The organism is Janthinobacterium sp. MP5059B, assembly GCF_001758645.1.
GTDB lineage: Bacteria > Pseudomonadota > Gammaproteobacteria > Burkholderiales > Burkholderiaceae_D > Janthinobacterium > Janthinobacterium lividum.
In genome coordinates this window covers 57,672-112,893 of record NZ_LRHX01000005.1, presented here as the reverse complement: position 1 = coordinate 112,893, position 55,222 = coordinate 57,672, and the positions used below count along the sequence as shown (strand labels likewise).

Sequence of the window (55,222 nt, the reverse complement as noted above, 5' to 3'; positions counted from 1 at the left end):
GAACTTGATGGCGCCGCCCTCGTTCTTCTTGTCCACTTCCATCAGTTCCAGCCAGCGCTCGACACCGAGGTCCGGCGCCTTGATCGGCAGGCCGGCGGCGGCGACGAGCTTGCGCACGCGCTCCACGGCCGCCTGGTCGATATAGCCCATGCGGCAGGACAGGTCGGCCGCCATCACCATGCCGCAGCCGACGGCTTCGCCGTGCAGCCAGTGGCCGTAGCCCAGACCCGCCTCGATGGCGTGGCCGAAGGTGTGGCCGAAATTCAGGATCGCGCGCAAGCCGCCTTCGCGCTCATCCTGGCGCACCACGTCGGCCTTGATTTCGCACGAGCGGGCGATCGCATACGCCAGGGCGCCCTTGTCGCGCGCCATCAGCTTGGCCATGTTCGCCTCGATCCAGTCGAAAAACGCCGCATCGATGATGGCGCCGTGCTTGATCACTTCGGCCAGGCCGGCCGACAGCTCGCGCGCCGGCAGGGTTTCCAGGGTCGAGGTGTCGGCGATCACGGCGCGCGGCTGGTAGAAGGCGCCGATCATGTTCTTGCCCAGCGGGTGGTTGATGCCCGTCTTGCCGCCAACGGAGGAATCGACCTGCGCCAGCAGGGTGGTGGGCACCTGCACGAAGCCGATGCCGCGCATGTAGCTGGCCGCCGCATAGCCGGTCAGGTCGCCGATCACGCCGCCGCCCAGCGCCACGAGAGTGGTCTTGCGGTCGCATTTGTTGGCCAGCAGCGCGTCGAAGATCTGCATCAGGCTGGCCCAGTTTTTATATTCTTCGCCGTCCGGCAGGACGATGCTGATCACTTCGCGGCCATCGCTGGCCAGCGCCGCCTGCAGGCGGCCCAGGTACAGGGGCGCGACGGTGGTATTGGTGACGATGGCCACCTTGTGGCCACTGATATGGCGCAGCAGCGCGTCGGCGTCGGCCAGGAGGCCAGGACCGATGGCGATCGGATAACTGCGTTCGTCGAGGTCTACGCTCAACAACATTTTGGATTGCTCGTTCATCGAAGGCTCTGCATGAATGACGCAGTTGGGCGAGGCCTCGCATTCGAGGCTGGCCAGCTGCATCAGGATGGTCTGGACCATCGATTGTACGTTAGGACGGCCCGTGTCGATCACAATGTCGGCCACTTCCATGTAATGGGGCTCGCGCTGCGACGTCAATTCTTCCAGCTTGCCGCGCGGGTCCGCCGTCTGCAGCAGGGGACGGTTCTTGTCGTGGCTGGTGCGCGCGAGGATGTTGCTGACGCTGGCGCGCAGGTAGACGACCGTGCCCCGCTCCTTCAGGTAGGCGCGGCTGTCAGCGTTGAGGATGGCCCCGCCGCCCGTGGCCATGACGATGCCTTCCTGGGCGCTCAGGTCGCGGATGACCTCGGCCTCGCGCCGGCGAAAGCTGGCCTCGCCCTCGATTTCAAAGATCCACGGAATGGTCGCTCCCGTGCGTGCCTCGATTTCGTGGTCGGAATCGACAAAGCGCAAGCCCAGCTTGCGGGCCAGGATGCGCCCGATCGTGGTTTTGCCTGCGCCCATGAGGCCGACAAGAAAGATATTACTGTTGGAAATTTCGGACACTATTTGCATTTCACTCAGGCGACAACCCTGTCTTGCTGTTGTCGCCCTGTGACTCCATTATTGGCATGTGAACGTCAGTTTAAACGGATAGCTGGTAGTTAGTAAATGCGGCGTGGTGATATTGACATTGAATGTCGCCACCCCGGGAGTACATGGCACGCCCGACGGGCTGCTGATGGTGACGAGATGACTCGTGCCCTGATACAGGGGCGGCGCACTGGCAGTTGAGGGGAAGGTCTTTTGCACGGTCGATGGCGAGACGCCGCCACTGGCCGCGCGCACGATATTGGCCACTTCCACCGAGGTACCGCTGGGCATGGGATTGTTGTTGATGTCATTGATCTGCAAGGTAAACACCTTGGGTACGTTCCAGTTCACGTCGCCCAGGTCGTTGATATCATTTCCCGTCGTCAAAGTCCTGTTGCCGTTCAGGATGGTCGTCGCCGGACGGCTGCCACTGATAAAGAAGTTGATTTTGGCAAAGATGGGGGTGGCGCTGCCGTCGCTGGTGCTGGCGCAGATAGTGCCCACGCCAGCGCGGGTGCTGTCACTGCTGCCCAGCGGGCCGTTGCAGACGGTGGCTGGCGTATTCGGCGTCGGCACGCGCGGTTGCTGCGCACGGAAATCCACCGAGCAAGCGCCGTTGACGGAATTGCAGCCGCCCTTGCTTGCGCTACCCACCACGCCCACGTTGGTCTGGAAGGCAACGGGCGTGCCGTCGGCCACGGGATTGCCAAACTTGTCGCCCATGGCCACCGTCACGGAGGCCGAGGCCGCGCTGCCGTTGGCGTCGACGTCCAGGCCTTCGACATTGCTGTCGCTGATGGATAGCGAAAACGCCTTCTGCACCGGCGTCCCCGTCGAGACCACGATGGAATCGGACAGGGTCGACACGCCCTTGCCGTCGAGCGTGGCACGGATACGGAAAGACAAGGGGGTAGAACGGGAACTGACGCTGGTAGTCACTTCACCATTGGCATCGGTAGTACCCGAAACGGGGTTGAGATCGACTTCCGCATTCGGATCGGCTTTCAAGAACGATACTTTCAAGCCCGGCAAGGGATTATTGAAGGTATCGAAAACACGGAATTTCAAGGTGGCCGTTTCACTGCGCAAGAGGCCGCCCTCACCCTTGATGACGATGGACTTGTCGGCAGGAATGGCCGAATAGAACTGGACCGAGGCCGCCTGTGGCGCAGCGATCGGCAGCACCGCGCTGCGGCTGCCCGAAACGCCGCTGGCAGTGGCGGAGATGACATCGTTGACGCCACAACCGAGATCGCGGTAGACGGCGCGCGCACTGCCGTTGGCCGTTTGCACCACAGGCGCGAAGGTGGCCTTGCCAGCCGTGACACAGGAGGAAGTGAAGTTCACGGCCAGGCTCTGGTCCGTATATTTCACGCTGCCAGACAACACATCCAGCGATACCTGGGTCGAACCATATGCCTCCAGGGACGGCGTTTCAAAGGCAATGTTGCCAAATGTCAGGGTTGTTGCGCCCACGACATAGTTGATGGCACTGGTCGAAGTCGTGCCATTCATGACGACGGCCGCCGTCAGGGTGCCCGCGCCGCCCACTGCCAGGCTGACGGGCCGCAGGATCACGCGCGCCTCGCCCTTGGCATCGCTCAGGGTCGTGCCGGCAGAGGGCGACAGCGTGGCCAGGGCATTATCCGTTGCAAACACCACCAAGGCGTCCGGCAGCGGCTTGCCATCCTGGTCCTTGACGATGGCCACCGCCGTCAAAGGAGCGGAACTCGATAATGCGTTGCTGGCACTGCCCGAGGCAGTCAGCAAGGCGACACCGATGCTGGCCTTCGAGGCCACGCTGGACGAAATCTGATAGTTGGCTTCACCGCTGACGGTGACTGCGGCGGTGGTCACGCTGGCAGTCACTTTACCCGCGCCGCTGGCCGCGCTACTGGCGGGGCGCATGGTCACGCTGGCAATACCCTTGGCATCGGTCAAGGCGGTAGCTGGTGCCAGCACAGCCAGCGAACTGTCCACCGCGAACGTCACCAGGGCATTTGCCACGCCCGCACCATTTTTGTCGAGCACCTGTGCCCGGGCGGTCAAGGGCGCGTTGACGCTGACGGTACTGCTGGCCTGTCCATTCGCATTGAGCAAGCTGACGCTCACTGTCGCCGGTACACCGCCCGTCGTGCCGCCACTGCTGCCGCCATCGATGGTGGGATCACCACCACCGCCGCCACACGCGGCCAGCAAGGTGCCCAACGCCAGCAAGACCAGCCAATTCGATACCCGACTCCAATAAGTGTTGCCCCAAGATACATTCCGCATAGTCGCCATCAGTCCGCTTTCGTGTGCATTGTTACTTAAACGTAAAGATGTGACATTAACGTGTTGCTGGCCGATCTGCCACTATTTTCGGCGTAATAAACACCATCAGTTCCGTTTTTTCTTGACTGCGGCCCGTGCTGCGGAAAAAAACACCGAGCACGGGGATGTCGCCCAGCAGCGGCACCTTGCTGTCCGTGCCCCGCTCGGATTGCTGATAAATGCCGCCCAGCACCACCGTGCCGCCGTCTTCCACCATCACCTGCGTGCGCACGTGCTTGGTGTCGATGGCGAAGCCGGAACGGGTTTCCTGGCCCACGCTATCCTTGTTGACATCCACTTCCAGCACCACGTTGCCGTCCGGCGTGATCTGCGGCGTCACTTCCAGGCGCAGGTTCGCCTTGCGGAACGTGATCGACGTGGCGCCGCTGCTGGTGGCCACCTGGTACGGCAGTTCGATGCCTTGCTCGATCAGCGCCAGCACCTTGTCGGCCGTCACCACGCGGGGGCTGGAAATGATCTTGCCCCTGCCGTCCGCTTCCAGCGCGGACAGTTCCAGGTTCAGGAAGCGATTGGCGGCCGCCGAAAACAGGCTCAGGGCGAAGCTGGCCGGCTGCAAGCCATTGATGCTGGCGGCTGGCAAGTTGACGAATTGCGTGTTCGGCACGAAGGCGCCGCCACCTGCCACCGTTTGCCCCGTCGCCTCGCCCACGCCCTGGTAGCTGCCGCCGATGGCCGCGCGGCGCCCGCCGCCGCCCAGGGAAAAACCGGGCAGCTGGCCTGCCGCCAGGCGCTGGTCCGTAAAACCCAGGCGCGCGCCCAGGTTGCGGCTGAAACTGTCGTTCGCCTCGACGATGCGCGCCTCGATCATTACTTGCCGTGTCGCAATATCCGTCTTGGCGATCAGTTGACGGATCTGCTCCAGGCGCGCCGGTACGTCGGTGACGAACAGCTGATTCGTGCGCGGCTCGATCAGCACGCTGCCACGGCGCGACAGCAGCCGGCTGCGCCCTTCCCCCGCGTCCAGGCCGAACACGGTGCGGAACGCTTCGGCCTTCTGGTAATTGAGCTGGAAGATGGCCGACTGTAACGGCTCCAGTTCCGCGATCTGCGCGCGCTGTTCCAGTTCCAGTTTTTCGCGCGCCAGCATTTCCTCGCGTGGCGCGATCCACAGCACGTTGCCATTGCGCCGCATGTCCAGGCCCTTGGCCTGCAGCAACACGTCGAGCGCCTGGTCCCACGGCAAGTCACGCAGGCGCAGGGTCACATTGCCCGCCACGCTATCGCTGGCGATGATGTTTTGGCCCGACGCATCGGCCAGGATATGCAGGGCCGCGCGCACGCCCACGTTCTGGAAGTCGACGGAAATCTTCTCGCCCGCATACAGGCGCGGGGCCGACACGTGCACCACGGCCTCCCGGGCAAGCCCGCAGGCATGCAGACACAGCAGGGCGGCCAGGAGCATGCGGCGCGGCCTCATGGCGCCGCCTCGGGCACGCTGGCTTTCGGCCCCGCCCCCGCCACCTGCAAGGCCAGGCTGCCGCGCCGCTCGCGCCAGGGACCATCCGCCTCGCGCAGCAATTCACGGTACTGCACAGCCTGTTCACTGATACCCGTCACCACGCCGTGGTCTTGCCCCAGGTACTGGCCCACCGCCACCCGGTACACGCGCTGGCCCGCCAGCAGCAGCGCGCTCAGACGCCCGTCCTGCTGCACGCTGCCGACCATGCTGATGGCCGTCAAGGACACGCTTTCCAGCGCTTCGCGAACACGGCGTGGGTCGGGCCCAGCCACAGAACCCAGCGGACCCGTCGCGCTGGCCGGCGGCAAGGCGTTAAAAGGATCGGCCAGGGCCGCCGCCGCGTAGGGATGCGGCGCGACGGCGGCAAGCGGACGCCATGCCGGCGCGCCGGCCTTGGGGGCCAAAACGGCTTGTACCAACCGTTCCCCCGCTGCGGGCAAGCGATACGCGTGCAGCACGGCATCGAGGGTCAGCAAGCGATCCTTGCCGAGGGTCAAGGCCAGCCCATGCACCGTGACGATGCGCGGCAGGCGCGCCAGGTCCGCCAGCAGCGCGCCCATGGCGTGGTAGCCGCCGCGCAACTGTATGGCGATCGGCAAGGCGACATAGGGCGCTTGCGGCTGGGCCGCACCGGGCTTGAACAGGGAAAATTGCAGCCCGCGCGACTGGCCTGCGGCATTAATCTGCGTCAACAGCAACGCCATCGCCTGCTGGTCGGGCAGTTGCTGTTCCAGCAGGGCCAGTTCGGCGCCGGCCTGGCGCTGCTGTGCGCGCCATTGCGGCAACTGCTTCGCCCTGGCCTGCGCCGACAGATAGGCGGCGCGCAAGCGGACCTGCTCGCCTTGCGCCGCCTGCACGGCAACACTCAAGCCATCCAGCCATGCAAGGTGCAGTACGGCCGCCACCAGCGTACCGGCCAGGGCCGCACAAGCGAGGCGCGCAGGTAGCGGCCACAGCGATGCAGTCTTCAAGCTCAGCATGATCAACCTCCAGGACTAGGTGCCAAAGCCAGCCGTACCGTCCATTCCACGGCGCCATCGGCCGCGCCGCGCACTTCCAGTCGCACTTCCACCAATTCCGGCCGGGACCAGGGCGCCGCCTGTTCCAGCGCCAGCAGCAGTGCCGCGACCTTGTCCTGCGACGCAGCCTGCCCCTGCAGACGCACCATCGCCGCTTCCTGGCGCACGCTGTGCAAGGCCACGCCGGCCGGCATCGCCCGGGCCAGCGCGTCCAGCATGCGCACCCAGGCATTGCGTTGCTCTTGCAAACTGGCAATGGCCTGCTGGCGCAGCAGCAGCGCCGCCGTCTCGGCCTGCACCCGCTTGCTGGTGGCAAGGACGGCATCGACTTGCTGCATGGCACTGCGCCAGCCCTCCTGGCGGCGCAGCTGCGCGTCGAGCTCGTGCCGCTGCCAAGCGCCTGTCGCCAGGGCCAATAGCAATCCCAGCAGCGCCCCGCCCGCCAATTGCCCCAGCAGCAGCTGAATGCGCCTGCGCCGTGCCGCTGGGCGATACGGCAACAGGTTGATGCGCTGGACTTGCCCGCGGACCGTCATCGGGCGTACCGGTGCAAAGCCAGGCCCCAGGCCAGCTGGTATGCCACGCCACCGTCGGGCAAGGCTTGCCAGCCACCCTGCGCGAGCGCCGCCTGCAAGGCCAGCGCCTCGCTATCCATGACGACGGCCAACAGGCCCGCCGCCCTGGCCGCATCGAGACGGCGCTGCACGCTGGCGCGCCGCGCCGCCACCAGCAGCACGTCGACCTCCTTGCCTGCCGTGCCGGGCAGCGGCGGCGCGGGGCCGAGAATGAAAAAATCCAGGCTGGCGTCTTCCAGCGCAAACGGCATGTATTGCGCCGCTTCCAGTTCCACGAGAATTTCCAGCTGTTCTTCCGCCAATCCGGCGGGCAAGCGGATCGCATGCGTGATCAGGGCCGTGGCCGGCATGGCCAGCGCCACCCGCGTGCAGGCGCTGCCACTGTCGCGGTGTGCCTGGCGCAGGGCATCGGCCAGGCCCAGCATGTCCTCGACATTACCTTCCAGTATCACGCCGGGCTCCAGCGTGGCGGCGCCGCAATGCCGGCACGACAGCTTTCCCCGCCGGCGCCTCAACTCGACGACGCGCACGGCATCGTCCGCGATATCGACGCCCAGCAAGCTGGTGCCAAGAAAATTGCTGATGGACATGTTTTTCATAGAGAAAACGTCAGCGTGGGAAGGTTCCTGCCATCCGAAAGCCTAGTCCCGGCAGCGCTGGCTTGTAAACGGATTTCACGCCGGAGTGTGCTGCGCGCGGCGCCTATCTGGACGGGCCGTGATCTGGCGCAGAATAATTGTTACCAAATCCTGGTTGCCAGCGGGCCAATACACGCTTATATAGAGTATCGGCAAGTTTCGACACTCCCCCCGGCAAGCGCCACAGCGCGCTGCCACCCCGGCAAGCTCGCTTATAATTGGCCGGCATAATTAACCGAAAGACATACGACGCATGACATCTTCAAAATCCGCTGGCCCCGCTGGCTCGAAGCCGCCCACCAAGGGCAGCAAACCCAAACGTTTCCTGCTGATGGCCCTGGCATCGCTGCTGGGCCTGGGCATCGTCGGCGTCTTGCTGGTGGTCTTTGGCCTGGCCATGGCCTATCCAAACCTGCCGGCGCTCGATACCTTGACCGATTACAAGCCAAAGATGCCGCTGCGCGTGTTCACGTCCGACAGCGTGCTGATCGGCGAATTCGGCGAGGAACGCCGCAACATGGTGCACATCAAGGATATTCCCGATGTCATGAAGAAAGCCGTGCTGGCCATCGAAGATGACCGCTTCTATGAACATGGCGGCGTCGATTACCTGGGCATCACCCGCGCGGCCCTGCACAACCTGACGGGCGGCGCCAAGCAAGGCGCCTCGACCATCACGCAGCAGGTGGCGCGCAATTTCTTCCTGTCCAGCGAACAGACCCTGAAGCGCAAGGCGTATGAAGTCTTGCTGGCCTGGAAGATCGAGAAAAATCTCAGCAAGGACCAGATCCTCGAAGTGTATATGAACCAGATTTATCTGGGACAGCGCGCCTACGGCTTCGCTTCGGCCGCGCAAATCTATTTCGGCAAGAACATCCAGGACCTGACCGTGGCCGAAGCAGCCATGCTGGCCGGCTTGCCGAAGGCGCCGTCGGCCTACAATCCCGTCGTCAATCCGAAACGCGCGCGCATGCGCCAGCAATACATCCTGCAACGCATGGCGCAGCTGGGCTACATCACGCCAGAGCAATACACGGAAGCCAAGAATGAAGAGCTGAAAGTGAAAACCGACAGCAGCGCCTTTGGCGTGCATGCGGAATACGTGTCGGAAATGGCGCGCCAGCTGGTCTACGAGCAATTCAAGGAAGATACCTACACGCGCGGTTTGAATGTCTACACCACCATCACCAAGGCAGACCAGGACGCCGCCTACATCGCCTTGCGCAAGGGCGTGATGGATTACGAAAAGCGCCACGGCTACCGCGGCCCGGAAGCGTATATCGAGATTCCGAAAACCAAGGCCGAAGCGGATGACGCGATCGAGACGGAACTGGCCGACCATCCGGACAGCGACGACATCATCGCCGCCATGGTGCTGCAAGCGTCGCCCAAATCGCTGCAGGCAGTCACGTCGGCCGGCGAGGAAATCACGATCACGGGCCCCGGCCTGACCTTCGGCGCGGCCTGGCTGTCGGAAAAAGCGGCGCCGAACCGCCGCATCAAGCGCGGCGCCGTGATCCGCGTCATGCAAGAAGGCAACGCCTGGGTCTTGACGCAGATGCCGGAAGTGCAATCGGCGTTCGTCTCGGCCAGCACCACGGACGGCGCCATTCGCGCCATGGTGGGCGGCTTCGATTACAACCGCAACAAGTTCAACCACGTCACGCAAGCGTGGCGCCAGCCAGGTTCCGCCTTCAAGCCCTTCATCTATTCCGCTTCGCTGGAACGGGGCCTGTCGCCGGCCACCATCATCAACGATGCGCCGATCTCGTTCGACGCGGGCCAGACGGGCGGCCAGGCGTGGGAACCGAAGAACTACGACAGCAAATACGATGGTCCGATGACCATGCGCAAAGGCTTGATGAAATCGAAGAACATGATTTCCATCCGCATCCTGCACAAGATCGGCGCCAAGTATGGCCAGGAATACGCGACGCGCTTCGGCTTTGACGCGGACAAGAACCCGCCGTACCTGACCCTGGCCCTGGGCGCCGGCAACGTGACGCCGCTGCAGATGGCCGGCGCGTATGCCGTGTTCGCCAATGGCGGCTACAAGATCAACCCGTACCTGATCGCCAAGGTGACCGATAGCGACGGCAATGTGTTGTCGCAAGCCAAGCCGGACCTGGCGGGCGAGGAAGCCAACCGGGTCATCGACGAGCGCAACGCCTTCATGATGAATAGCATGCTCAACGACGTCGTGCGCTTCGGCACGGCCAATAAAGCCATGGCCTTGAAGCGTCCCGACCTGGCCGGCAAGACGGGCACGACCAACGATTCGATCGACGCGTGGTTCGCCGGCTATCAGGCCAAGCTGGTGGGCATCGCCTGGATCGGCTACGACCAGCCGCGCAACCTGGGCAACCGGGAAACGGGCGGCGGCCTGGCCTTGCCGATCTGGATCAGCTACATGGCGAAAGCCCTGAAGAGCATCCCCGTCGAGGAACGCGCCGTGCCGGAAGGCCTGATCCACGTGGGCGACGAGTATTACTATGCGGAAAATCCACCGGGCACGGGCGTGGGCAGCCTGGAAGGCGCGGCGCGCGGCACGCCGGAGGAAGAGAAGGCGAAAGAGGCTGTGAAGAACGAGCTATTTTAAACACGTAGGCCGGGTAGGTCGGATTAGCGTGCAAGCGCGTCATCCGACAACATCGTTGGCGCCGGTGGTGGTGTCGGGTTACGGCCTGCGGCCTAAGCCGACCTACCCGACACTGGACCACAAAAAAATGGGCAGCCCGCAAAGGCTGCCCATTTTTCATGCATCACTTCAAACACTTACTTCAATACAACTGCCGCGCCCGCCTGCTCGCTGGCCATGGCAGACAAAGCCGCAAACAGTTCCGAACTGTCGCGCGTGTTGATCCACTCGTCGCCCACGCGCTTGTAGTGGAAACCGCCGGAACGGGCGGCCACCCACATTTCGCGCATGGGGGCCTGGCTGTTGACGATGATTTTCGTGCCGTTATCGATGAACTCGATTTCCAGCACATTGCCGCTGCGGCTGCATTCGACGTCGAGCACGTCTTCATCGTTCAGCCGGTCCAGCGCCGCCTCGATCTGGGTCAGGGTGGCTTCGGCCAGGGCCAGGAATTCCGATTCGCTCATGCTACACTCCAAAGATCTTAATCAAACCGTGATTCTAATCGTGAAGTCATCCTCAGCGTTTTATATCGGCACCGCCATTGTGGTTTCTAGCGTCCTGGCCGGCTGCGGCCAACCCGGTCCCCTGTACCTGCCCAAGCCGCCAGCGGCCAAGGGCGCGCCAGCCAAAGGCCCGGTCGAACCGGCGCCCGTGCCGCCGCCACCGGTGATCGTGCCAGCAACCTAGGCCGAGCGTACCGGGGTGGCAGCCTTGGCCGCCCTGGCGCTCTTCTCCCGCTTGATCCAGGAAAAATACACGCGTATTAACAGCAGTAGCGCGACGATGCTGCCGAACAGGATCGGTTGCGCGAAATTATTCTTGCCCGCCTTCATCCACCAGAAGTGCAAGATACCCAGCGGCGCGATGACATAGATCAAGCGGTGCAGCCACTGCCAGCGCTTGCCCCCCAGGCGTTTCACCATGCCGTTCGTGCTCGTCACGGCCAGCGGAATCAGCAGCACGAAAGCGATGAAACCCACCGTGATGAACGGACGCTTGAGCACATCCTTCCACATTTCCTGCACATCGAAAAAGTGATCAAACCATAAAAAAGTGGTGAAGTGCAGCGCCGCGTAGAAAAAGGCGAACAGGCCCAGCATGCGCCGCAGCTTGATCAGCCAATTCCATTGCGTGAGGCGCCGCAAGGGCGTGACAGCCAGGCTGATACACAGGAAATACAGGGTCCAGTCGCCCGTGCCGCGCGTGATGAATTCCAGCGGCTCCACCAGTTGCCCCGTGTACGTCAGCCAGACCATGCGCGCGAACGGCAGCAGCGCCAGCAAGAAGATCAGGCTTTTCAGCAGCGACAACTGCTTGCTCGTGGGGTTGAGGGCCATGGTATTTCCTTAAAAGAACTTCTTCAGATCCATGCCCGCATACAAGGAAGCGACATCGTTGTAGCCATTGAACATCAGGGTCTTGCGCTTGCGGGTGAGAAAACCGTCTTCGCCGATGCGCCGCTCGGAAGCTTGCGACCAGCGCGGATGATCGACGTTCGGATTCACGTTCGAGTAAAAACCGTATTCGGACGGCGCCGACAGGTTCCAGGAGGTGCGCGGCTGCTCCTTGACGAAACGGATCTTGACGATGGATTTGGCGGATTTGAAACCATATTTCCACGGCAACACCATGCGCACGGGCGCGCCATTCTGATTCGGCAAGGTTTCGCCATACATGCCCAGGGTGAGCAGCGCCAGCGGATGATTCGCTTCATCGATGCGCAAGCCTTCCGTGTAGGGCCACTGCAGCACGCGACTGCCCACGCCTGGCATCTGCTTCTTGTCGGCCAGGGTGATGAATTCCACGTACTTCGCATTGCCCGTCGGTTCGACCTTCTTGATGATTTCCGAGAAGGAATAACCGACCCACGGGATGACCATCGACCAGCCTTCCACGCAGCGCAAGCGGTACACGCGCTCTTCCAGCGGCGCCAGCTTCAGCAGCGCGTCGAGGTCCAGGGTCATGGGCTTCTTGACTTCGCCCTCGATGCTGACTGTCCATGGCCGCGTGCGCAGGGTGCCCGCGTTTTGCGCAGGGTCGCTCTTGTCCGTGCCGAACTCGTAGAAATTGTTGTAGCTGGTGGCGTCTTTATACGCCGTCTGCTTTTCCAGCGCCGAATAGGCAGGATTGAGCTTGGCAGCCAGCTTGGGATTGGTGCCTTGCGCGAACGCTTCGCGGCTGGCCATTTCCAGCAAGGCCGCGCTGGACACGGAGCCCAGGGCGATTTGCTTGATGAAGCTGCGGCGCGATTCAAACACGGCACGCGGCGTGATTTCGGAAGAATACGGCAACTCAATGCCGTTGGGACTGCGCTTGATCAACATGGCGGCTCCGGGAAAAGGTGATTGTTTGTACCTTACACCAGTTTTCCCGGGCCGTTCATGACGCTTCTGTCATGCAAAAAACAATTAAAGCTTGCCGTAAGAATGTAATCCAGAAAGGAACATATTCACGCCCAAAAACGCGAAGGTCGTCACCAGCAAGCCCACCAGCGCCCACCACGAGGCGACGCGGCCGCGCAAGCCCGTCATCAGGCGCATGTGCAGCCAGGCTGCATAGTTGAGCCAGACGATCAGCGCCCACGTTTCTTTCGGGTCCCACGACCAGTAGCCGCCCCATGCTTCGGCCGCCCACAAGGCGCCCAGGATGGTCGCTACCGTGAAGAAAGCGAAGCCGACGGAAATAGCCTTGTACATGACGTCATCGAGCACTTCCAGCGACGGCAGGCGATCGACCAGGTAACCGCTCGATTTGAGCAGGTAGGCCGCCGCCACCATGGCCGACAGGGCGAAGGTGCCGTAGCCGATGAAGTTGGCCGGCACGTGGATCTTCATCCACCAGCTTTGCAGGGCCGGCACCAGCGGCTGGATTTCGGCCGCGTCGCGCGTGACCGTGTACCACATCAGGAACACGACGGCCGCGGAAATGACCAGCATGACGAAGGCGCCCAGCTGGCGCGTCGCGTAATGCTGTTCGTAGTACAGGTAAAACATGGCCGTGATCAGGGAAAACAGGATGAACACTTCATACAGGTTCGACACGGGAATGTGGCCCACGTCGGCACCGATCAGGTAAGACTCGTACCAGCGCACCAGCATGCCCGTCAGACCCAGCACGACGCCGGCCCAGCACAGCAGGGAGCCAACGGACGAGCCGAATTCCGAGCGCGCCACCAGGCCGATCCAGTAGAACAGGGTCGACAGCACGAACAGGGTGCCCATCCACAAGATGGCGGATTGGCTCGACAAGATATATTTCAGGAAGAATTTCTGGTTCGCCATCTCCAGGTGGCCAGCGTACAGCTCGATGGCGAACAGCGACAGCACGGCTGCCACGGGGATCAGCCAGCGCACGGGCTTCCAGTACCAGCCCAGCCACGCGAACGTGGGCGCCGCAGCCAGCAAGATGGCTTTTTCATAGATATCCATGAAGGCGCCAAAGCGCACCAGGCCGAACAAGGATGCGGCCAGCAAGCCGGCGCCATACAGCCAATCGATCAGGCTCAGGCGCTTGAAAAATCCTGGTTCCTGCGTATATATTTGCTTGTTTGCCAATTCCATCATTTTCTCCATTGCAGGCGACGCGCAAGCGTCCCAGACACAGCGCAGCTTACGCCGATTGCGGCAGCTTTGCCTTCAAGTTCTCAAATTCTTTTTCAAAATCCAGCGTCTTGCGTTGCGTGCTCATGGCCATCAAGGCATCGCTGCCGCCCTCGCCATCCTTGATCCACACCCACAGGCGGCGCTCGCGGATATAAAACATGGAAAACACGCCGATCACGAGGAACAGGCAGCCGAGGTAGACCACGCTCTTGCCCGGCGAACGCGTCACCTGCAGCACGGACGCCTTGATTTCCGTGAAGTCGTCGAGTTGCAGATACACGGGTGCGCCATAGAAGAAGCTGTCGGACAGCGCATTCGTGGCCAGTTGCAGGAAGCGGCCGTGCTTGTCATCGGCCTCGATGGCTTTCAAGCCATCCTGGGCGCGCGCCGCCTGCCACAAATCCCACAGGCTGCCATTCAGGATCTTCATGAAGATATCGGCCGCTTTTTCTTGCTCGGCGGCAGGAATTTTCTCCAGGAAGCGCGAAATGGCGAGGAAGCCGCCCTCTTGCCCATTGCCGGCAAAGATGCCCAGGCTTTTCGCCGCCGATTCCTGCAACTGGCCGCGCAAGGCTTCCGCGCCCGGTTGCGGCATGGCGCGCGCCGCATAGCGCGTGGCGGCCTGCTGGCGCAGCGCGGGATCTTGCAGCGCGGCACGCAAGCGCATCCATTCGTTCACGCTGTAATTGTCATCGGCGGGAATGCGCAGATAGCTGAACGGATCGCTGGGGTTGACGCGCATGCCGGCCAGGAACACCGTCGTGCCATCCACGGTGACCGGCTGCATGTAGTTCTGGTACTCGCGCGCCTGGCCCGTCTTGTCGCGCAATTTGTATTGCACCGAAGGACCGACGTTCTTGAGATCCTTGTTGTTCGCATTCTTCGCGGCCGAACCGAGGCGTTTATCGAGGCCGACGGCAAACTTATCGTTGAAACTTTCCGCCTTGCTGACGGCCCGCACGTCCTGGCCGGCGCTGAGATTTTCCACGTTGAACGGGCGGAAACCCGACCATTCCACCGTGTAGGAATTGCCGTCGCTGCGCTCGAGCGGCGTGCTGCCGCCCACTTCGCCGCCGATATCGAAGCGTTTCGTCGTCTTGCCCGTCATGGGAAAGCCCGTCAACTTGAGCTTGCTGCCGCCATCTTCAAAGCTGGACTGGTACAGGGCCAGGCCCTTATAAAGCAGCGGCTGGTTGACTTTGATGGTTGCCGGGAAACTTTTCCCTGTTTCATGATCCGTCACCACGACATCGCTGGCAAACAGCTTGGGCATGCCCGTGCTGTAGAAATCGATGTGGAATTTTTTCAGCAGGATGGTGATGGGCAAATCCTGGATCAGCACGCCATCGGCCTGGGGAATAATGGCCGTGTTGCTCGACGCGCCTTCCGGGATCATGGTGTTGCCGCGGAAAGTGGGGTTCGACAGGCTCAGGCGGTGCTGGGCGGGAATGTCGGCGATCACGCCGCTGCCGGAAAACGGCGTCTTGCCGAAGAACCATTGCTGTACGCGGATCGGCATTTCCGAATCGAGCAAACCTCCCACGCAGATGATGACGATGGCGCCATGGGCAAAGATATAGCCCCATTTATTGGCCGCTCCCCGCTTGGCAGCGACCAGGGTGGCGTTGTCCTTCTCGACCACCTTGGCCGCGTAGCCGGCGTCTTTCAGGCGCATCACCATCTGCTGCGCCAGCACGGTGCGCGGCAGCGGCGCCTGCCATTCCGCCTTGTGATGGAAATTGCGCAGGGATTGTTCGCGCACATTGTCGCGCCAGCTGCGCATATCCTTGAGCATCTTCGGTGCATTGCGCACGATGCACAGCGAGGTCGAGGCGACGAGAAAACCCATGATGACCAGGAACCACCAGGCCGAATACACGGAGTACAGGCTCAGCTTGTCGAAGACGGCGAACCAGAACGGGCCGAACTGGTTCACATAATTGGGCATGGGCTCATTTTGCTTGAGCACGGTGCCGATGATGGACGCGACGGCGATCAGGGTCAGCAGGCTGATGGCAAAGCGCATCGACGAGACCAGCTCGACGAATTCAGCCAGGCTGCGGCGTTGGGTCTTTAACTCGATTCCGGTCGTGCCTGTGCTCATACGTTGATACTCATACGGGATATGCAATCTTCAAGAAAATTTAGGCATGGAGCAGATAGTTTCTCCGCGCAAGGCGGCAGCATACTCCTGTTTGGCCCCTGCCATAAAAAAGGGCAGCCTGTCGAGACGGCCGCCCTGGTTCATGCGCGCTGGTGCGCCTGGCAATCTCTTGCCACTATGAAAACTTACTTCAGGCCGGCGATGTAATCGGCAACGGCGGCGATCTCGTCATCCGACATGCGGGCGGCGATGGTGTGCATTTGCGCGCTGTTCTTGCGGGCATCAGCCTTGGTGCTGCGGAACATGGCCAGCTGGGCCACCGTGTAGTCCTGGTGCTGGCCGGCGATGCGCGGATACTGGACGGGAATGCCATTGCCCGTCGCGCCATGACAGCTGGCGCAGGCGGCAACTTGCTTGGAAGCAATGCCACCACGGTAGATTTTCTTGCCCAGGTCGATCGTGTCCTTGTTTTTCGCGGCGCCCGGCTTGGACAGCTGCGCGCTCAGGTAGGCGGCGATATTCTTCTTGTCGGCGTCGCTGAGCATCTTCGCGTACGTCGTCATGACGGGCTGGTTGCGCTCCGGCGTGGTGAAGTCGACCAGTTGCTTGTAGATATAGCTTTCGTGCTGGCCGGCCAGCTTCGGATTGACCGTGATGGTCGAATTGCCGGCCGCGCCATGGCAGGAGACGCAGGCAGGCAGGCCGCGTGCCGCATCGCCATCGGCGTACAGGGTAGCGCCCTTGGCCGCGTCGACCTTGACGGCCGGTTTCGCTGCTTCGACCGCAGAGGCAGTTGCCGATACAGCCAGCAAAGCGAGCAGCATGGATTTGATAAACGGTGAAAACGCACGATTCATTCAGGCACCCTGAGACAGTGAGAAATTAGTGGTGGACATTGCCGCGCCCTGTGGATTTTTGCTTTATTTTCAGGGCCGCAAGCCGCATCGCTGCTACGCCGGCAACAATAAACAACCCCTTATTGTACAATAGCTTCTTGGCGTTATCGCTCCCTTATCGCTCCCTTTTGTTGCTTTACTACTCCCATGTCAAAACTCTGGCAAGCCCGCTTCTTTACGACCGTCAACCAATTGCGTGACCTGCCCGATACCACGGTGCCGGAAATCGCCTTTGCCGGCCGCTCCAATGCCGGTAAATCGACCGCCATCAACATCTTGTGTAATCAGAAAGGCTTGGCGTTCGCCTCCAAGACACCTGGCCGTACCCAGCATATCAACTACTTCTCCATCGGCGGCGCCCACGTGGCGCAGCACCGCAAGGATGCCACCATCGTCGAAGAGATCGAATGCCTGCTGGTCGATTTGCCGGGCTACGGCTACGCGGAAGTCTCGGGCTCGGCCAAATTGCACTGGCAGCGCCTGCTGGGCGACTATGTGCAGCGCCGCGAGCAATTGGCGGGCTTGATCCTGATCATGGATTCGCGCCGTCCGTTCACCGACCTGGACATTCAGATGCTGGAATGGTTCGCCCCGACGGGTAAACCGATCCACTGCATCCTGACGAAAGTCGATAAGCTGAACCGCAATGAATCCGTGAATGCCTTGCGCCAGGCGAAAGCCAAGCTCGACAGCTACGTGGATGAAGACGGCGTCGGTTTCCCGTTCACAGTGCAACTGTTCTCGGCCCTGAAGCGCGTCGGCATCGACGAAGCCAACGACAAGATCATGGAACTGGCCGGCATCAGCGAAGATGGCGCGGCCCAGATGGTCGAACTGATCGACATGGAAGACGACGTCGAACCGGAAGCAGGAACCGACAAACCGGCTTGATCGAGATTAAGGCTGCGTAAAAAAAGGCTGCCCGTTCACACGGTGCAGCCTTTTTTATTGCCGTCAGTTTTACGAGCGCTTAGCGCCGTCCCGGCCCTGGCCGTTTCTCGGAAAAGAATTCCTGGCGCAGGAAGGCCATCAGCTCGGCTGTGTCTTCCACGCGGGCGCTGAGGTTGACGTTGCGCCCCAGGCGTCGCGATTCCCACACGAAATCACCGGGCTTTTCGGCACGGATCAGCTGAATCATCTTCTTCACGATAGCCGTTTCGATATCGGGCTCATTGCCCAGCTCGACTTTTTCCTGCTTCAGCCAGTTGCGCTTGAAGTTGCCGTTCCAGCCCTTGAACTTGACTTCGGCACTGAACGAAGTCTGGTTGACGATGGAAAACACGCCGCCCGAATCCTCGCGGTCGCTGCCGGAATTACGTCCCTGGGCGCCGGCGATATTCGCCTTGGCCACGCGCATGGCGCGGTCGTTTTCGCTTTCCTCGGCCGGCGGCGCGGGGTTTTGCGCCTCGCGCTGCTTGCGGCGCTGCTCGATCATCGAACTCATGTCTTCAGCCGGCGGCGGCGGCAACGGCACCTTCGACACCAGCGGCGGCGTGAATGTTTCCAGTTTTGGCTTGTCGCGCGGCACGTCTTTTGTGACCACGCGCTTGCTCGGCGCCGGTGGCGGTTTGACCTTGGCCACTTTCGTGTCCTTCGGTTTCGGCGTGGGTTTCGGCTGCGGCTGCGGCTGCGGTTTGTCTTTCAGCGGCGCAATGTAAACCATCGCGCTTTCCTTCTTCGGCGGCGGGATCTTTTCGATCGTATCGCTGCGAAACAATGCATACGCCGCCAGCAGCACGTGCAGCAAGACGGACACGCCGAGCGCCACCTTGCGCATGGTGCTGGTCGTGGACCCGTAGGCCGGTGGTGGCTGGATCACTTGCCCGCAGGTGGGGCAAACATCGGAATCGGCAGCCATCAAATGGGTCGTGTCATGCAAAATGAATCGTGCTTTCTGTGTAGCGACAAAAGTAATCTGACAGGGCAGCCATAGTGCCAGAGTCCCTTGCTTTTGGGAACACTTCCTCGGCATATCCAACCCGAAGCGTACAGGATAGCGACATTCCTTGCAGCGGTAACCAGAGTACCCGAGCCATCGCTTGACGGTTGTTACCGTATGTATCACGGCCCATACAAAACCGGCGCCGCATTCACTGAGGAACGGGGCGCCGGTGCTGGCCGTGTTGCGGCTCAGGCTTTGTTGTCGAGCGCCACCAATTGCTCGTCCGTCAACGGTCCCGTGCCGCTGTACTTGTCCAGGAACAAATAGATCACGGGGGTGATGAACAGGGTGATCACTTGTGAAAAGAGCAAGCCGCCGACCACGGCCAGACCCAGCGGCTGGCGCAGCTCGGCGCCGGCGCCCAGCCCCAGGGCGATCGGCAAGGCGCCCATCAAGGCCGCCGCCGACGTCATCATGATGGGGCGGAAACGCAGGATGCACGCCTGGCGGATGGCCTCTGCCGGCGCCAGCCCGTCGTTGCGCTGCGCATGCAGGGCGAAGTCGATCATCATGATGGCGTTTTTCTTGACGATGCCGATCAGCATCAAAATGCCGATGATGGCGATCATGGTCAGGTCCATGCCGAACAGGCGCAGGGTCAGCAGCGCTCCCACGGCCGCCGATGGCAAGCCGGCCAGGATGGTCAGCGGGTGGATATAGCTTTCATACAGCACGCCGAGCAAGACATAGATCACGGCCAGCGCGGCAATGATGAGGATGATCTGGCTGGACTGCGAGCTCTGGAACACGGCCGCGTCGCCGCCGTAGCGCGTGATGATGGAGGCTGGCAAGCTCATGTCCTTGGCCATCGCATCGATCTTGCCCGTGGCGATGCCCAGCGGCACGTCGGGCGCCAGGTTGAAGGCGATGGTAACAGCCTGCAACTGCCCCTGGTGATTCACGGAGGTAGGCCCAATCGTGCGTTCCACGTAGGCAATACTCGACAGTTTCACCAGTTCGCCCGTCTTGCTGCGCACGGACACGCGCGTGAGCGCATCGTCATACTGGCGGTCGGCAGTGGCCGCTTCCAGGATCACGTAATAGCTGGCTGCCGACGAATAGATGGTCGACACTTGCCGCTCGCCAAAGGCGCTGTACAGGGCCGTGCGGATGTCGGACATTTGCACGCCCAGCAGATTGGCCTTGTCGCGGTCGATCCTGAGCGATGCCTGCAAGCCCTTGATCTGCGAATCGCTGGTGACGTCGCGGAAGGCGGGATCCGTGCGCATACCGGCAATAAACTTTTCCGCCCAGTCATTCAAGGCGTCGGGACTGACGCTTTGCAAGGTGTACTGGTAGCGGCTCTTGCTCTGGCGCCCGCCCAGCTGCAAGTTTTGCACGGGCCGGAAATACACGGCCATGCCGGGCACGGTGCCCGCCGCGCGGCGCAGGTTTTCCAGCACCACCGGCATTTTCGGCCGTTCGCTGCGCGGTTTCAAGACCATGAACATGCGGCCCGTGTTGCCGCCGCCGACGAACGAGGTCACGTCCTGCACGCTGGGGTCCGCCTTGAGCACGGCCGCCACGCGGGCTTGCAAGTCTTGCAGTGCCGCCGAGGAAATGTCTTCCGACGCTTCCGTATTCACCTGGATCTGGCCCAGGTCTTCTTCCGGGAAGAAACCTTTCGGTATCGTCGCGTACAACAGCACCGTCAGCGCAAAGGTACACACGGCAACGAACAGCACCACGTTGCGGTGCGCCAGGGCCTTGTCGAGCAGATGCACATAACCATTGCGCAATTTCGTGAAACCCGCTTCGAAATGGCGGCCGATGAAGGTTTTTTCGCCATGGCTGGGGTCGCTGTCATTGTGCTCGCGCGAATCGGCCGGCAGAAAGCGGCTGGCCAGCATCGGCACCAGGGTCAGCGACACGACGGCCGACACCAGCACGGCCAGCGAGACGACAACGGCGAATTCATGGAACAGCAAGCCGATCACGCCCGGCATGAAGAAGATGGGGATGAACACGGCCACCAGCGAGACGGAGATCGAGATGATGGTAAAGCCCATCTCTTTCGCCCCTTCCAGCGCCGCGCGTATGGGTTTCTTGCCCATCTCGATATGCCGCACGATGTTTTCCAGCACCACGATGGCATCGTCGACGACGAGGCCCACGGCCAGGGTAATGCCCAGCAGGGAAACGTTATCGAGGCTGTAGCCGAGCCAGTACAGCAGGGCCAGCGCGCCGAGCAGGGAAATCGGCATGGTGACGGCAGGAATAAAGGTGGCCGCCGCGCGGTGCAGGAACAGGAAGATCACCAGTACCACCAGCACCACCGTCAGGGCCAAGGTCAGATTCACGTCGTGGATGGCTTCGCGGATCGACAGCGAACGGTCGTTGACCAGGCTGATCTGTATCGACTGCGGCAATTGTTCCTTGAAGCCCGGCAGCAAACGGCGCACGCCATCGACCACTTGCACGGTGTTGGCGTCCGGTTGGCGCTGCACCATCAGGCTGATCGAGCGCTCGCCATTGAAACTGCCGACGGCCTTGATCGATTGAAAGCTGTCTTCCACCTCGGCCACGTCTTTCAGGCGCACGGGCTGGCCGTTGCGGCTGGCGACGATCAGTTCGGCAAAATCGGCCGCTTTCATCATTTGCGGATTGCCCTGGATGGTCAGGGTCTGGCTCGGGCCGTCAAGAATGCCCAGCGGGGAATTCGTGTTCGAGGTGCGCAAGGCGGTGGCCAATTCGTCCATCGTCAGGTTGCGCGCATTCATCAGGTCGGCACGGGCGCGCACCCGCACGGCAAAGCGCTTCTGGCCATTGACGATCACCTGGGCCACGCCCGGCAGGGTCGACAGGCTGGGGGCGATCAGGTTTTCCGCGTAATCGTTGAGGTCCGACAAGTTCAGCGATGGCGACGTCATCTGGATGAACAGCACCGGCGCGTCGGCCGGATTGACCTTGCGGTAGGACGGCAAGTCCGTCATTTCCGTCGGCAACTGGCGCTGCGCGCGCAGCAGGGCCGCCTGCACATCGACAGCCGCCTCGTTGACATTGATGCTGGCGTCAAATTCCAGGGTCAGCGAGGTATTGCCCAGCGTACTCGTGGAGGTGATCAGGCTCAGGCCGGAAATCGTGGAAAATTGTTTTTCCAGCGGCAAGGCCACCGACGAGGCCATGGTTTCCGGGCTGGCGCCGGCCAGGTCGGCGCTGACGTTGATGACGGGCGTGTTATAGCTCGGCAAGGCCGCCACGGGAATTTGCAGGTAGGCCAGCACGCCGGCCAGGATGATGGAGAGGGACAGCAGCACCACCATGACGGGGCGGCGGATGCTCAGTTCGGACAGGTTCATGCTGGCTTGCCCTGCGGTGCGGCGGCGCCATCGGCAGCCTTGTGTTTTTCCACCAGGCGCACCTTGCTACCTGGACGCAAGTTCTGCTTGCCATCGACGATGACTTTTTCATCGCCCGCCAGGCCGGTAACGACGGCGTTCGGTCCGAATGCATACACGCGCGTCACCTTGCGCATCTTGGCCGTGTTGTCCGCTTCCATCGAATACACGAAGGTGCCGGCGGTACTCGTGATGATGGCGTTTTGCGGGATCACCAGCGCATCCTTGAGGGTGCGCACGGTCAGCTGCGTATTCACGTACTGGCCGGGCCACAAATCGGTGCCGCCATTATTGAAACGGGCCTTGATCCTGATCACGCCCGTGGCGGGATCGACGGCATTGTCGATAAAATTCAGTTTGCCATCGAGCTGCTTGCCGCCCGCATCGGACAGCAGCGCCGTGACAGGCACCTCGCCCGCCTTTTGCGCCGCCAGCAAGCCGGACAGGCTGCTTTCCGGCAAGGTGAACGACACGTCGATCGGGTCGAGCTGGGTGATGCTGGTGAGCGACGTGGTCGGCTGCACCAGGCTGCCGGCGTAGACATTGATGGCACCCACCCTGCCCGCCTGCGGGGCGCGCAGGACGGTGTAGCTGGAGTCGACCTGGGCCGCGCGCAAGGCAGCCTGGTCGGCAGCCAGCAAGGCGCGTGCCGCATCGAGCTGGCTTTGCAGGGTATCGACGGCGCCCTGGGCGATGAAATTCTTGCTCAGCAAATCCTGGTTGCGCTTGAGCTGGCGCTCGAAGTCCTGCACCGAGGCGCGGTCGCGCAAGACCTGCGCCTGCGCCTTGTCGACATTCGCATGCTCGCTGCGCGCGTCCAGCGTAAACATCAGCTCGCCCTGCTTGACGAACTGGCCTTCGCGGATATGCACTTTGGTGATCGTGCTGGTCGTCTGCGGGTGCAAGTCCACGCTGCTGATGGGCATCACGCTGCCATTGGCTTGCAGCACCATCGGCACATCCTGGCGCACCGGCGCGACCACGCTCACGGTCGTCGGCGCCTGTCCACCCTTGCCCCCTTTGCCATCCTGCCCACTGGTCGCCGCACCGGATTGATGATTGAAATACCAGATGCCGCCACCGATACACAGGGCCGCACCCACGAGGATTGCCAGACTAGTCTTTTTCATTGTTCTGTCACGCTGTTGCAGCGCAGGGCTGCAGGTTGAATGTAGTTGCCAGGGGGGCATAAAGCACAATATTGTCGCACGGAAATGCTCACTTTCCTGCGTAATACTCTGGCACGATGAGGGTGACTTCCAGTCCACCGTCGACGTGATTGAGCAGTGAAACCGTGGCGCCGTGCTGCTCGGCGATATTGCGCGCGATGGTCAGGCCCAGGCCCGTGCCGCCCGATTCGCGCGAACGCGACGTCTCGATGCGGTAAAACGGTTCGAACACTTTAGCCAGTTGATCTGGCGCAATACCTGGCCCGCCGTCGCGGATGCAGATGCGAGCGGCACCGGCGATGCGCTCGACGGTCACCTGCGCGTACAGGCCATATTTGACGGCATTGTCGATCAGGTTCACCAGACAGCGCCGCATGGCAATGGGGCGCGCCATCAAAGCCATGCCCGCCTGTCCACTGAGGGTGACTTTCTGGCCGGCATCGGCCGCGTCGGAGCAGACGCTATCGAGCAGGGAATCGAGATCGAGCGCCTGCATCGCTTCCGTGCTGTCCATCGAGCGGGCCAGGTCCAGCCCTTCCTTGACCATGCTTTGCATGGCCGACAGGTCGCCCACCAGGCGGTCATACAATTCCGTATCCGCCACTTTTTCCAGGCGCAGCCGCAAGCGCGTCAGCGGCGTCTGCAAGTCGTGCGTGATGGCCGCCAGCATCTGTGTCCGCTGGGAAATATGCTGGCGGATGCGCGCCTGCATGGCATTGAAGGCGGCGCTGGCCTGGCGGATCTCGCTGGCGCCCGACAGGGTCAGCGGCGGATGGTTGATGTCATTGCCCAGGTCTTTCGCCGCCTGCGCCAGCTGCTTGAGCGGGCGCATGGTCATGCGCGTCACCAGATAGGCGAGGATGGCGATGCTGATCAGGAAAGGCAGCAGGGTCATCCAGTCGTTATGTTCATTGAACGGTGGCTGCTGGCGCGGCGGCAAGACCATCAGGCGCAGCACGTGGCCATCCTGCATGCGCACGTCGAGGTTTTCGCAGGTGCCGCCCCATGGCTTGGCGGAAAACATACCCGGAGACTGGCGCGGCTTGACGCAGGCGGCCGGACGTTCGGCCAGCGCGCTGACCTTGAAGCCTTCGCCCAGCTTGGCTTGCAGGGCGGTGGAAAATTCCGTCGGCGCACCGGGCCTATGTTCCGTATCGGGACGCAGCTCCAGGCGCACGCTGCCCTTGTTGGCCACTTTCAGGTAGGCGGCGCGCGAGGCCAGCGGCACCACGTCGGCCGCCATCACCAGCTGCTCGGCTCGCTCAACGGCGTGGTAGTCGCGGTATTGCTCGATGGCGCGCTGGCGTTCGCCCACGGCCAGCCACTGCGTCAGCGCGGCCGAAGCGACGATGCCGATCAACAAGAACATGAAGACACGGCCCGTCATCGAGCCCAGGAAGGCCTTCACGCGTGCGGCTCCACATTGACCTGGCCAGCCAGCACGTAGCCGCCGTTGCGCACGGTCTTGATAATTTGCGGCAAGCGGGCATCTTCACCGAGCTTTTGCCGCAGACGGCTGATCTGGATATCGATCGAGCGGTCGAACGGGTCGGCGTCGCGGCCCTGCGTCAGGTTCAGCAGCTGGTCGCGGTTGAGCACGCGGTTCGGGTGTTCCAGGAAGACGCGCAGCAAGCGGAATTCCGCGCCCGACAGCATGATCACCAGGCCGCTGGGATTGAGCAGGTGGCGCGCCGTCAGGTCCAGCGTCCAGCCGGAAAAGCGGATTTGCTGCGCCTTGTCCGACGGCACGTTCGACGGCATGGCATGGCTGCGGCGCAGCACGCTGCGTATGCGCGCCAGCAATTCGCGGGGCTCGAACGGCTTCGGCAAGTAATCGTCGGCGCCCATTTCCAGGCCCAGGATGCGGTCCAGCGGCTCGTTGCGCGCCGTCAACATGATCACCGGCACGGTCGATTGGGCGCGCAGCTTGCGGCACAAGGTCAGGCCGTCATCGCCAGGCAGGTTCAAGTCGAGCACGATCAGGTCGGGCCGCGTTTCATCGAGGATTTTCCACATGGCCGTGCCATCCGCCGCACCCAGGGTGCGGTAGGCGTTCGTTTCCAGGTAGTCCGCCAGCAAGCTGCGGATATCGCGGTCATCGTCGACGATGAGAATTGTAGAAGTGGGTTCCATGGTACGAATTATCCCCACTTCCCCCGCCCTTGCACAACGCATTTGTATCGTCTTGTATATAGAAGACCCGAAGAAACATATAGATACAAACTGTCTGGCAGCGGACACTTCGGGGAAACATGGCGCGTCCAACATGGATTCATGTGCAGCAACATGTACATCCCTCACTTTTACAAAGGAATCCAGATGAACGCCTCAATGACAACCTTGCGCAAGAACTTGATCATCGCCATGAGCGTACTCGGCATGGGTGCGGCATCGCTGACCGTCCACGCCCAGGAAGCGGCCGCCAGCGCGCCTGCCGCCAGTACCAAGATGCAACACGACGGCCACCGCGACCAGCACCGCGGCGGCAATCCTGCCGAGCGCATGGCCAAGTACCAGGCCCGCCTGCATGACAAGCTGAAGCTGACGGCCGCGCAGGAACCGGCCTGGGCCACATTCACGGCCGCCAACGCGCCGAAAAAACCGATGGGTGACTGGAAGGCCAAGCGCGAAGCGATGGCCAAGCTGTCGGCGCCGGAACGCATGGAGCAATGGATCGCCATGTCGAAGGAACGCATCGCCAGCCAGGAAAGCCGTCTGGCCTCGCTGAAAACCTTCTACGCCGTGCTGACGCCGGAGCAAAAGAAAGTGTTTGATGACAGCGTGCCCGGCGGCAAGCACGGCGGCCATCGCGGCGGCCACCATGGCATGCATCAGCAGCCGAAAGCCGGGTAAGTCGGATTAGGTCCGCAGGACCGTAATCCGACAACTTTGTTGGCGTGTATGGTGGTGTCGGGTTACGCCCTCACGGGCTAACCCGACCTACTCGTCGAGCTTGCGCAAGGAGGCCAGGAAGGTGGCTGCATTCTGGAAGCCGATCACGCGCGACTGGGCAATTTCCTGCCCTTGCTGGTTGAACATGATGATGCCCGGCGGGCCGAACAGCTGGAAACGTTTCAGCATGGCCTTGTCGTCCGCATCATTGGCCGTCACGTCCACTTGCAGCAGCACGGCTTGCCCCATCTTCTCGCGCACGGCGGGATCGACGAAGGTCAGTTTTTCCATCTCGATACACGACACGCACCAGTCCGCATAAAAGTCCAGCAGGGCCGGCTTGCCATTGAGCTGGGCCAGCGCCGCGTCCAGCTCCGCTACGGTCTTGACGCGCGTAAACGGCTGGGCATGCACCTGCCCGCCGCCCAGGTGGGCCAGCGGTGCCAGCGGGTCGCGGCCACCGCTGGCCACGCCCACCAGTTGCATCGCGCCCAGCAAGGCAAACAGGAGGCCGAAGGCCTTGGCTACCCAGGCGTTCTTCGCGCCGCTCTTGCCCACCAACAAATACATGCCATAGCCGACGAACAAGACCATCCAGCCCAGCATCTGCACGGCGCCCGGCAGCACGGGCGAGACGAGCCACCAGGCCACGCCCAGTTGCAGCACGCCAAAGAAGCGCTTGACGGCATCCATCCAGGCGCCGGCACGGGGCAGCAAGGTGCCAGCCGACACGCCCACCAGCAGCAAAGGCACGCTCATGCCCACCGCCATGGCAAACAGGGCGCTGCCGCCGATGACGACGTCGCGCGTCTGGCTGATGTACAGCAAGGCGCCGGCCAGCGGCGCGGCCACGCATGGACCCACGATCAGGGCGGAAATGGCGCCCATGACGAACACGCCCGCCAGGCGGCCCGAAGATTGCTGGTTCGATACGGACGTCAGCTTGCCTTGCAGGAAAGCCGGCACTTGCAGTTCATACAAGCCGAACATCGACAGCGCCAGGCCCGCCATCAACAAGGCAAAGAAACCCAGCACCCACGGGTTTTGCAGCTGGGCCGCCAGACCTTCGCCCGCCAGGCCGGCCGCCACGCCCAGCGCCGTGTAGACGATGGCCATGCCCAGCGCGTACGTCAGCGACAGCAGCAAGCCGCGCGAGCGGCTGACCTTTCCGCCATCGCCGATGATGATCGACGACAAAATCGGTACCATCGGCAGCACGCACGGCGTAAATGCGAGTCCCAGGCCCAGCAGCATGAACAGGGGCACGATGACGAGCAGCTTGCCGCCCTTCAGGGCCGCTTCGATCTTGCCCATCTCGCTTTGCGCGGGCGCGGAACTTGCCGCCACGGGCGCCGCCGCTATCGGTTCCGGCGTGCTGGTGATATCGGCCTGCGGAATGCTCAGCACGGACACGCCAGGCGATGCTTGCGCCTGCGGGCCGTTGACGGCCGCCGTGTCGACCGCCGGCGCGGTCGGCAAGGCGAACTTCGACGGCAAGCCGCCCGGCGCCATACTCTGGCCGCCGCCACCGCCCACCAGCTGGGCTGTCGCATCCTGCGGCGCATAGCACAGGCCCTTGTCGGAGCAGCCCTGTCCCGTCGCTTTCAAGGTAAACGGCCCGGCAGCTTCCACGGGAATCGTGATGGTGAGGGTCTTGCGGAAGGTTTCCACGTTCTTCTGGAAGGTATCGTCGAACTTGACCTTGCCAGCCGGATACACCGGCGTGCCCAGCTTGGCGCCCACGGCCTCGAACTTGAAGCGCTCGTGGTACATATAGTAGCCATCGGCAATCACATACGTGACGGCGATGGTGGCCGGATCCTGCATGCGGGCGGAAAACTTGAAGGCCAGCTCGGGGTCGAGGAATTCATCGTCGGCGCGGGCTTGACCCGTGCCAAAGACGGCCATGGCCAGCAGCAAACAGGTGGCAAACCAGATCAGCAGTTGATGCATGGGAGCGGCGCGCGCGGTGGCGCTGGAGGGGAAACGGGACATGAACTACCTTTTCAACCATTCGACAGAGGACGCGCGGGGCGTGCAGTGGCTGCAGGGCCGGCGCGAAAGAAGAATAGTACACCGCAGCAAGGATAGCTGCAGCAGAAAACAAAAAAGCCAGGCTAGGCCTGGCTTTCATTGAAGCAATTACTGGGATTACTCGCCAGCAACTTCAACTGCTTCGGTCGTATCTGGACGATCCATCAGTTCAACGAACGCCATAGGAGCGTTATCGCCGACGCGGAAACCCATTTTCAGGATACGCACATAACCACCGTTACGGTTGGCGAAACGTGGGCCCAGTTCAGCGAACAGTTTGACGACCATTTCACGGTCGCGCAGGCGGTTGAAGGCCAGACGCTTGTTTGCCCCAGGGAGTCGGTTTTTTTGCCCAGGGTCAGAATTGGCTCGACAACGCGGCGCAGTTCTTTTGCTTTTGGCTAGGGTGGTTTTGGATTCATGCTTCGTGACTGCAGTCAGCGATACTGTCATGTTGCGCAGCATTGCCAGACGGTGGGACGAGGTACGATTCAGTTTACGGAGGCCGTGACCGTGACGCATGATAAATCCTTTCGGTGAGTGTTTAAATTCCAGTTCTTCGATCAGCTGAGTGGGAAACCCCTTACAGCCGCGGACCGGTTTGGTACTACAAAATAAAAACCTGGGACACCTGTCCCAGGCAGTTTGCTGCAACTTGCTTTACTGCGATTACTTTTCCAGGCCGGCAGGCGGCCAGTTTTCCAGCTTCATGCCCAAGGTCAAGCCGCGCGATGCCAGCACTTCCTTGATTTCGTTCAGGGACTTGCGGCCCAGATTTGGCGTTTTCAGCAGTTCGTTTTCCGAACGTTGGATCAGGTCGCCGATGTAGTAGATGTTTTCCGCTTTCAGGCAGTTCGCCGAACGCACGGTCAACTCCAGGTCGTCGACTGGACGCAACAGGATAGGATCGACCAGCGGAGCGCGCGATGGCGCTTCGGCGGCGGCTTCCGTGCCTTCCAGGGCAGCGAACACATTCAACTGGTCCACCAGGACGCGGGCCGACTGGCGGATCGCTTCTTCCGGCGAGATCACGCCGTTGGTTTCGATGTTGATGATCAGCTTGTCCAGGTCGGTACGCTGTTCAACGCGGGCCGATTCAACGAAGTACGATACGCGGCGCACTGGCGAGAACGACGCATCCAGAATGATGCGGCCGATGGTCTTGTTCGTGTCTTCCGACAGGCGACGCACGTTACCAGGAACGTAGCCGCGGCCTTTTTCAACCTTGATCTGCATGTCCAGCTTGCCACCGGCGGTCAGGTGGGCGATCACGTGGTCAGGGTTGATCAGTTCGACGTCATGCGGCAGGTCGATATCGGAGGCCAGGATCGCGCCTTCGCCTTCTTTTTTCAGGGTCAGGGTTACCGAATCGCGGTTGTGGACTTTGAAAACCACACCCTTCAAGTTCAGCAACAGATCGACGACGTCTTCTTGCACGCCATCGAGGGAGGAATATTCGTGGACGACGCCAGCGATCGTCACTTCGGTCGGCGCGTAGCCTACCATCGACGACAGCAGAACGCGGCGCAACGCGTTACCCAATGTGTGGCCATAGCCGCGCTCGAACGGTTCCATCACGACCTTGGCGTGACCTGCACCGAGAGCTTCAACATCGATAATACGTGGCTTCAACAAACTGTTTTGCATGAAATGTCCTTTTCAATACCCTCGGCTCATTACACCGATAAGGCTGATGGCATTAGTAAAACGCCCACCCGAAAGAAAACGAGTGGGCGGTGATGGTGCTAACTGCTATTAACGCGAGTACAGCTCGACGATCAGCGATTCGTTGACGTCGTTAGCGATTTCGTTACGCTCTGGCAGGGACTTGAAAGTACCTTCCATTTTCTTGGCATCAACCGAAACCCAGCTAGGCATACCAACTTGTTCAGCCAGCGACAGTGCTTCAACGATACGCACTTGCTTTTTCGATTTTTCACGAACAGCAACGATGTCGCCAACTTTGACTGCGTACGAAGCGATGTTCACAACGATACCGTTCACGGTGAACGCTTTGTGGCTGACCAATTGACGCGCTTCAGCGCGGGTCGAGCCAAAGCCCATGCGGTAGCAAACGTTGTCCAGACGCGTTTCCAGCAACTTCAACAGCGTTTCGCCGGTGTTGCCTTTACGACGGTCTGCTTCAGCGAAGTAGCGGCGGAATTGACGTTCCAGCACGCCGTACATACGCTTGACTTTTTGCTTTTCGCGCAGTTGGTTACCGTAGTCCGAGGTGCGGGCGCCGGATTTGACACCGTGTTGGCCTGGCTTGACGTCCAGTTTGCACTTGCTGTCCAGCGAGCGACGTGCGCTCTTCAGGAACAGGTCTGTACCTTCACGGCGGGAAAGTTTTGCTTTAGGTCCGATATAACGTGCCACGATACTTCCTTTTTTTAAATGATAACGCCCCAGCCACATGCATGATCAAACACACTGATGCGGTTAGGCGCTAGTCTGATTTGGTTTCAATCAGACGGTGGCTGAAAACGAAAAACCCGTCAAACAGAATTTGACAGGCAAGAACAGCCGGGCAGTATAACCGTTTCCGGCTCCCTGCTCCAGCGTTTTCACACAACTGTACTGAGTTACAACAGACAGCAAAGCAGCTGGCGCCGAAGCGCCCTCTGCAACACTATCTTAGATACGACGACGTTTCGGTGGACGGCAACCGTTGTGCGGTACCGGCGTCACGTCCTGGATCTCGGTGATCTTGATGCCCAGGTTGTTCAGCGCGCGAACGGCGGATTCACGACCAGGACCTGGGCCCTTGATACGTACTTCCAGGTTCTTCACGCCACACTCAACAGCCACTTTACCAGCGGCTTCCGCGGCGACCTGCGCTGCGAACGGGGTCGATTTACGCGAACCCTTGAAGCCTGCACCGCCGGAGGTAGCCCACGACAAGGCATTGCCTTGACGATCGGTGATGGTAATGATGGTGTTATTGAACGAAGCGTGGACATGTGCGATGCCTTCAGCGACGTTCTTTTTAACTTTTTTACGCACGCGTGCTGATGCGGCGTTATTTTGCGACTTAGCCATAATTATTCCCTAGCGGATTATTTTTTCAGCGATTGAGCGGCTTTACGCGGTCCCTTGCGGGTACGTGCGTTCGTACGCGTACGCTGGCCACGGCAAGGCAGACCCTTACGATGACGCATGCCGCGGTAGCAACCCAGATCCATCAAACGCTTGATGTTCATGGACAGTTCACGACGCAGATCGCCTTCGACGATGAATTTACCTACTTCATCGCGCAGCTTTTCCAGTTCGCTGTCATCCAGATCTTTGATCTTTTTGTTGGTTGCTACACCGGTCGATGCACAGATTTTCTCTGCGCGTGGACGGCCCACACCGTAGATGGCCGTCAGGCCGATAACGGTATGCTGATGATTTGGGATATTAACCCCTGCAATACGTGCCATTTGTTATTCCTCGATTAACCTTGACGCTGCTTGTGACGTGGTTCCACGCAGATAACGCGGACTACGCCTTTGCGCTTGATGATCTTGCAGTTGCGGCAGATCCGCTTGACTGATGCGAGAACTTTCATTTTTGGGCTCTTTCTTTCGCTTCTTTGGTTTGATTCAGTGTGTTACTTGGTACGGAACACAATGCGGGCTCGGCTCAGGTCGTACGGCGTTAACTCCACCGTCACCTTGTCTCCAGGGAGAATGCGAATATAGTTCATCCGCATTTTACCTGAAATATGCCCGAGCACCACGTGTCCGTTCTCCAGCTTCACTCGAAATGTTGCATTTGGGAGATTCTCAAGAATCTCGCCCTGCATCTGTATGACGTCGTCTTTTGCCATTCGGTATGTTTCCCGCGCTTAACGCGTCGGAATTCCGCCCTTGAAATTTGCTTTGCGCAGCAGCGAATCATATTGCTGCGACATCACGTAGTTCTGTACTTGCGCCATGAAATCCATGGTGACAACTACAATAATCAATAAAGAAGTACCGCCGAAATAGAATGGTACTTTCCACTGGGCTTGCATAAATTCCGGCAATAAACACACCAGGGTGATGTAGACTGCGCCGGCAAGTGTCAAGCGTGTCAGGATCTTGTCGATGTAACGGGCTGTCTGCTCGCCTGGACGGATCCCGGGAATGAACGCACCGCTTTTCTTCAAGTTATCCGCTGTTTCCTTGCTGTTAAAGACCAGCGCTGTATAGAAGAAACAGAAAAACACGATCGCCACTGCGTACAACAGCGCATGGATAGGCTCACCAGGCCCCATCGATGCTGCCAAATCTTTCAAGAACCGCACCGCAGGGTTAGCGTTGTCGGCGCCCTTTGAAAACCAGTCCACGATAGTGGCCGGGAACAAGATGATCGAAGAAGCAAAGATCGGCGGGATCACGCCGGCCATGTTCAGCTTCAACGGCAAATGGCTGGTTTGACCGCCATAAATCTTGTTGCCTACCTGGCGCTTCGCGTAATTGACCAATATTTTGCGCTGACCACGTTCAACGAATACAACGAAGTACGTTACCAGTGCTACCAGGATCACGATGAAAATCGCGCTGAAGCTGCCGATCGAACCATTCGACACCTGAGTGAACAAGCCACCCAACGCCGACGGCAGACCTGCTGCAATCCCGGCAAAAATGATGATCGAGATGCCATTCCCCAAGCCACGCTCGGTAATTTGCTCACCCAACCACATCAAAAACATTGTTCCGGTCAACAAAGTGACGACCGTCACGAAGCGGAATGCAAGACCAGGTTCCAACACCAGACCAGCTTGCGACTCCAGTGCGACTGCAATGCCTAACGCTTGGAACAGTGCCAGGGCAACCGTGAAATACCGGGTGTACTGGGTGATCTTGCGACGACCTGCTTCGCCTTCTTTTTTCAACGCTTCCATCTGCGGTGACACGATCGACAGCAATTGCATGATGATCGAGGCCGAGATATAAGGCATGATACCCAGCGCAAACACTGTAAAACGAGACAAGGCACCGCCCGAGAACATGTTGAACATGCCCAGGACGCCGCCTTCGTGCTCCTTGAACAGCGAGGCTAATTGTGTCGGGTCAATCCCGGGAACCGGGACGTGAGCACCGATACGATAAACCACCAATGCGCCAAGCAAAAACCAGAGCCGTCCCCAAGGGAAACCGGCCGCTGCACTTTTAGCAAGTTGTGGATTAGTCGCCAATTTTCGCTCCGATCAAGCTGTTAGCGGTCAACTCAGGCTACCGAGCCGCCGGCTGCTTCGATGGCTGCTTTCGCGCCAGCGGACACTTTCAAGCCCTTCAAATTCACCGCTTTGGTGATTTCGCCGGACAAGATCACGCGCACGTCACGGGCCAACACGCCCAGAACGCCAGCTTGCTTCAAGACCAGAATGTCGACATCGCCAACAGCCAGGTTGTTCAGATCGGACAGGCGCACTTCAGCTTTGAAGGTTGCGTGCATCGATTTGAAACCGCGCTTAGGCAGACGGCGTTGCAGAGGCATCTGACCGCCTTCGAAACCGACTTTATGAAAGCCGCCCGAACGCGATTTCTGACCTTTGTGACCACGACCCGAGGTTTTACCCAGGCCGGAGCCGATACCGCGACCGACGCGACGCTTGTAGTGCTTAGCGCCTTCGGCTGGTGCAATAGTATTCAATTCCATGATTTGCTCCGTTCGTGTAAGCCCGAAGGCTTACCCGACAACTTTAACGAGATACGATACTTTATTGATCATGCCGCGTACGGATGGGGTGTCTTGCAATTCGGAAACCGAATTTACACGACGCAGACCCAGACCGCGCACGGTAGCGCGATGCGATTCGCGCGTACCGATCAAGCCCTTGACCAATTGCACTTTGACTGTGTTTGTCATTTTGTCCACCTTAAGCCAGAATGTCTTCGACCGACTTGCCGCGTTTGGCAGCGATATCGGAAGCAGTGCTCATTTTCGACAGGCCGTCCAGCGTAGCGCGTACCAGGTTGTATGGGTTGTTCGAACCGGTGGATTTCGCCACCACGTCCGTCACGCCCATCACTTCGAAGATAGCGCGCATTGCGCCACCAGCGATAACGCCAGTACCAGGCTTAGCTGGGTTCATCAGGACCTTGGAGGCGCCGTGACGACCAACAACCGTGTGATGCAAGGTACCGTTTTTGAGCGGTACTTTGATCAGGTTGCGACGGGCTTCTTCCATTGCCTTCTGCACGCCAACTGGCACTTCTTTCGATTTGCCCTTGCCCATGCCGACGCGGCCATCGCCATCACCAACTACGGTCAGCGCGGCGAAACCCATGATACGACCACCCTTGACCACTTTGGTCACGCGGTTGATCGCGATCATTTTTTCGCGCATGCCATCATCCGGCTTGTCGCTTTGCATTTTTGCTTGCATTTTTGCCATGATTGATCCTTAGAACTTCAGACCGGCTTCGCGTGCGGCTTCTGCCAACGCTTTCACACGGCCGTGGTAACGGAAACCGGAGCGGTCAAACGCAACTTCGGTAATCCCTGCTTTCAACGCTTTTTCAGCGACGCGCTTGCCGATCAAGGCTGCAGCAGCGGCATTGCCGCCTTTGCCGGATTGGCCTGCCAGTTCAGCGCGAACTTCCGCTTCAGCCGTCGAGGCCGAAACCAGGACTTTAGCGTCCGGGCTGATCAGGTTGGCGTAAATGTGCAGGTTGGTGCGATGCACCGACAAGCGATTTACTTTCAATTCCGCAATCTTGATGCGGGTTTGGCGTCCGCGGCGAAGCCGTGATTCTTTCTTATCCATCGTCAGCCCCTAATTACTTCTTCTTGGTTTCTTTAAGCTTAACCACTTCGTCCGCATAGCGAACGCCCTTGCCTTTATAAGGCTCAGGAGCGCGGTAAGCACGAACTTCAGCGGCTACCTGGCCAACCTGTTGACGGTCGATACCTTTAATCAGGATCTCGGTCGGGGTTGGTGTTGCGCAGGTAACGCCGGCTGGCATGTCATGCACTACAGGGTGCGAGAAACCCAGGGACAGATTCAACTTGTCGCCTTGAGCTTGCGCCTTGTAACCCACGCCTACCAGGTTCAGCTTTTTCTCGAAACCCTTGGTGACGCCAACAACCATGTTGTTGACCAGTGCGCGCAGCGTGCCGGACATGGCATTGGCTTCGCGGCTGTCGTTCGCCACGTCGAAACTCAGGGTTCCTGCATTGTTTTCCACTTTAACCTGGCCGGTGAGGGCCTGGGAAAGTACGCCCAGCGGGCCTTTTACGGTGATCGCTTGTGCGGAGATGGCGACTTCGGCGCCAGCTGGCACTACGATAGGCATTTTAGCTACTCGAGACATGTGTAACTCCTTAAGCCACGTAGCAAATAACTTCGCCGCCGACACCGGTAGCGCGTGCTTTGCGGTCAGTCATGACGCCTTGCGGAGTCGACACGATCGCCACACCCAAGCCATTCATCACAACAGGGATCTCGTCTTTACCCTTGTAGACGCGCAGACCCGGACGGGACACGCGCTCCAAGCGCTCAATAACGGGACGGCCAACATAATACTTCAAACCGATTTTCAGTTCCGCTTTGCCACCAGCTTCGGCAACAGCGAAATCTTCAATGTAACCCTCGTCCTTCAGGACGCTGGCAATCGCAATTTTGACTTTCGACGATGGCATGGCCACGGTCGTCTTTTGCACGCCTTGTGCATTGCGAATGCGGGTCAGCATATCGGCGATAGGATCGCTCATACTCATTGCATATTCTCCTATTACCAGCTTGCTTTTGTCATACCCGGAATTTCACCACGCATGGCGAATTCACGGAGCTTGATACGACCCAGACCGAATTTACGGAATGTGCCGCGCGGACGACCAGTGATGGCGCAACGGTTACGTTGACGCGTCGGGTTCGAGTTACGTGGCAGCGCCTGCAATTTCAGGCGAGCTTCGTAGCGCTCTTCTTCCGATTTCGATTGGTCATCGACGATGGCCTTGAGAGCTTCGCGCTTAGGGGCGAATTTCGCCACCAGGTCAGCACGCTTGATCTCACGATTAATCAGTGACAGTTTGGCCATGATCAGTTCCTGAAAGGGAATTTAAAGGCGGCGAGCAAAGCTTTGGCTTCGTCATCGGTCTTAGCGGTTGTCGTGATGCTGATATTCATACCGCGCAACGCGTCAATCTTGTCGTATTCGATTTCAGGGAAAATGATCTGTTCCTTGACACCGATGTTGTAGTTGCCACGACCATCAAATGCACGGCCGTTCACACCACGGAAATCGCGTACGCGCGGCAGAGCCACGGTAATGAAGCGATCCAGGAACTCGTACATGCGAGCGCCGCGCAGGGTGACCATCGTACCGATCGGGTAACCTTCACGGATTTTGAAGCCTGCGATCGCTTTGCGGGACTTGGTGGTCACTGGCTTCTGGCCGGCGATCTTGGTCAAGTCAGCAACTGCGTGCTCGAGAACTTTTTTATCCGCGATAGCCTCACCAACACCCATATTCAGGGTGATCTTGGTCAGGCGTGGAACTTCCATTACCGACTTGTAACCAAACTTGCTGGTCAGGTCGGCAACGACTTTTTCTTTATAGAATTCTTGGAGACGTGCCATGATTTCTTAAGCCTTCACTACTTCGCCGGAGGATTTAAAGATGCGAACTTTCTTGCCGTCCACTTCTTTGAAACCCACGCGATCTGCCTTGCCAGTCGCTGCATTAAACAATGCAACGTTGGACACGTGAATTGGCATGGTCTTATCGACGATACCACCAGTTACGCCAGTCATCGGGTTTGGCTTAGTCGCTTTTTTAGCGATGTTAATGCCGTCAACCACGATATGTTCAGCATCGATACGCTGCTGTACCACACCACGTTTGCCCTTGTCTTTCCCGGTCAGAACGATGACTTCGTCGTTTTTACGAATCTTATCCATTACGACTCCTTACAGGACTTCCGGTGCCAGGGACACGATTTTCATGAACTTCTCAGTGCGCAGTTCGCGCGTGACAGGTCCAAAAATACGGGTACCGATCGGTTCCAGCTTGGCGTTCAACAGAACGGCGGCATTGCCGTCGAACTTCACCAGGGAACCGTCTTGGCGGCGAACACCTTTAGCGGTGCGCACAACCACGGCGTTATAAATTTCACCTTTTTTGACACGGCCACGTGGCGCAGCAACCTTAACGGTTACCTTGATCACATCGCCAATGCCAGCATAACGGCGCTTGGAGCCGCCCAATACCTTGATGCACATTACTTCTTTGGCACCGGTATTGTCAGCCACTTCGAGCCGGCTTTCAGTTTGAATCATAGTATTCTCTTTCCCAACTTAAGCCGAAGAATCCACACAATGTAGACCCACGGTCAGTCTTGGTCCCGCCAGAGCCGCCCTGCTGGGCTTCACTGTTTGGGTGCATGACCTTCATACATCAACTGACCGCGAATGCTACTGTCTGTGGCCAGACACTTTGCGGCGTTACATGAACGAAGCCCGCAAGTATTACATACAATTTGCGGGCCTGCAAGTACTAATTAAAACCCACCGCCGAAACGGTGGTTTTTATTTAAACGGTTGGTGCGGCTTGAACCACACGTGTCACCGTCCATGCCTTCGTTTTGGAGATCGGGCGACCTTCCTGGATCTCGACCGTATCACCGGCCTTGACTTGGTTGGTCTCGTCATGCGCGTGATACTTGTTCGAGCGCATGATGATCTTGCCATACAAAGGATGTTTTACGTGGCGCTCGATCAGAACGGTAACGGTCTTGTCCATCTTGTCCGAAACCACTTTACCGATCAGCGTGCGCTTGAGCGACTGTTTCACTGGTTCGTTCATTTGGCTTCCTTCAGATTCATTACCGTCTTCACACGCGCGATATCGCGGCGTACCTTCTTGAGCTGCGAAGTGTTGCTCAGCTGCTGCGTAGCGATTTGCATGCGCAGGCCGAACTGTGCCTTCAACAGGTCATTCAGCTCTTTTTGCAGAGCTGGCTGGTCCTTGCCGCGGAGTTCAGATGCTTTCATATACAACTCCAATTATTGGCCGACTTGGCGGATGACAAACGTCGTCGCCAGTGGCAGTTTAGCGGCGGCAAGACGGAATGCTTCCCGTGCCAGCGCTTCATCAACGCCATCCATTTCATACAGTACTTTGCCTGGCTGAATTTCAGCGACGTAGTACTCAGGATTACCTTTACCGTTACCCATACGGACTTCAGCCGGTTTGTTCGAAATCGGTTTGTCCGGGAAAATACGGATCCAGATACGGCCACCGCGCTTGATGTGACGCGTCATTGCACGACGCGCCGCTTCAATTTGACGCGCAGTGATACGACCGCGCGCAACTGCCTTCAGACCGAATTCGCCAAACGACACGGCGGTGCCGCGGCTGTGCGAAATACCGGTATTACGGCCTTTCTGCTCTTTACGATACTTTCTGCGTGCTGGTTGCAGCATGATTATTCTCCTGCTTTCTCAGCTGGTGCTGCTGCGGCGGCCGGTTTAGCGGCGGTACGCACACGTGCACCTGGTGCTGTGGATGGTTTCGCACCGGCACCGGCTGGACGTGGACGGCCAGCTGGCTTGCCATCGTCACGGCGTGGGCCGCGGCTTTTCTTCTCGTCAGCTGGGGTATCGATGACTGGTGCATCGCCGTTAGGCGCGCGGTCACCTTTATATACCCACACCTTGACACCGATGATGCCGTAGGTGGTCGACGCTTCGCTGGTACCGTAGTCGATATCGGCGCGCAGGGTATGCAGAGGCACACGGCCTTCGCGGTACCACTCTTTACGCGCGATTTCGATACCGTTCAGACGGCCGGACGACATGATCTTGATACCGAGAGCACCCAGGCGCATTGCATTTTGCATTGCACGCTTCATGGCGCGGCGGAACATGATCCGTTTTTCCAGCTGCTGAGCGATCGAATCGGCGATCAGTTGCGAGTCGATTTCTGGCTTGCGAATTTCTTCGATGTTCACGTGAACAGGTACGCCCATGATCTTGGTCAGCGCCGACTTCAGTACTTCGATGTCTTCGCCTTTTTTACCAATGACCACGCCTGGACGCGAGCTGTAGATCGTGAAGCGCGCGTTCTTGGCTGGGCGCTCGATAACGATGCGGCCAACGGAAGCGTTCTTCAGTTTCTTTTTCAGGTAAGCACGTGCTTTCAAGTCTTCGTTCAGCATGGCAGCGAAATTACCGTTGCCTGCATACCAGCGCGAAGCCCAGTTACGGGTGACCGCCAGACGGAAACCGGTTGGATGAATTTTCTGACCCATCGTGGCTCCTTAGTTACCGACAGTCACGTAAACGTGACAGGATTGTTTCGAAATACGGTCGCCACGGCCTTTTGCACGCGCGGTGAAGCGCTTCAGGACCGGGCCCTTTTCGACGTAGATCGTTTTCACGAACAATTCGTCGATGTCCGCGCCATCATTGTGCTCGGCATTCGCAATAGCGGATTCCAGAACGCGTTTGATGATCGCAGCACCTTTTTTCGGGCTGAATTGCAAGATGTTGAGTGCAGCGTCAACTTTCTTGCCACGGATCAGGTCAGCAACCAGGCGGCCCTTTTGGTCCGACAGGCGCACACCTTTGAGGATAGCTTTAGTTTCCATTATTTCTTAGCCTTTTTGTCAGCTGCATGGCCCTTGAACGTACGGGTCAGTGCGAATTCGCCGAGCTTGTGACCAACCATGTTTTCGGAAACATAAACCGGCACGTGCAGCTTGCCGTTATGAACCGCGATCGTCAGGCCGATAAAGTCAGGCATGATTGTCGAACGACGCGACCAGGTTTTGATTGGCTTTTTGTCTTTGGCTGCTTGCGCGGCTTCAACTTTTTTCACCAGGTGGGCGTCACAGAACGGCCCTTTTTTCAATGAACGTGTCATGTGCTACCCCTTATTTCTTGCCGCGGCGCGAGACGATCATGGAAGTAGTACGCTTGTTGCTGCGTGTTTTCTTACCCTTAGTCTGTTGGCCCCAAGGCGAAACTGGATGACGACCAGCTGCTGTTTTACCTTCACCACCACCGTGCGGGTGATCGACCGGGTTCATGACCACACCGCGAACGGTAGGACGAACACCGCGCCAGCGCATCGCACCAGCTTTACCGATTTTACGCAGGCTGTGCTCGGCATTGCCGACTTCACCAACCGTTGCACGGCACTCGATGTGCACGCGACGTACTTCACCCGAGCGCAGACGCACTTGAGCGTAAGTACCTTCACGTGCCATCAGCACAACGCCAGCACCAGCGGTACGTGCCATTTGGGCACCTTTACCTGGCAGCATTTCGACGCAATGCATCACGGTACCGACTGGGATGTTACGGATTGGCAAGCAGTTACCCGATTTGATCGGTGCTTCCGAACCGTTCATCACGCTGTCGCCAACGGCCATGCCTTTGGTTGCGATGATGTAGTGACGCTCGCCGTCGGCGTAGCACAACAGAGCGATATTCGCGGTGCGGTTTGGATCGTATTCGATACGTTCCACTTTCGCTGGAATACCATCTTTGGTGCGCTTGAAGTCGATCAAGCGGTAGTGTTGCTTATGACCACCACCGATATGACGGGTGGTGATGTGACCGTTGTTGTTACGACCAGCGGTCTTGGATTTCTTTTCAACCAGGGCAGCGAACGGACGACCTTTGTACAGGTCGGCATTCACCACCTTCACCATGCCGCGACGGCCTGGCGAGGTTGGTTTCATCTTAACGAGTGCCATTATGCAGCCTCCTCGGAGAAGTTGATTTCCTGGCCAGGCTTCAGGCACACGAAAGCACGCTTGGTATGGTTACGACGACCGTTGAACTTGCCGGTGCGTTTTTGCTTACCTTCGCGGTTTGCAGTTTGCACGGACAGAACTTCAACCTTGAACAGCAGTTCGACCGCTGCCTTGATTTCAGGCTTGGTTGCATCCGGCAGTACGCGGAATACAATTTGCTCGTTCTTTTCCGCGACCATGGTGGCCTTTTCGGAAATCACGGGCGCCAACAGCACCTTCATCAAGCGTTCTTCGCTATGTTTCAAAATCGCGCTCATGCCAGCATCTCCTCAATCTTGGCCAATGCAGCTTTGGTGACCAGGATCTTCTTGTAGAACACCAGGGACATCGGGTCTGCGTGACGTGGCTCAACGACGAGTACGTTAGGCAGGTTGCGCGATGCCAGTTCCAGGTTTTCGTTCAGAACGTCGGTGATGATCAGAACCGAATCAAAGCCCAGGCCGTTCAATTTTTGCGACAACAGCTTGGTTTTTGGCGCGTCGATCGTCAGATCGTCGATGACGATCAGGCGCTCTTCGCGAGCCAGCTGCGACAGGATCGAGCAGATACCTGCGCGATACATTTTTTTGTTCACTTTGTGGGTGAAGTTTTCGTCAGGCGAGTTCGGGAAAATCCGACCACCGCCGCGCCACAGTGGCGACGACGACATACCAGCACGAGCGCGGCCGGTACCTTTTTGGCGCCATGGCTTTTTCGTCGTGTGGTGAACTTCTTCACGGTCTTTTTGCTTGCGGTTACCACTACGTGCATTCGCTTGATAAGCGATGACGACTTGGTGGATCAGCGCTTCATTGTAGTCACGGCCGAAAATCGTATCGGCTGCAGCAACGTTCGAGGCGGCTTGACCTTGCGCATTCAGAAGCTTGAGTTCCATCGTTTAAGCTCCCTTCTTGGCTTTGGTTTTGATGGCTGGCGAGACAACTACCTGGCCATTTTTCGCACCTGGAATCGCGCCTTTGACCAGCAACAGCTGACGGTCGGCATCGATACGGGCGATCACGAGGTTCTGGATCGTACGGTTAACGTCACCCAGATGACCGGTCATGCGCTTACCAGGGAAAACGCGACCTGGATCTTGTGCCATACCGATGGAACCTGGAACGTTGTGCGAACGCGAGTTACCGTGCGTTGCACGGCCAGAAGCGAAGTGGTAACGTTTGATAACGCCTGCATAGCCTTTACCGATGGTAACGCCTTGCACGTCGATCTTTTGACCGACTTCGAACAGGGAAGCAGCGACAACATCGCCAGCTTTCAGTTCAGCGGCTTTAGCAGCGTCGACACGGAACTCTTTCAACAGAGTACCGGCTTCAACACCAGCTTTAGCGTGATGACCAGCAACAGCTTTGGTCACGCGGGAAGCGCGACGTTGACCGAATGCGACCTGAACAGCGGAGTAACCATCTGTTTCAGGGGTTTTGATTTGCGCAACACGGTTGTTCGATACGTCCAACACGGTGACCGGGATCGAATCCCCTTCATCCGTGAAAATGCGCATCATACCAACCTTGCGACCGAGAAGGCCTAGGCTCATTTTTTCTCCATTCCCACCTGCGATTGGGCGGGGCTTGTTTAACTACAAAGTAACGTAGGACTCAAAAAAGACGAATCCATACCGAAGCCGGCTAGTATATAGCACAAAAACCCTTGACGCAACAAGTTAACACGAGGTATGTCAAAGTGTTGCGCGACGCCCCTGCGAGAGTTGTCGGCGGGCCTGAAAAACGCTGCCACAAGGCAATTAGACGGGCGCAAAGCACGGCGGCATGCGCCCTGGCGGGCGATGCCAGAAACATACAGGGCGCGCCGCGGCGTGCGCCCCCTGCCCTTCCCCATCCCGGGCGCGATGCCCGGGAAGCTTACTGCTGGCAGTTGCTCAGGCAATGCCCGTACAAGTCCTCGCAGATGGGGCTGCCACCGAGGTGCGCCCGGCAATTGGCCACTTTCTGTCCGCACTCGCTATAGCACTGCGTGACATCGCCGGCAGCAAATGCATACGAGGCGCTCAGGCCCAGCGCAAACAGGAAAGCCATCGTTTTCTTGATCATATTTCATCTCCGTTTTATCAGATGGAAGAACAACCAGGACGGCACGCCATCCTCGCACCGCCCCGGGCAGACGCCGCGGCGCCTGCCATTACTTAAAAAGCAATGCCAATAGAATACCGTAAACAATACCAACCAACTACCAATTATCGGTGCCGCACGTGTCCCACCAAAAAAACAGCCCGGACACGTCACCGTCCGGGCTGGCTGCAAGCATCGCGGCGCATGGCGCCCGCATAGCCCCTACTCTTGCGGCACTCCTTTGCCAATCTGATACCAGTCCACCTTGCGCGTTGCCACCATGATGACTGCCAGCACGGCGAACAACAGAATGCTGCCCATCACCAGCGCATTGTTTTCCGAGCTGAGCAAGCCATACAGGGCGCCATACAGCAAGGTCAGGGCCACGCCGAAGCCGATGCCGCGCCACATGTTGTGCAGCACGTGCACCAGATAGAAGCTGGTCAGGGCGATACAGGCGGCGCTGGCGGCCAGATAGGCGGCGAGGAAGGCGATGTGCTCGGCCAGCCCCACCAGCAGCAGGAAGAAGATCACCAGCGACAGGCCCACCAGCAAATACTGCACCGGGTGGATCGGCAGGCTCTTCAAAATTTCAAAGATGAAGAAGGCGGCAAAGGTCAGCGCCACGAACAGCAAGCCATATTTCGTGGCCCGGTCCGATTGCGAATACACGTTCACCGGCTCGATGAAACCGACACTGAAGCGGTCCACCTGGCCCAGCGGTGCACTGTCGGGCACCTTGAATTCTCCCTCGATGGAGCTCAGCTGCGTTTGCGCATTGGTGGCCAGCGACGAGATATTCCACGCCACATTGAAACCACTGGCATCGATCTGGCGATTCTTCGGCGACGGCAGGAAGCGCCCGCCAAATTGCGGATGGGGCCAGTTCGACTTGATCTGGATCTGGCTGTTCTTGGCCACCGGCACGAAGTGCTGGCGTTCGATGCCATCGAGGCCCAGGTCAAAGCTGAAGCGCACCTGCTGCGCCGCCGCCAGTGGCATGGCACCCAGCGGCGCGTGCAGGCCGCTGCGGAAGGCAAACAGGTCGGTACCCTGCTCGAACTCGATCTTTTGTCCGCCCCAGTCGATTTTCGGGATATTGCGGATGCCGCGCACGTCCTCGATGGACAAGGCCACGAAAGGCGCACCGACGGTCACGCGCGAATCCGGCGACTTGCGCGGCAGCTGGCTGCTGGCCGGCACCGTGAAGTCCCCCTTGAAGGCGTGCTGGCCGCTGTAGACCAGCACCTGGTGGATGCCGCGGTAGCGGCGGTCCGTCTCGATATTGCCGTTGATCTGCAGGTCGTTCGGATACACGAGCAAGCGGCGCTGCACCGTGCGGCGCAGCAACTCCGTGCGCACGGGTAACTTCACTTCCTTGTCATCGCCCTTGGCTACCTCCACGCGCTCTTCATACTGCTCCGTGTAGGGAATCACCAGAATGGGGCCGATGATGGTTTGTTCGCGCACCGAATCGGCGGCGATGCTGTTGACGGCTTCCTGGCGGAATTCCATCCGCTCCTTGATCGTTTCCTGAATCATCAGCAAAGGCAGGCCGATCAGCAGCATCAGGCCGAACACGATCAACGCTTTGACTAAGAGAGTTTTTTGCATGGCGTATCCTTGAAGTAAGGTGGCCAGTGTAAAAAAACTGTATGCGCTGACGATGCAGTCCGTGTGAAGCCGGCAAATAAAAAGCGCTAGGCTATTGACAGGCACAGGCGCGCGCAGGCGCCTCCTTCCGCATGATTGAGCACCTCGACCGTGCCGCCATGCAGGGAAGCCACTTCGCGCACAAAGGGCAGGCCCAGGCCCGTGCTCTTGCCGGCGCTCGGGCGCGGCAAGGAATAAAAGCGCTCGAAGACGCGCTCGATCGCATACGCGGGGATGCCCTCGCCCCGGTCGCGCACGGCAATTTCCACCTGGATGCCCTGGCGCCGCGCCGTCAGGTCGATGCAGCTGCCCGGTGGCGCAAAGCCGACCGCGTTGTCGAGCAAATTACCCAGCGCCTGGCGCAGCAGCAGGGCATCCCCGGCCACATTCGCCTCGTCGGCCTGCAGCTGCAGGCGCACGCCGCGCGCCGCCAGGGTGGCGGCCGCGTCCTGCGCCACTTGCGCCAGCAGGGGCGCCAGCGCGATGCGCTCGGGGTTATCCAGGCGCTGCTGCTTTTCCACGCGCACGAGGGCCAGCAGCTTGTCGATCAGTTGCCGCTGGCGCGCATTCTGTTCCAGGATACTGGCCAGGAACCGGCGGCGCTCGGCCGGCGGCATGTCTTCCTGCAGCAGCTCGGCCGAGGCCTGGATGGCGGCGATCGGGCTTTTCAATTCATGCGCCAGCGTGTGCATCAATTGCTCCACATATTCCTTGCCCTCCAGGCGCGTGCGCATCGCCTCCAGGGCGCGTCCCAGGGTGCCGATCTCGTTCTTGCCCAGCGCCGGCAGCGCCACCTTGCGGCCCGCCTCCACGTCGCCGATGTAATGCATCAGCTTGCCCAGCGCATGGTGCAGCCACCAGGCGAATGCCAGGCCGATCAGCAGCGACAGCAGCAACAGCACGGCGCCACGCTGCAGTATCTTGCGCTGGCTGCGCTCGACAAATGCTTGCACGCTGGCATTCGGCTTGGCCACCGTGAGCACGCCGATCACCTCATTGCCGTCGCGAATCGGCGCGGCCACGTGCATCACCGTCGACATCTCGTCATCCGGCCGGCTGCGCGTGCTGCGCGCGCCATACTTGCCCTGCAAGGTGAGATACACGTCATTCCAGCGCGAATAGTCGCGCCCCACGTCGCGCCCGCTGGAATCGAACAGCACGATGCCGTGCCGGTCCGTGATGGTGATGCGGTAATCGAGCGTGCGCTTGCGCACGCCATTGATATTGACGTCCACGCCATGGCGCGCGTAATCCTGCATGCGTTCGGCCACGGGCGACTGCGCCAGCGTGCCCGCCTTCAGGTCGGGCGCCACCAGGCTGGCCAGCAGTTGCGAGGTATCGACCAGCGTGTCTTCCAGGGTCGAGCGCACGCCGGGCTTGACCTGCTCCATGAAGACATTCAACAGGAACCACGCGGCCAGGCCGACGATCAGGAAGTAGCCAAGCAGGATGCGCAGGCCGATCTTCATGCGCCAGCCAGGCTGTAGCCGAGGCCACGGTGGGTGTGGATCGGGTCGACCTGCGCATCGACGGCGCGCAGCTTGGCGCGCAAGGATTTGACATGCGCATCGACGGTACGCTCGAGCGTGTCGGGCGCACCGCTCCACACGCGCTCCATCAGCTGCGCGCGCGACAGCACGTGGCCCGGATGCTCGAGCAAGGTTTTCAACAGCAGGTATTCATAGCGGGTCAGGTCCAGCGGCTGGCCGTGAAATAGCACTTTCGCCTCCAGCGCGCGCAATTCAAAGCGTGCCGGCACGGTCACGGCAGCGGCTATCGTCATGCCAGTCTCGCGGGGCACCTGAACGACGCCGGCGCGGCGCAGGATGACGCGGATGCGCGCCACCAGTTCGCGCGGCGAAAACGGTTTGGTGACGTAATCATCGGCGCCGATTTCCAGGCCGACGATGCGGTCGATCTCGTCGCTGCGGGCCGTCAGGAAGATCACCGGCACCTCGGAAAATTGGCGCAGCCGGCGGCACACTTCCAGCCCGCTCATGTCGGGCAAGCCCACGTCGAGCACCACCAGAACGGGCATCTGCGCGGCTTCGCCGGGCGTTGGACGCAGCGCGGCCAGGGCGTGCTCGCCCAACATCACATGGCGCGGCGTAAAGCCGTCCGTGCGCAAGGCATAGGCGATGCTGTCGGCAATCGCCTGTTCATCTTCCACGATCAGGACAGTCTTGGACATGGCGGCGGCACGCATTAATGGACAGACCCGGAGTATCCCTGAAGCACGCAAGCGGCGTCAATCGCGCACCTTGCCGCGCGCTGGCGAAAAGCCGCCCAGCCCCAAAAAACTTATAGTATATTTATCATGGCATGACTCCACCGATACACCGTGTTTGACACCCGTCCGAGGAGACTATGAAGACCCATACCATCAGTTTGCTATGCGCTGTCAGCCTGCTGGCCGCCTGTGCGGCGCCAGCGACGATCACCACCTCCAATGAACAGCAAGACGCCTGCAACGCGGCCGAACTCAAAGGCCAGTTTGGCGAAGCGGAGCTGGCTTGCGTAAAAGCGCTGCAGAGCGCCGAGCAAGCCGGGGCCAGCGCGGATATCCTCTCGCAGCGCCAGTACAACCTGGGCCGCGTCAAGCGCTTGCAGGGCAAGAATGCCGAAGCGGAGCAGCTGTACCGGCAAGCGCTGGCCACGGAAGAAACGGCGCAGCCACGCAGCGATGCGCGCGTCGGCCGCCGCATGGTGGAACTGGCGTCGGCGCTGGCCGCGCAAGGCAAATGGCAGGAAGGCACGGGCTATCTGGAACGCGTGCTGCCGCTGCTGCCGAAGCTGTCGCCCGCCTCGCGCACGTATTCGGCGGAAGTGCTGCGCCAGTACGCCAGACAGCTGCAAGGCGGCCCGCAGGCGGCGCTGGGCGCACGCTTTGAAGCCGTCGCGGCCAGCCTGCAATAAGCAACTCCCGGAGCCCGGCCTACGGCTGGGCGACGTGGATGCTGGCCTTGATGTGCTTGAGGTGGGCCACGATGGTGAACGTCATCACCACCAGCAGCGACCATGAACTCCATTTGCTGACATGCACCACCGACCAGGCGCCAAGCTGGTTCGGATAGCGCCACACGCCCCAGAAGGTGCTGATGTTTTCAGCCAGCCAGATAAAGAAGCCGACCAGCACGAAACCGAGCAGCAAGGGCATGCTGCGGTCGCGGTCGAGGGGGCGGAACACCACGGTGGTGCGCGCATACAAGCCCAGCGCGCAGGCAGCCAGGTACCAGCGGTAATCGCCGATGTAGTGATGCGTGAAGAAGTTGGCGTAGATCAGCAACGCGATCAGCACCGCCATCCAGTACGGCGGATGGTGGCGGATCCGCATGTCGAGCAGGCGCCAGGTCTGGATGATGTAGCTGCCGACGGCCGCATACATGAAGCCGGAAAACAGGGGGACGCCGAACACCTTGCTGTAGGCAAAGTCGGGATAACTCCACGACTGGATCGTGCCCGACACCTTGAACACCTCCAGTGCAAAGCCGACCGCATGAAACAGGCAGATGGCTTTCAGTTCATCCCACGTTTCCAGTCCGCTCCACAGCATCGCGCCCTGGATCGCCAGCGCCGCCAGCAGCAGCACGTCATAGCGCGGCAGGCCGAACAGGCCGGCGCGCGGCACCAGGAACACGGCAGCGAAAAACAGTCCCACAAACAGGCACGACCTCGCCTCCTTGATGCCGAAATACAAAAATTCGGTCAGGAAGCGCGGCCAGCCGCGCAAGCGGTTACGGGGTGTGGCGTTTAACAGGTGGGCATCGAGGGCATTAAGCATGCAGCAACTTTATCGGCCGCCCGCGGCACTGTAAAGCGATTTTGCACGCACGCGCCGGGTCCGCCCGTGTTGGGCATGCACCAATAGCAATGGGGCCGGGCGCACTCACAATCGTGAGCAGGCCCGGCCCCATCATCAGGCAGCGGGACACCCCGCCGGCCTGGAACAGCTGTCAACACCTGATGCTACGGTATTGTCAGCTGCCCTTGAAACTATTATTGCAGTTTGATTTCGACATCAACACCAGCTGGCAGGTCCAGCTTCATCAGCGCGTCAACGGTTTTATCCGTTGGGTCAACGATGTCCATCAGGCGTTGGTGCGTACGGATCTCGAACTGATCGCGCGAAGTTTTGTTGACGTGCGGGGAACGCAGCACATCGAAACGCTGAATACGGGTAGGCAGTGGTACTGGGCCTTTGACGACAGCGCCGGTGCGCTTCGCGGTTTCAACGATTTCCAGAGCGGACTGGTCGATCAGTTTGTAATCGAAAGCCTTCAGGCGGATACGGATTTTTTGGTTTGGTGCCGACATGATATTTCCTTAAAAGAACGAACCGCGCGGTCTGCACGGCAATGAGGTCATACGGGAATTTCTGACGCAACAACCGTCAGGGTCGACATGATAGCACCAAAATGCTTGCCAACCCCGGCAGTTGAATAAAAAGAAGGGCGCCGGGCGACGACGCGTCTTCTTTTATGCAGGCTTAAGAATTAAGCCAGGATTTTTGCAACAACACCAGCGCCGACGGTACGGCCGCCTTCGCGGATAGCGAAGCGCAGACCTTCTTCCATCGCGATCGGGTTGATCAGCTTGACGGTGATCGACACGTTATCGCCTGGCATGACCATTTCTTTGTCTGCTGGCAACTCGATCGAACCGGTTACGTCCGTCGTACGGAAGTAGAACTGTGGACGATAGTTGTTGAAGAATGGCGTATGACGGCCGCCTTCGTCTTTCGACAGAACATAGATCTCGCCGGTGAAGTGTGCATGCGGCTTGATCGAGCCTGGTTTTGCCAGAACTTGACCACGTTGCACGTCTTCACGCTTGGTGCCGCGCAGCAGCAGACCAACGTTGTCGCCAGCTTGACCTTGGTCCAGCAGTTTGCGGAACATTTCCACGCCGGTGCAAGTCGTTTTGACGGTATCGGTGATACCGACGATTTCGATCTCTTCGCCGACTTTAACAATGCCGCGCTCGATACGACCGGTCACAACGGTACCGCGACCCGAGATCGAGAACACGTCTTCCACTGGCATCAGGAAAGCACCATCAACAGCGCGCTCTGGCGTTGGGATGTATGCATCCAGCGCATCGGCCAGACGCAGCACTGCGTCAACGCCCATTTCGCCTTCTTTGCCTTCCAGCGCCATACGTGCCGAACCTTTGATGATTGGCAGGTCGTCGCCTGGGAATTCGTACTTCGACAACAGCTCGCGCACTTCCATTTCAACCAGTTCCAGCAGCTCTGCGTCGTCGACCAGGTCGCACTTGTTCAGGAACACGATGATGTATGGAACGCCAACTTGGCGGGCCAGCAGGATGTGTTCGCGGGTCTGTGGCATTGGGCCGTCAGCTGCGGAGCACACCAGGATCGCGCCGTCCATCTGGGCAGCACCGGTAATCATGTTTTTGATGTAATCGGCGTGGCCTGGGCAGTCAACGTGCGCGTAGTGACGCGTTTCCGTTTCGTACTCGACGTGGGCCGTGTTAATCGTGATACCGCGCGCTTTTTCTTCTGGTGCTGCATCGATCTGGTCGTATGCTTTAGCTTCGCCGCCGAATTTCTTCGACAGAACCGTTGCGATTGCAGCGGTCAGCGTGGTTTTACCGTGGTCGACGTGGCCGATGGTGCCGACGTTGACGTGCGGCTTGGTCCGTTCGAATTTACCTTTTGCCATTTTATTCTTCCTTAGAACAATGATTTAAATGTAGGGACCGGCATTCTCGTGAAAGCCGGCCCGGAACTTCTATTACTTAGCTTTCGAGCTTACGATTGCTTCAGTCACATGCTTAGGTGCTTCAGCATAGTGCTTGAATTCCATCGTGTAAGTCGCACGACCTTGGGTCGACGAACGCAACGACGTGGCGTAACCGAACATTTCCGACAGAGGCACTTCGGCCTTGATGATCTTGCCGCCACCGCCAGCAATTTCATCCATACCTTGCACCATGCCGCGACGCGACGACAGATCGCCCATCACGGTACCGGCGTAGTCTTCCGGCGTTTCCACTTCCACGGCCATCATCGGCTCCAGGATGACTGGCGATGCTTTGCGGCAGCCATCTTTGAATGCCATCGAAGCGGCCATGCGGAATGCATTTTCGTTCGAGTCAACATCATGGTACGAACCGAAGAACAGCGTGACTTTAACGTCAACGACTGGGTAGCCAGCCATCACGCCCGAAGTCAGCGTGTCGCGCACACCTTTTTCAACTGCAGGGATGTATTCGCGAGGAACGGTACCGCCCTTGATCGCGTCAACGAATTCGAAGCCCTTGCCCGGTTCTTGCGGTTCGATCTTCAGAACCACGTGACCGTATTGACCACGACCACCCGATTGCTTGACGAATTTGCCTTCCGACTCTTCGCACACTTTACGGATCGTTTCGCGGTAAGCCACTTGTGGCTTGCCGACGGTCGCTTCAACGTTGAACTCACGCTTCATGCGGTCAACGATGATGTCCAGATGCAACTCGCCCATACCGGCGATGATGGTCTGGCCCGATTCTTCATCGGTACGCACGCGGAACGATGGATCTTCTGCTGCCAGACGGTTCAGCGCCAGGCCCATTTTTTCCTGGTCGGCCTTGGTTTTTGGCTCGACTGCCTGCGAAATCACTGGCTCAGGGAAGACCATGCGCTCCAGAACTACGCTGGCTTTTTCGTCGCAAAGCGTATCGCCAGTGGTGGTGTCTTTCAGACCCACAACGGCGGCGATGTCGCCAGCGCGCATTTCCTTGATTTCTTCGCGTTCGTTCGCTTGCATCTGCACGATACGGCCGATACGCTCTTTCTTCTGCTTCACGGAGTTCAACACCGAGTCGCCCGAATTCAGGGTACCCGAGTAGCAACGGATGAAGCACAACTGGCCCACGAACGGATCGGTTGCGATCTTGAACGCCAAAATGCCGAAAGAAAATATTTCTCATTGTCGTCAGCTGCGCGCTCGACTGGCTGCTCGTCCTCGTCCAGACCTGGGACAGGTGGAATGTCGATTGGCGATGGCAGGTACTCGATGACCGCGTCCAACATGGCTTGCACGCCCTTGTTTTTAAAGGCGGTACCGCACAACATTGGAACGATTTCGCTGGCGATGGTACGCTGACGCAGGGCAGCCTTGATCTCTTCTTCCGAGAGGTCGCCTTCTTCCAGGTACTTGTTCATCAGGTCTTCCGACGCTTCAGCAGCGGCTTCAACCATGTTTTCGCGCCACTTGGCAGCATCAGCGGCCAGGTGTGCAGGAATGTCGCCGTATTCAAACTTCATGCCTTGCGAAGCGTCGTCCCAGATAACCGCTTTCATCTTGACCAGATCGATAACACCGGTGAAGACGTCTTCAGCGCCGATAGGCATCTGAATAGGTACTGGGTTGGCTTTCAGACGCGAACGCATCTGATCGTAGACCTTGAAGAAGTTGGCGCCGGTACGGTCCATCTTGTTCACGAAGGCCAGACGTGGCACTTTGTACTTGTTAGCCTGACGCCATACCGTTTCCGATTGTGGCTGCACGCCGCCGACTGCACAGTAAACCATGCAGGCGCCATCCAACACGCGCATCGAACGTTCCACTTCAATGGTGAAGTCAACGTGGCCTGGGGTGTCGATGATGTTGATGTGGTGAGCTGGGAAGTTGTTAGCCATGCCTTTCCAGAAGCACGTAACAGCAGCCGAGGTAATCGTGATACCGCGCTCTTGCTCCTGTGCCATCCAGTCGGTGGTGGCAGCGCCATCATGGACTTCGCCCAGCTTGTGGTTCACGCCTGTGTAGAACAGGACGCGCTCGGTCGTGGTCGTCTTACCTGCATCGATGTGAGCGGAGATACCGATATTACGATAGCGCTCAATGGGGGTCTTGCGGGCCATAATTAATCCTAAATGAATGGACAAAACCGAGCAGCATTTTTTTGCAAAAATGAGCCCGGCCTCGAACAACAGATGCTTGACAGCCGCCTTGCGGTAGCTGGCTTTATATTAGAAGCGGAAATGCGAGAACGCTTTGTTCGCTTCAGCCATACGATGGACTTCGTCGCGTTTTTTCATCGCGCCGCCGCGGCTTTCAGCCGCTTCCATCAGCTCACCGCCGAGGCGTTGTGGCATCGATTTTTCGCTGCGCTTGTTAGCAGCTTCACGCAACCAACGCATGGACAGAGCCATACGACGGACTGGGCGAACTTCAACCGGCACCTGGTAGTTTGCACCACCGACGCGACGGGATTTCACCTCAACCAACGGCTTGGCGTTGTTGATTGCGGTAGCAAAAACTTCGAGTGGATCTTTACCCGATTTTGCTGCGATGTGCTCGAAAGCACCGTAGATGATGTTTTCTGCAACCGATTTCTTACCGGACAGCATCAGCACGTTTACAAATTTAGCGACATCAGTGTTGCCGAATTTTGGATCTGGCAAAATTTCGCGCTTGGGTACTTCACGACGACGTGGCATATCAATTCCTTTCAATCTTCAGTTGAGCGCGCGTTCTTCGCACACTCGCGGACGACCATCATAGTCCTCCACTTACTCGACCAGATGCGGTCGACTACATTCACTTAGCTAGTTGCCACTGAGCGAAACTTGGGTTTGCTGCGTACAACTTATTACTTCTTGCCTGCTTTAGCGCGCTTGGTACCGTACTTCGAACGCGATTGCTTACGGTCTTTAACGCCTTGGGTATCCAGGGCACCGCGAACCATGTGGTAACGCACACCCGGCAAATCCTTAACGCGACCGCCGCGCAGCAGCACAACACTATGCTCTTGCAGGTTATGGCCTTCACCGCCAATGTACGAAATGACTTCGAAACCATTGGTCAGACGAACTTTAGCGACTTTACGCAGAGCCGAGTTTGGCTTCTTTGGAGTCGTGGTGTAAACACGTGTGCAGACGCCACGTTTTTGCGGGCTGTTTTCCAGCGCCGGCGATTTGCTCTTCACGGTCAAAGCGACGCGTGGATTGCGAATCAATTGATTGATGGTTGGCATCGTTATAAATCCAACAAAAAACTACGATTAATAACCCGGGCAAGATGCCCGGCGACTAAAACCTCGTCCCGCTTTCATCTACTGCGCACCGGAGGCGCCCGCAGCCACTCGATAAGGAGCGGCCATGAAATGCCAAGCAATACGTAAACGATGAGCAGAATAAAATCGAGAACTCGCTAGTTTAGACCTTGTGTTACAGGGGGTCAATCAGTTTACCGCTTTTTGCTATAAAAAAAGGCAAAAAAGAGGCGCTTTTGTGGCATTTTGACTAATCTTTGGCCGCAGCGCGCGGACGCCGGCGCTACGCGGCAATTGATGATTTGACATTCTTTCTCTGCGGCCAAGCACCGGACGCGCACATTCTTGTATGACCGCAAGATAACAAAAGGATTGATAATAGCGGACATTTTTCGCTGCCCTCCCTTATGCGCTCCTTGCTTCGCCCCGCCAATCTGTTCCTGCTCCTGACGTATGCCTTGCTGACGGCCGTGCCCTTCATTCCCGCGCTGCTGGGGCGCGCCCCCGAGCATCCCTGGCAGATACTCACCTTCGAGCTGCTGGCCTGGCTGGCCGTCTGGAGCGTGTTCAAGCGCCCCGCGTATTTCCACTGGCTGCTGGTGCCTGCCTTCCTGGCCCTGCCGACGGAAATCTACCTGTTCATCTTCTATGGCCAGGGCATTTCCACGCACCACCTGGGCATCATCTTTGAAACCAGCCCCAAGGAAGCGATGGAATTCCTCGGGCAAAAAGTGTGGCTGATGGGCGCCGTCATGCTGGGCGTGATCGCCTGGTGCCTGCTCGGCTGGTATGCGGCCACACGCACGCGCGACCTCGACTGGCGCGGCAAGACGCGCCCGGCCGCCTTCGTGCTGCTGATCCTGCTGGGCGGCTTCTGGTGGTATGGCTATGAATTCGGTTTCGAGGCCAAGGTCCTGCACAGCACCATCGCACCGGCCAAGGCCAGCGGGCCGGCGGTCAGCGGCAAGGCAGGCGCCTCCGGCTTCGGCGACGCCAGCTCGGCCGACGATGAAACGGCCGAGGAAGACGAGGAAAGCAGCAAGCCGGAAAACGCCAGCATCGCCGGCGCCGACGAGACGGGCCTGGGCTGGCCCAGCCTGCCCCACTGGGCGCGCCTGCCCTACGCCTTCGACACTGTCAGCAACTCCTGGCCTTTCGGCCTGGCCGCGCGCGGCTTCGATTTCTACAAGGAGCGTCGCTACCTGGCCGAGCTGGGACAGAAAAGCAGCAGCTTCCGTTTCGGCGCGCACCAGCAGCAACCCGATCCCCATCCGGAAGTGGTGGTCATGGTAATCGGTGAATCGTCGCGCTACGACCGCTGGAGCCTGAACGGCTATGAACGCGACACCAATCCCCTGCTGAAGCAGGAAGCCAACCTGGTGCCGCTGGCCGACGTCATCACGGCCGTTTCCGCCACGCGCCTGTCCGTACCCGTCATCATCTCGCGCAAGCCGGCCACGCAAAGCCTCAAGGATGGCTTCTCGGAGAAATCCTTCCTCACCGCCTACAAGGAA

Annotated in this window: 60 protein-coding genes and 2 pseudogenes (2 of these 62 only partly in view); 6 read left to right on the top strand and 56 right to left on the bottom strand. The window is 59.3% G+C overall.

Annotation, left to right across the window (positions count from 1 at the left end; genetic code table 11):
* The 6 genes and pseudogenes from aroKB to pilM all read right to left on the bottom strand — a co-directional run.
* On the bottom strand, positions 1–1,584 hold the 5' portion of the coding sequence (gene aroKB / locus JAB1_RS04170; protein ID WP_083299560.1) for a bifunctional shikimate kinase/3-dehydroquinate synthase AroKB. Its footprint begins 87 nt before the window's first position; the window shows 1,584 of its 1,671 coding nt (coding positions 1–1,584); it begins with the start codon at positions 1,582–1,584; its stop codon lies beyond the left edge, outside the window.
* Positions 1,585–1,632: 48 nt separating this feature from the next.
* Positions 1,633–3,819, bottom strand: a complete 2,187-nt coding sequence (locus JAB1_RS04165) for an Ig-like domain-containing protein (RefSeq protein ID WP_070278927.1) — start codon at positions 3,817–3,819, stop codon at positions 1,633–1,635.
* Positions 3,820–3,931: 112 nt separating this feature from the next.
* Positions 3,932–5,263 (bottom strand): annotated as a pseudogene (locus JAB1_RS04160) (type IV pilus secretin PilQ family protein); the annotation flags it as partial.
* Positions 5,264–5,349: 86 nt separating this feature from the next.
* Positions 5,350–6,375, bottom strand: a complete 1,026-nt coding sequence (locus JAB1_RS04155; RefSeq protein WP_070278925.1) for a pilus assembly protein PilP — start codon at positions 6,373–6,375, stop codon at positions 5,350–5,352.
* 2 nt (positions 6,376–6,377) lie between these two features.
* On the bottom strand, positions 6,378–6,950 hold the full coding sequence (locus JAB1_RS04150) for a PilN domain-containing protein (RefSeq protein WP_070278923.1): 573 nt from the start codon (positions 6,948–6,950) through the stop codon (positions 6,378–6,380).
* Positions 6,947–7,579 (bottom strand): pilus assembly protein PilM, encoded by a 633-nt coding sequence (gene pilM / locus JAB1_RS04145; RefSeq protein WP_175445013.1) that lies wholly within the window; start codon positions 7,577–7,579, stop codon positions 6,947–6,949. Before pilM ends, JAB1_RS04150 begins: the two co-directional genes overlap by 4 nt.
* A 301-nt stretch (positions 7,580–7,880) precedes the next feature.
* Between pilM and JAB1_RS04140 the strand changes: the two genes are divergently transcribed.
* Positions 7,881–10,226: a penicillin-binding protein 1A gene (locus tag JAB1_RS04140; RefSeq protein WP_046681678.1), complete on the top strand. Its 2,346-nt coding sequence runs from the start codon at positions 7,881–7,883 to the stop codon at positions 10,224–10,226.
* 176 nt (positions 10,227–10,402) lie between these two features.
* Here JAB1_RS04140 and cyaY read toward each other — a convergent pair whose 3' ends face one another.
* Positions 10,403–10,732 (bottom strand): iron donor protein CyaY, encoded by a 330-nt coding sequence (gene cyaY / locus JAB1_RS04135; protein ID WP_034778305.1) that lies wholly within the window; start codon positions 10,730–10,732, stop codon positions 10,403–10,405.
* Positions 10,733–10,772: 40 nt separating this feature from the next.
* On the opposite strand from cyaY, the gene JAB1_RS04130 reads away from it, so the two are divergent.
* A complete protein-coding gene (locus JAB1_RS04130; RefSeq protein WP_034778304.1) occupies positions 10,773–10,955 on the top strand; it encodes a lipoprotein in 183 nt (60 codons plus the stop codon).
* On the opposite strand, the gene JAB1_RS04125 is transcribed toward JAB1_RS04130, so the two are convergent.
* The 5 genes from JAB1_RS04125 to JAB1_RS04105 all read right to left on the bottom strand — a co-directional run bounded on the left by JAB1_RS04125 (position 10,952) and on the right by JAB1_RS04105 (position 16,831).
* Positions 10,952–11,605 (bottom strand): protein-methionine-sulfoxide reductase heme-binding subunit MsrQ, encoded by a 654-nt coding sequence (locus JAB1_RS04125; protein WP_034778303.1) that lies wholly within the window; start codon positions 11,603–11,605, stop codon positions 10,952–10,954. The genes JAB1_RS04130 and JAB1_RS04125 overlap by 4 nt on opposite strands.
* A gap of 9 nt (positions 11,606–11,614) precedes the next feature.
* A complete protein-coding gene (gene msrP / locus JAB1_RS04120) occupies positions 11,615–12,592 on the bottom strand; it encodes a protein-methionine-sulfoxide reductase catalytic subunit MsrP (RefSeq protein ID WP_034778301.1) in 978 nt (325 codons plus the stop codon).
* Positions 12,593–12,676: 84 nt separating this feature from the next.
* On the bottom strand, positions 12,677–13,828 hold the full coding sequence (gene ccsB, locus JAB1_RS04115) for a c-type cytochrome biogenesis protein CcsB (RefSeq protein ID WP_034778299.1): 1,152 nt from the start codon (positions 13,826–13,828) through the stop codon (positions 12,677–12,679).
* Between the two features lie 49 nt (positions 13,829–13,877).
* Positions 13,878–15,974 carry a cytochrome c biogenesis protein ResB gene (locus JAB1_RS04110; protein WP_034778297.1) on the bottom strand — a complete coding sequence of 699 codons (2,097 nt, stop codon included), beginning with the start codon at positions 15,972–15,974 and terminating at the stop codon, positions 13,878–13,880.
* 185 nt (positions 15,975–16,159) lie between these two features.
* Positions 16,160–16,831 (bottom strand): c-type cytochrome, encoded by a 672-nt coding sequence (locus JAB1_RS04105; protein ID WP_070278919.1) that lies wholly within the window; start codon positions 16,829–16,831, stop codon positions 16,160–16,162.
* 186 nt (positions 16,832–17,017) lie between these two features.
* Here JAB1_RS04105 and yihA point away from each other — a divergent pair, with 186 nt between their 5' ends.
* Entirely contained in the window at positions 17,018–17,761 is a 744-nt protein-coding gene (yihA, locus tag JAB1_RS04100) for a ribosome biogenesis GTP-binding protein YihA/YsxC (RefSeq protein ID WP_034778293.1), read from the top strand.
* 79 nt (positions 17,762–17,840) lie between these two features.
* Here yihA and JAB1_RS04095 read toward each other — a convergent pair whose 3' ends face one another.
* The 5 genes from JAB1_RS04095 to JAB1_RS04075 all read right to left on the bottom strand — a co-directional run bounded on the left by JAB1_RS04095 (position 17,841) and on the right by JAB1_RS04075 (position 25,452).
* Positions 17,841–18,728 (bottom strand): hypothetical protein, encoded by an 888-nt coding sequence (locus JAB1_RS04095; protein WP_249154021.1) that lies wholly within the window; start codon positions 18,726–18,728, stop codon positions 17,841–17,843.
* A gap of 272 nt (positions 18,729–19,000) precedes the next feature.
* Positions 19,001–22,111: an efflux RND transporter permease subunit gene (locus JAB1_RS04090; protein ID WP_034778288.1), complete on the bottom strand. Its 3,111-nt coding sequence runs from the start codon at positions 22,109–22,111 to the stop codon at positions 19,001–19,003.
* Positions 22,108–23,280, bottom strand: a complete 1,173-nt coding sequence (locus tag JAB1_RS04085; protein ID WP_070278915.1) for an efflux RND transporter periplasmic adaptor subunit — start codon at positions 23,278–23,280, stop codon at positions 22,108–22,110. The genes JAB1_RS04090 and JAB1_RS04085 overlap by 4 nt, the downstream gene beginning before the upstream one ends.
* Before the next feature lie 88 nt (positions 23,281–23,368).
* The gene (locus JAB1_RS04080; protein WP_034778284.1) at positions 23,369–24,727 is read right to left on the bottom strand and encodes an ATP-binding protein; all 1,359 of its coding nucleotides are present in this window, start codon (positions 24,725–24,727) and stop codon (positions 23,369–23,371) included.
* Positions 24,724–25,452, bottom strand: a complete 729-nt coding sequence (locus tag JAB1_RS04075) for a response regulator (RefSeq protein WP_034753223.1) — start codon at positions 25,450–25,452, stop codon at positions 24,724–24,726. The genes JAB1_RS04080 and JAB1_RS04075 overlap by 4 nt, the downstream gene beginning before the upstream one ends.
* 186 nt (positions 25,453–25,638) lie before the next feature.
* On the opposite strand from JAB1_RS04075, the gene JAB1_RS04070 reads away from it, so the two are divergent.
* Complete coding sequence (locus JAB1_RS04070; protein WP_175445012.1) at positions 25,639–26,172, top strand: Spy/CpxP family protein refolding chaperone; 534 nt, start codon at positions 25,639–25,641, stop codon at positions 26,170–26,172.
* Between the two features lie 87 nt (positions 26,173–26,259).
* On the opposite strand, the gene dsbD is transcribed toward JAB1_RS04070, so the two are convergent.
* The 33 genes from dsbD to creB all read right to left on the bottom strand — a co-directional run bounded on the left by dsbD (position 26,260) and on the right by creB (position 46,896).
* Positions 26,260–28,206, bottom strand: coding sequence for a protein-disulfide reductase DsbD (gene dsbD, locus JAB1_RS04065; protein ID WP_083299557.1), 1,947 nt, complete (start codon positions 28,204–28,206; stop codon positions 26,260–26,262).
* 156 nt (positions 28,207–28,362) lie between these two features.
* Complete coding sequence (rplQ, locus tag JAB1_RS28635) at positions 28,363–28,767, bottom strand: 50S ribosomal protein L17 (RefSeq protein WP_071653293.1); 405 nt, start codon at positions 28,765–28,767, stop codon at positions 28,363–28,365.
* A gap of 147 nt (positions 28,768–28,914) precedes the next feature.
* Complete coding sequence (gene rpoA / locus JAB1_RS04055; RefSeq protein WP_008444343.1) at positions 28,915–29,892, bottom strand: DNA-directed RNA polymerase subunit alpha; 978 nt, start codon at positions 29,890–29,892, stop codon at positions 28,915–28,917.
* 108 nt (positions 29,893–30,000) lie between these two features.
* Positions 30,001–30,624 (bottom strand): 30S ribosomal protein S4, encoded by a 624-nt coding sequence (gene rpsD, locus JAB1_RS04050; protein WP_010394478.1) that lies wholly within the window; start codon positions 30,622–30,624, stop codon positions 30,001–30,003.
* A 258-nt stretch (positions 30,625–30,882) separates the two neighbouring features.
* Positions 30,883–31,287, bottom strand: coding sequence for a 30S ribosomal protein S11 (gene rpsK / locus JAB1_RS04045; RefSeq protein ID WP_010394475.1), 405 nt, complete (start codon positions 31,285–31,287; stop codon positions 30,883–30,885).
* Between the two features lie 17 nt (positions 31,288–31,304).
* Positions 31,305–31,670: a 30S ribosomal protein S13 gene (rpsM, locus tag JAB1_RS28630; RefSeq protein ID WP_046681666.1), complete on the bottom strand. Its 366-nt coding sequence runs from the start codon at positions 31,668–31,670 to the stop codon at positions 31,305–31,307.
* 14 nt (positions 31,671–31,684) lie between these two features.
* On the bottom strand, positions 31,685–31,798 hold the full coding sequence (gene rpmJ, locus JAB1_RS28625; RefSeq protein WP_010394471.1) for a 50S ribosomal protein L36: 114 nt from the start codon (positions 31,796–31,798) through the stop codon (positions 31,685–31,687).
* Positions 31,799–31,840: 42 nt separating this feature from the next.
* Complete coding sequence (infA, locus tag JAB1_RS04035) at positions 31,841–32,059, bottom strand: translation initiation factor IF-1 (RefSeq protein ID WP_005663428.1); 219 nt, start codon at positions 32,057–32,059, stop codon at positions 31,841–31,843.
* An 18-nt stretch (positions 32,060–32,077) separates the two neighbouring features.
* Entirely contained in the window at positions 32,078–33,412 is a 1,335-nt protein-coding gene (secY, locus tag JAB1_RS04030) for a preprotein translocase subunit SecY (protein ID WP_010394438.1), read from the bottom strand.
* A gap of 32 nt (positions 33,413–33,444) precedes the next feature.
* Complete coding sequence (rplO, locus tag JAB1_RS04025) at positions 33,445–33,876, bottom strand: 50S ribosomal protein L15 (RefSeq protein WP_034753211.1); 432 nt, start codon at positions 33,874–33,876, stop codon at positions 33,445–33,447.
* Between the two features lie 30 nt (positions 33,877–33,906).
* Positions 33,907–34,086 carry a 50S ribosomal protein L30 gene (gene rpmD / locus JAB1_RS28620; RefSeq protein WP_010394435.1) on the bottom strand — a complete coding sequence of 60 codons (180 nt, stop codon included), beginning with the start codon at positions 34,084–34,086 and terminating at the stop codon, positions 33,907–33,909.
* Between the two features lie 10 nt (positions 34,087–34,096).
* A complete protein-coding gene (gene rpsE / locus JAB1_RS04020) occupies positions 34,097–34,615 on the bottom strand; it encodes a 30S ribosomal protein S5 (RefSeq protein ID WP_010394433.1) in 519 nt (172 codons plus the stop codon).
* A gap of 9 nt (positions 34,616–34,624) precedes the next feature.
* Positions 34,625–34,987, bottom strand: coding sequence for a 50S ribosomal protein L18 (gene rplR, locus JAB1_RS04015; protein WP_010394431.1), 363 nt, complete (start codon positions 34,985–34,987; stop codon positions 34,625–34,627).
* A 13-nt stretch (positions 34,988–35,000) separates the two neighbouring features.
* Complete coding sequence (rplF, locus tag JAB1_RS04010; protein ID WP_034778281.1) at positions 35,001–35,534, bottom strand: 50S ribosomal protein L6; 534 nt, start codon at positions 35,532–35,534, stop codon at positions 35,001–35,003.
* Between the two features lie 10 nt (positions 35,535–35,544).
* Positions 35,545–35,940, bottom strand: a complete 396-nt coding sequence (gene rpsH, locus JAB1_RS04005; protein ID WP_034753208.1) for a 30S ribosomal protein S8 — start codon at positions 35,938–35,940, stop codon at positions 35,545–35,547.
* A gap of 14 nt (positions 35,941–35,954) precedes the next feature.
* The gene (gene rpsN, locus JAB1_RS04000) at positions 35,955–36,260 is read right to left on the bottom strand and encodes a 30S ribosomal protein S14 (RefSeq protein WP_010394423.1); all 306 of its coding nucleotides are present in this window, start codon (positions 36,258–36,260) and stop codon (positions 35,955–35,957) included.
* 2 nt (positions 36,261–36,262) lie between these two features.
* Positions 36,263–36,802 carry a 50S ribosomal protein L5 gene (gene rplE, locus JAB1_RS03995; RefSeq protein WP_010394421.1) on the bottom strand — a complete coding sequence of 180 codons (540 nt, stop codon included), beginning with the start codon at positions 36,800–36,802 and terminating at the stop codon, positions 36,263–36,265.
* Between the two features lie 6 nt (positions 36,803–36,808).
* A complete protein-coding gene (rplX, locus tag JAB1_RS03990; RefSeq protein WP_034753204.1) occupies positions 36,809–37,123 on the bottom strand; it encodes a 50S ribosomal protein L24 in 315 nt (104 codons plus the stop codon).
* Between the two features lie 9 nt (positions 37,124–37,132).
* Positions 37,133–37,501 (bottom strand): 50S ribosomal protein L14, encoded by a 369-nt coding sequence (rplN, locus tag JAB1_RS03985; protein WP_008444317.1) that lies wholly within the window; start codon positions 37,499–37,501, stop codon positions 37,133–37,135.
* A gap of 253 nt (positions 37,502–37,754) precedes the next feature.
* The gene (rpsQ, locus tag JAB1_RS03980; protein ID WP_010394415.1) at positions 37,755–38,027 is read right to left on the bottom strand and encodes a 30S ribosomal protein S17; all 273 of its coding nucleotides are present in this window, start codon (positions 38,025–38,027) and stop codon (positions 37,755–37,757) included.
* The gene (gene rpmC, locus JAB1_RS03975) at positions 38,024–38,215 is read right to left on the bottom strand and encodes a 50S ribosomal protein L29 (RefSeq protein WP_010394412.1); all 192 of its coding nucleotides are present in this window, start codon (positions 38,213–38,215) and stop codon (positions 38,024–38,026) included. Before rpmC ends, rpsQ begins: the two co-directional genes overlap by 4 nt.
* A 12-nt stretch (positions 38,216–38,227) precedes the next feature.
* Positions 38,228–38,647 (bottom strand): 50S ribosomal protein L16, encoded by a 420-nt coding sequence (gene rplP / locus JAB1_RS03970; protein WP_034753201.1) that lies wholly within the window; start codon positions 38,645–38,647, stop codon positions 38,228–38,230.
* A gap of 2 nt (positions 38,648–38,649) precedes the next feature.
* Positions 38,650–39,474, bottom strand: coding sequence for a 30S ribosomal protein S3 (gene rpsC, locus JAB1_RS03965; RefSeq protein WP_034753199.1), 825 nt, complete (start codon positions 39,472–39,474; stop codon positions 38,650–38,652).
* Positions 39,475–39,483: 9 nt separating this feature from the next.
* On the bottom strand, positions 39,484–39,816 hold the full coding sequence (rplV, locus tag JAB1_RS03960) for a 50S ribosomal protein L22 (RefSeq protein ID WP_170840583.1): 333 nt from the start codon (positions 39,814–39,816) through the stop codon (positions 39,484–39,486).
* Positions 39,813–40,088, bottom strand: coding sequence for a 30S ribosomal protein S19 (rpsS, locus tag JAB1_RS03955; protein WP_008444295.1), 276 nt, complete (start codon positions 40,086–40,088; stop codon positions 39,813–39,815). Before rpsS ends, rplV begins: the two co-directional genes overlap by 4 nt.
* A gap of 10 nt (positions 40,089–40,098) precedes the next feature.
* Complete coding sequence (gene rplB, locus JAB1_RS03950; RefSeq protein WP_034753198.1) at positions 40,099–40,926, bottom strand: 50S ribosomal protein L2; 828 nt, start codon at positions 40,924–40,926, stop codon at positions 40,099–40,101.
* The gene (gene rplW, locus JAB1_RS03945; RefSeq protein WP_010394398.1) at positions 40,926–41,243 is read right to left on the bottom strand and encodes a 50S ribosomal protein L23; all 318 of its coding nucleotides are present in this window, start codon (positions 41,241–41,243) and stop codon (positions 40,926–40,928) included. Before rplW ends, rplB begins: the two co-directional genes overlap by 1 nt.
* On the bottom strand, positions 41,240–41,860 hold the full coding sequence (rplD, locus tag JAB1_RS03940) for a 50S ribosomal protein L4 (protein ID WP_034753197.1): 621 nt from the start codon (positions 41,858–41,860) through the stop codon (positions 41,240–41,242). The genes rplW and rplD overlap by 4 nt, the downstream gene beginning before the upstream one ends.
* Positions 41,861–41,863: 3 nt before the next feature.
* A complete protein-coding gene (rplC, locus tag JAB1_RS03935; protein WP_010394393.1) occupies positions 41,864–42,520 on the bottom strand; it encodes a 50S ribosomal protein L3 in 657 nt (218 codons plus the stop codon).
* 325 nt (positions 42,521–42,845) lie between these two features.
* The gene (locus tag JAB1_RS03930; protein WP_034778275.1) at positions 42,846–43,034 is read right to left on the bottom strand and encodes a hypothetical protein; all 189 of its coding nucleotides are present in this window, start codon (positions 43,032–43,034) and stop codon (positions 42,846–42,848) included.
* Between the two features lie 240 nt (positions 43,035–43,274).
* On the bottom strand, positions 43,275–44,666 hold the full coding sequence (gene creD, locus JAB1_RS03925) for a cell envelope integrity protein CreD (protein ID WP_070278909.1): 1,392 nt from the start codon (positions 44,664–44,666) through the stop codon (positions 43,275–43,277).
* Between the two features lie 86 nt (positions 44,667–44,752).
* Positions 44,753–46,174, bottom strand: a complete 1,422-nt coding sequence (creC, locus tag JAB1_RS03920; protein WP_070278907.1) for a two-component system sensor histidine kinase CreC — start codon at positions 46,172–46,174, stop codon at positions 44,753–44,755.
* A complete protein-coding gene (gene creB, locus JAB1_RS03915) occupies positions 46,171–46,896 on the bottom strand; it encodes a two-component system response regulator CreB (RefSeq protein WP_070279010.1) in 726 nt (241 codons plus the stop codon). Before creB ends, creC begins: the two co-directional genes overlap by 4 nt.
* Before the next feature lie 176 nt (positions 46,897–47,072).
* Here creB and JAB1_RS03910 point away from each other — a divergent pair, with 176 nt between their 5' ends.
* Positions 47,073–47,621 carry a tetratricopeptide repeat protein gene (locus JAB1_RS03910; RefSeq protein WP_070259510.1) on the top strand — a complete coding sequence of 183 codons (549 nt, stop codon included), beginning with the start codon at positions 47,073–47,075 and terminating at the stop codon, positions 47,619–47,621.
* 19 nt (positions 47,622–47,640) lie between these two features.
* Here JAB1_RS03910 and JAB1_RS03905 read toward each other — a convergent pair whose 3' ends face one another.
* The 6 genes and pseudogenes from JAB1_RS03905 to rpsL all read right to left on the bottom strand — a co-directional run bounded on the left by JAB1_RS03905 (position 47,641) and on the right by rpsL (position 53,690).
* On the bottom strand, positions 47,641–48,486 hold the full coding sequence (locus JAB1_RS03905) for a DUF817 domain-containing protein (protein ID WP_070278905.1): 846 nt from the start codon (positions 48,484–48,486) through the stop codon (positions 47,641–47,643).
* Positions 48,487–48,701: 215 nt separating this feature from the next.
* Complete coding sequence (gene rpsJ, locus JAB1_RS03900; protein ID WP_010394389.1) at positions 48,702–49,019, bottom strand: 30S ribosomal protein S10; 318 nt, start codon at positions 49,017–49,019, stop codon at positions 48,702–48,704.
* Between the two features lie 179 nt (positions 49,020–49,198).
* The gene (gene tuf, locus JAB1_RS03895) at positions 49,199–50,389 is read right to left on the bottom strand and encodes an elongation factor Tu (protein WP_034753125.1); all 1,191 of its coding nucleotides are present in this window, start codon (positions 50,387–50,389) and stop codon (positions 49,199–49,201) included.
* Between the two features lie 72 nt (positions 50,390–50,461).
* Positions 50,462–52,575 (bottom strand): annotated as a pseudogene (gene fusA / locus JAB1_RS03890) (elongation factor G).
* A 108-nt stretch (positions 52,576–52,683) separates the two neighbouring features.
* Positions 52,684–53,154, bottom strand: a complete 471-nt coding sequence (gene rpsG / locus JAB1_RS03885; RefSeq protein WP_010394377.1) for a 30S ribosomal protein S7 — start codon at positions 53,152–53,154, stop codon at positions 52,684–52,686.
* 152 nt (positions 53,155–53,306) lie between these two features.
* Positions 53,307–53,690, bottom strand: coding sequence for a 30S ribosomal protein S12 (gene rpsL, locus JAB1_RS03880; protein WP_010394376.1), 384 nt, complete (start codon positions 53,688–53,690; stop codon positions 53,307–53,309).
* Positions 53,691–54,115: 425 nt separating this feature from the next.
* Between rpsL and JAB1_RS03875 the strand changes: the two genes are divergently transcribed.
* Positions 54,116–55,222, top strand: the 5' portion of a protein-coding gene (locus JAB1_RS03875) for a phosphoethanolamine transferase (RefSeq protein ID WP_070278903.1). Its footprint extends 819 nt past the window's final position; the window shows 1,107 of its 1,926 coding nt (coding positions 1–1,107); its start codon is at positions 54,116–54,118; the stop codon falls past the right edge of the window.

What these genes read in the sequence shown, in the direction of transcription:
- rplR (WP_010394431.1), bottom strand. Translation starts at nt 34,987, where the DNA reads ATGGATAAGAAAGAATCACGGCTTCGCCGCGGACGCCAAACCCGCATC.
- rpmJ (WP_010394471.1), bottom strand. Translation starts at nt 31,798, where the DNA reads ATGAAAGTTCTCGCATCAGTCAAGCGGATCTGCCGCAACTGCAAGATC.
- JAB1_RS04075 (WP_034753223.1), bottom strand. Translation starts at nt 25,452, where the DNA reads ATGGAACCCACTTCTACAATTCTCATCGTCGACGATGACCGCGATATC.
- rplN (WP_008444317.1), bottom strand. Translation starts at nt 37,501, where the DNA reads ATGATTCAAACTGAAAGCCGGCTCGAAGTGGCTGACAATACCGGTGCC.
- JAB1_RS04125 (WP_034778303.1), bottom strand. Translation starts at nt 11,605, where the DNA reads ATGGCCCTCAACCCCACGAGCAAGCAGTTGTCGCTGCTGAAAAGCCTG.
- JAB1_RS04105 (WP_070278919.1), bottom strand. Translation starts at nt 16,831, where the DNA reads ATGAATCGTGCGTTTTCACCGTTTATCAAATCCATGCTGCTCGCTTTG.
- JAB1_RS04095 (WP_249154021.1), bottom strand. Translation starts at nt 18,728, where the DNA reads ATGGCTGCCGATTCCGATGTTTGCCCCACCTGCGGGCAAGTGATCCAG.
- rpmD (WP_010394435.1), bottom strand. Translation starts at nt 34,086, where the DNA reads ATGACAAACACAGTCAAAGTGCAATTGGTCAAGGGCTTGATCGGTACG.
- JAB1_RS04085 (WP_070278915.1), bottom strand. Translation starts at nt 23,280, where the DNA reads ATGAAAAAGACTAGTCTGGCAATCCTCGTGGGTGCGGCCCTGTGTATC.
- rpsH (WP_034753208.1), bottom strand. Translation starts at nt 35,940, where the DNA reads ATGAGTATGAGCGATCCTATCGCCGATATGCTGACCCGCATTCGCAAT.
- creC (WP_070278907.1), bottom strand. Translation starts at nt 46,174, where the DNA reads ATGAAGATCGGCCTGCGCATCCTGCTTGGCTACTTCCTGATCGTCGGC.
- infA (WP_005663428.1), bottom strand. Translation starts at nt 32,059, where the DNA reads ATGGCAAAAGACGACGTCATACAGATGCAGGGCGAGATTCTTGAGAAT.
- ccsB (WP_034778299.1), bottom strand. Translation starts at nt 13,828, where the DNA reads ATGGAATTGGCAAACAAGCAAATATATACGCAGGAACCAGGATTTTTC.
- msrP (WP_034778301.1), bottom strand. Translation starts at nt 12,592, where the DNA reads ATGTTGATCAAGCGCAGTCCCAACGGCATTGAGTTGCCGTATTCTTCC.
- creD (WP_070278909.1), bottom strand. Translation starts at nt 44,666, where the DNA reads ATGCAAAAAACTCTCTTAGTCAAAGCGTTGATCGTGTTCGGCCTGATG.
- rpsM (WP_046681666.1), bottom strand. Translation starts at nt 31,670, where the DNA reads ATGGCACGTATTGCAGGGGTTAATATCCCAAATCATCAGCATACCGTT.
- JAB1_RS03930 (WP_034778275.1), bottom strand. Translation starts at nt 43,034, where the DNA reads ATGATCAAGAAAACGATGGCTTTCCTGTTTGCGCTGGGCCTGAGCGCC.
- rplQ (WP_071653293.1), bottom strand. Translation starts at nt 28,767, where the DNA reads ATGCGTCACGGTCACGGCCTCCGTAAACTGAATCGTACCTCGTCCCAC.
- rplX (WP_034753204.1), bottom strand. Translation starts at nt 37,123, where the DNA reads ATGGATAAGATTCGTAAAAACGACGAAGTCATCGTTCTGACCGGGAAA.
- rplE (WP_010394421.1), bottom strand. Translation starts at nt 36,802, where the DNA reads ATGGCACGTCTCCAAGAATTCTATAAAGAAAAAGTCGTTGCCGACCTG.
- JAB1_RS04070 (WP_175445012.1), top strand. Translation starts at nt 25,639, where the DNA reads ATGAACGCCTCAATGACAACCTTGCGCAAGAACTTGATCATCGCCATG.
- rplC (WP_010394393.1), bottom strand. Translation starts at nt 42,520, where the DNA reads ATGAGCCTAGGCCTTCTCGGTCGCAAGGTTGGTATGATGCGCATTTTC.
- rpsG (WP_010394377.1), bottom strand. Translation starts at nt 53,154, where the DNA reads ATGCCACGTCGTCGTGAAGTACCCAAGCGCGAAATTTTGCCAGATCCA.
- yihA (WP_034778293.1), top strand. Translation starts at nt 17,018, where the DNA reads ATGTCAAAACTCTGGCAAGCCCGCTTCTTTACGACCGTCAACCAATTG.
- rpmC (WP_010394412.1), bottom strand. Translation starts at nt 38,215, where the DNA reads ATGAAAGCATCTGAACTCCGCGGCAAGGACCAGCCAGCTCTGCAAAAA.
- rpsC (WP_034753199.1), bottom strand. Translation starts at nt 39,474, where the DNA reads ATGGGTCAGAAAATTCATCCAACCGGTTTCCGTCTGGCGGTCACCCGT.
- pilM (WP_175445013.1), bottom strand. Translation starts at nt 7,579, where the DNA reads ATGTCCATCAGCAATTTTCTTGGCACCAGCTTGCTGGGCGTCGATATC.
- rplO (WP_034753211.1), bottom strand. Translation starts at nt 33,876, where the DNA reads ATGGAATTGAATACTATTGCACCAGCCGAAGGCGCTAAGCACTACAAG.
- rplP (WP_034753201.1), bottom strand. Translation starts at nt 38,647, where the DNA reads ATGCTGCAACCAGCACGCAGAAAGTATCGTAAAGAGCAGAAAGGCCGT.
- JAB1_RS04155 (WP_070278925.1), bottom strand. Translation starts at nt 6,375, where the DNA reads ATGCTGAGCTTGAAGACTGCATCGCTGTGGCCGCTACCTGCGCGCCTC.
- JAB1_RS03910 (WP_070259510.1), top strand. Translation starts at nt 47,073, where the DNA reads ATGAAGACCCATACCATCAGTTTGCTATGCGCTGTCAGCCTGCTGGCC.
- rpsS (WP_008444295.1), bottom strand. Translation starts at nt 40,088, where the DNA reads ATGACACGTTCATTGAAAAAAGGGCCGTTCTGTGACGCCCACCTGGTG.
- rplW (WP_010394398.1), bottom strand. Translation starts at nt 41,243, where the DNA reads ATGAGCGCGATTTTGAAACATAGCGAAGAACGCTTGATGAAGGTGCTG.
- rplB (WP_034753198.1), bottom strand. Translation starts at nt 40,926, where the DNA reads ATGGCACTCGTTAAGATGAAACCAACCTCGCCAGGCCGTCGCGGCATG.
- JAB1_RS04150 (WP_070278923.1), bottom strand. Translation starts at nt 6,950, where the DNA reads ATGACGGTCCGCGGGCAAGTCCAGCGCATCAACCTGTTGCCGTATCGC.
- creB (WP_070279010.1), bottom strand. Translation starts at nt 46,896, where the DNA reads ATGTCCAAGACTGTCCTGATCGTGGAAGATGAACAGGCGATTGCCGAC.
- dsbD (WP_083299557.1), bottom strand. Translation starts at nt 28,206, where the DNA reads ATGTCCCGTTTCCCCTCCAGCGCCACCGCGCGCGCCGCTCCCATGCAT.
- JAB1_RS04090 (WP_034778288.1), bottom strand. Translation starts at nt 22,111, where the DNA reads ATGAACCTGTCCGAACTGAGCATCCGCCGCCCCGTCATGGTGGTGCTG.
- rplD (WP_034753197.1), bottom strand. Translation starts at nt 41,860, where the DNA reads ATGGAACTCAAGCTTCTGAATGCGCAAGGTCAAGCCGCCTCGAACGTT.
- rpsN (WP_010394423.1), bottom strand. Translation starts at nt 36,260, where the DNA reads ATGGCCAAACTGTCACTGATTAATCGTGAGATCAAGCGTGCTGACCTG.
- JAB1_RS04140 (WP_046681678.1), top strand. Translation starts at nt 7,881, where the DNA reads ATGACATCTTCAAAATCCGCTGGCCCCGCTGGCTCGAAGCCGCCCACC.
- JAB1_RS03905 (WP_070278905.1), bottom strand. Translation starts at nt 48,486, where the DNA reads ATGCTTAATGCCCTCGATGCCCACCTGTTAAACGCCACACCCCGTAAC.
- cyaY (WP_034778305.1), bottom strand. Translation starts at nt 10,732, where the DNA reads ATGAGCGAATCGGAATTCCTGGCCCTGGCCGAAGCCACCCTGACCCAG.
- rplF (WP_034778281.1), bottom strand. Translation starts at nt 35,534, where the DNA reads ATGTCTCGAGTAGCTAAAATGCCTATCGTAGTGCCAGCTGGCGCCGAA.
- rpsJ (WP_010394389.1), bottom strand. Translation starts at nt 49,019, where the DNA reads ATGTCGGCACCAAACCAAAAAATCCGTATCCGCCTGAAGGCTTTCGAT.
- rpsE (WP_010394433.1), bottom strand. Translation starts at nt 34,615, where the DNA reads ATGGCAAAAATGCAAGCAAAAATGCAAAGCGACAAGCCGGATGATGGC.
- rpoA (WP_008444343.1), bottom strand. Translation starts at nt 29,892, where the DNA reads ATGCAAAACAGTTTGTTGAAGCCACGTATTATCGATGTTGAAGCTCTC.
- rpsQ (WP_010394415.1), bottom strand. Translation starts at nt 38,027, where the DNA reads ATGAACGAACCAGTGAAACAGTCGCTCAAGCGCACGCTGATCGGTAAA.
- JAB1_RS04110 (WP_034778297.1), bottom strand. Translation starts at nt 15,974, where the DNA reads ATGAGCACAGGCACGACCGGAATCGAGTTAAAGACCCAACGCCGCAGC.
- rpsK (WP_010394475.1), bottom strand. Translation starts at nt 31,287, where the DNA reads ATGGCTAAGTCGCAAAATAACGCCGCATCAGCACGCGTGCGTAAAAAA.
- rpsL (WP_010394376.1), bottom strand. Translation starts at nt 53,690, where the DNA reads ATGCCAACCATCAATCAATTGATTCGCAATCCACGCGTCGCTTTGACC.
- tuf (WP_034753125.1), bottom strand. Translation starts at nt 50,389, where the DNA reads ATGGCAAAAGGTAAATTCGAACGGACCAAGCCGCACGTCAACGTCGGC.